Origin of the sequence: Actinoplanes sp. NPDC026623 (genome assembly GCF_040638275.1) — a bacterium.
Taxonomy (GTDB): Bacteria; Actinomycetota; Actinomycetes; order Mycobacteriales; family Micromonosporaceae; genus Actinoplanes.
Window position 1 is genome coordinate 56,455 of sequence record NZ_JBEZXZ010000008.1, and the last position, 43,281, is coordinate 99,735.

The 43,281-nt window shown below is 71.1% G+C and carries 39 protein-coding genes, 2 tRNA genes and 1 pseudogene (1 of these 42 only partly in view); 22 read left to right on the plus strand and 20 right to left on the minus strand.

Annotated elements, in window-relative coordinates; translation table 11 throughout:
- A protein-coding gene (locus tag AB0F10_RS04200) for a hypothetical protein (RefSeq protein ID WP_360620339.1) crosses the window boundary here: on the minus strand, window positions 1-231 show its 5' portion. It extends 21 nt beyond the left edge of the window; 231 of the gene's 252 nt are visible here — the first part of the coding sequence; its start codon is at window positions 229-231; its stop codon lies off the left edge, out of view.
- Between the two features lie 96 nt (window positions 232-327).
- On the opposite strand from AB0F10_RS04200, the gene malQ reads away from it, so the two are divergent.
- Window positions 328-2,274, plus strand: coding sequence for a 4-alpha-glucanotransferase (gene malQ / locus AB0F10_RS04205; RefSeq protein WP_360620340.1), 1,947 nt, complete (start codon window positions 328-330; stop codon window positions 2,272-2,274).
- Between the two features lie 12 nt (window positions 2,275-2,286).
- Here malQ and AB0F10_RS04210 read toward each other — a convergent pair whose 3' ends face one another.
- A complete protein-coding gene (locus AB0F10_RS04210) occupies window positions 2,287-2,676 on the minus strand; it encodes a hypothetical protein (RefSeq protein WP_360620341.1) in 390 nt (129 codons plus the stop codon).
- A 326-nt stretch (window positions 2,677-3,002) separates the two neighbouring features.
- Between AB0F10_RS04210 and AB0F10_RS04215 the strand changes: the two genes are divergently transcribed.
- The 3 genes from AB0F10_RS04215 (at window position 3,003) to AB0F10_RS04225 (ending at window position 7,452) form a co-directional block, all read left to right on the plus strand.
- Window positions 3,003-5,417, plus strand: coding sequence for a polyketide synthase dehydratase domain-containing protein (locus tag AB0F10_RS04215; protein ID WP_360620342.1), 2,415 nt, complete (start codon window positions 3,003-3,005; stop codon window positions 5,415-5,417).
- 78 nt (window positions 5,418-5,495) lie between these two features.
- Window positions 5,496-6,347, plus strand: a complete 852-nt coding sequence (locus tag AB0F10_RS04220; protein WP_360620343.1) for a fused MFS/spermidine synthase — start codon at window positions 5,496-5,498, stop codon at window positions 6,345-6,347.
- A gap of 145 nt (window positions 6,348-6,492) precedes the next feature.
- Entirely contained in the window at window positions 6,493-7,452 is a 960-nt protein-coding gene (locus AB0F10_RS04225) for a translation initiation factor 2 (protein WP_360620344.1), read from the plus strand.
- 237 nt (window positions 7,453-7,689) lie between these two features.
- Here the strand turns inward: AB0F10_RS04225 and AB0F10_RS04230 are convergent.
- Window positions 7,690-8,670 (minus strand): annotated as a pseudogene (locus AB0F10_RS04230) (TerC family protein); the annotation flags it as partial.
- Window positions 8,671-8,753: 83 nt separating this feature from the next.
- The gene (locus AB0F10_RS04235; protein ID WP_360620345.1) at window positions 8,754-9,524 is read right to left on the minus strand and encodes a pentapeptide repeat-containing protein; all 771 of its coding nucleotides are present in this window, start codon (window positions 9,522-9,524) and stop codon (window positions 8,754-8,756) included.
- Between the two features lie 157 nt (window positions 9,525-9,681).
- Between AB0F10_RS04235 and AB0F10_RS04240 the strand changes: the two genes are divergently transcribed.
- The 3 genes from AB0F10_RS04240 to AB0F10_RS04250 all read left to right on the plus strand — a co-directional run bounded on the left by AB0F10_RS04240 (window position 9,682) and on the right by AB0F10_RS04250 (window position 11,907).
- Window positions 9,682-10,845 (plus strand): lamin tail domain-containing protein, encoded by a 1,164-nt coding sequence (locus tag AB0F10_RS04240; protein WP_360620346.1) that lies wholly within the window; start codon window positions 9,682-9,684, stop codon window positions 10,843-10,845.
- Between the two features lie 65 nt (window positions 10,846-10,910).
- On the plus strand, window positions 10,911-11,801 hold the full coding sequence (locus tag AB0F10_RS04245; RefSeq protein WP_360620347.1) for a DUF2199 domain-containing protein: 891 nt from the start codon (window positions 10,911-10,913) through the stop codon (window positions 11,799-11,801).
- A 32-nt stretch (window positions 11,802-11,833) separates the two neighbouring features.
- A tRNA-Met gene (locus AB0F10_RS04250) sits at window positions 11,834-11,907 on the plus strand.
- A gap of 133 nt (window positions 11,908-12,040) precedes the next feature.
- Here AB0F10_RS04250 and AB0F10_RS04255 read toward each other — a convergent pair.
- From AB0F10_RS04255 to AB0F10_RS04275, 5 genes are all read right to left on the minus strand, one after another.
- Entirely contained in the window at window positions 12,041-12,508 is a 468-nt protein-coding gene (locus AB0F10_RS04255; RefSeq protein ID WP_360620348.1) for a hypothetical protein, read from the minus strand.
- A 34-nt stretch (window positions 12,509-12,542) separates the two neighbouring features.
- On the minus strand, window positions 12,543-13,154 hold the full coding sequence (locus AB0F10_RS04260; RefSeq protein WP_360620349.1) for a hypothetical protein: 612 nt from the start codon (window positions 13,152-13,154) through the stop codon (window positions 12,543-12,545).
- A 608-nt stretch (window positions 13,155-13,762) separates the two neighbouring features.
- Window positions 13,763-13,836, minus strand: a tRNA-Met gene (locus tag AB0F10_RS04265).
- Between the two features lie 118 nt (window positions 13,837-13,954).
- Window positions 13,955-16,927 (minus strand): UPF0182 family protein, encoded by a 2,973-nt coding sequence (locus AB0F10_RS04270; RefSeq protein WP_360620350.1) that lies wholly within the window; start codon window positions 16,925-16,927, stop codon window positions 13,955-13,957.
- A 108-nt stretch (window positions 16,928-17,035) separates the two neighbouring features.
- Window positions 17,036-18,064 (minus strand): PDZ domain-containing protein, encoded by a 1,029-nt coding sequence (locus AB0F10_RS04275; protein WP_360620351.1) that lies wholly within the window; start codon window positions 18,062-18,064, stop codon window positions 17,036-17,038.
- An 89-nt stretch (window positions 18,065-18,153) separates the two neighbouring features.
- Here AB0F10_RS04275 and AB0F10_RS04280 point away from each other — a divergent pair, with 89 nt between their 5' ends.
- On the plus strand, window positions 18,154-19,392 hold the full coding sequence (locus AB0F10_RS04280; RefSeq protein WP_360620352.1) for a zinc-dependent metalloprotease: 1,239 nt from the start codon (window positions 18,154-18,156) through the stop codon (window positions 19,390-19,392).
- 2 nt (window positions 19,393-19,394) lie between these two features.
- Here the strand turns inward: AB0F10_RS04280 and AB0F10_RS04285 are convergent, their stop codons facing one another.
- Both AB0F10_RS04285 and AB0F10_RS04290 read right to left on the minus strand, forming a co-directional pair.
- Window positions 19,395-19,988 (minus strand): hypothetical protein, encoded by a 594-nt coding sequence (locus tag AB0F10_RS04285; protein ID WP_360620353.1) that lies wholly within the window; start codon window positions 19,986-19,988, stop codon window positions 19,395-19,397.
- The gene (locus AB0F10_RS04290) at window positions 19,985-20,536 is read right to left on the minus strand and encodes a M48 family metallopeptidase (protein ID WP_360620354.1); all 552 of its coding nucleotides are present in this window, start codon (window positions 20,534-20,536) and stop codon (window positions 19,985-19,987) included. Before AB0F10_RS04290 ends, AB0F10_RS04285 begins: the two co-directional genes overlap by 4 nt.
- A gap of 464 nt (window positions 20,537-21,000) precedes the next feature.
- Between AB0F10_RS04290 and AB0F10_RS04295 the strand changes: the two genes are divergently transcribed.
- The 3 genes from AB0F10_RS04295 to AB0F10_RS04305 all read left to right on the plus strand — a co-directional run bounded on the left by AB0F10_RS04295 (window position 21,001) and on the right by AB0F10_RS04305 (window position 23,872).
- Window positions 21,001-21,165 carry a DUF5679 domain-containing protein gene (locus tag AB0F10_RS04295; RefSeq protein WP_360620355.1) on the plus strand — a complete coding sequence of 55 codons (165 nt, stop codon included), beginning with the start codon at window positions 21,001-21,003 and terminating at the stop codon, window positions 21,163-21,165.
- Window positions 21,166-21,396: 231 nt separating this feature from the next.
- Window positions 21,397-22,521: a hypothetical protein gene (locus AB0F10_RS04300; RefSeq protein ID WP_360620356.1), complete on the plus strand. Its 1,125-nt coding sequence runs from the start codon at window positions 21,397-21,399 to the stop codon at window positions 22,519-22,521.
- Window positions 22,522-22,525: 4 nt separating this feature from the next.
- Window positions 22,526-23,872: an AarF/ABC1/UbiB kinase family protein gene (locus tag AB0F10_RS04305; protein ID WP_360620357.1), complete on the plus strand. Its 1,347-nt coding sequence runs from the start codon at window positions 22,526-22,528 to the stop codon at window positions 23,870-23,872.
- Window positions 23,873-24,449: 577 nt separating this feature from the next.
- On the opposite strand, the gene AB0F10_RS04310 is transcribed toward AB0F10_RS04305, so the two are convergent.
- The 3 genes from AB0F10_RS04310 to AB0F10_RS04320 all read right to left on the minus strand — a co-directional run bounded on the left by AB0F10_RS04310 (window position 24,450) and on the right by AB0F10_RS04320 (window position 27,513).
- Window positions 24,450-24,812: a WhiB family transcriptional regulator gene (locus AB0F10_RS04310; RefSeq protein WP_125807464.1), complete on the minus strand. Its 363-nt coding sequence runs from the start codon at window positions 24,810-24,812 to the stop codon at window positions 24,450-24,452.
- Window positions 24,813-24,953: 141 nt separating this feature from the next.
- The gene (locus AB0F10_RS04315; protein WP_360620358.1) at window positions 24,954-25,292 is read right to left on the minus strand and encodes a hypothetical protein; all 339 of its coding nucleotides are present in this window, start codon (window positions 25,290-25,292) and stop codon (window positions 24,954-24,956) included.
- A gap of 76 nt (window positions 25,293-25,368) precedes the next feature.
- Window positions 25,369-27,513 (minus strand): ATP-dependent DNA helicase UvrD2, encoded by a 2,145-nt coding sequence (locus AB0F10_RS04320; protein WP_360620359.1) that lies wholly within the window; start codon window positions 27,511-27,513, stop codon window positions 25,369-25,371.
- 81 nt (window positions 27,514-27,594) lie between these two features.
- On the opposite strand from AB0F10_RS04320, the gene AB0F10_RS04325 reads away from it, so the two are divergent.
- Complete coding sequence (locus AB0F10_RS04325) at window positions 27,595-27,837, plus strand: mycoredoxin (protein WP_360620360.1); 243 nt, start codon at window positions 27,595-27,597, stop codon at window positions 27,835-27,837.
- A gap of 46 nt (window positions 27,838-27,883) precedes the next feature.
- On the opposite strand, the gene AB0F10_RS04330 is transcribed toward AB0F10_RS04325, so the two are convergent.
- The 4 genes from AB0F10_RS04330 to AB0F10_RS04345 all read right to left on the minus strand — a co-directional run bounded on the left by AB0F10_RS04330 (window position 27,884) and on the right by AB0F10_RS04345 (window position 32,454).
- Window positions 27,884-28,765, minus strand: coding sequence for a phytanoyl-CoA dioxygenase family protein (locus AB0F10_RS04330; RefSeq protein WP_360620361.1), 882 nt, complete (start codon window positions 28,763-28,765; stop codon window positions 27,884-27,886).
- Window positions 28,766-28,868: 103 nt separating this feature from the next.
- Complete coding sequence (gene nudC / locus AB0F10_RS04335) at window positions 28,869-29,849, minus strand: NAD(+) diphosphatase (protein ID WP_360620362.1); 981 nt, start codon at window positions 29,847-29,849, stop codon at window positions 28,869-28,871.
- Window positions 29,846-31,162, minus strand: a complete 1,317-nt coding sequence (locus AB0F10_RS04340) for a pitrilysin family protein (RefSeq protein ID WP_360620363.1) — start codon at window positions 31,160-31,162, stop codon at window positions 29,846-29,848. The genes nudC and AB0F10_RS04340 overlap by 4 nt, the downstream gene beginning before the upstream one ends.
- Window positions 31,159-32,454 (minus strand): pitrilysin family protein, encoded by a 1,296-nt coding sequence (locus tag AB0F10_RS04345; RefSeq protein WP_360620385.1) that lies wholly within the window; start codon window positions 32,452-32,454, stop codon window positions 31,159-31,161. Before AB0F10_RS04345 ends, AB0F10_RS04340 begins: the two co-directional genes overlap by 4 nt.
- A 173-nt stretch (window positions 32,455-32,627) precedes the next feature.
- Between AB0F10_RS04345 and AB0F10_RS04350 the strand changes: the two genes are divergently transcribed.
- From AB0F10_RS04350 to AB0F10_RS04390, 9 genes are all read left to right on the plus strand, one after another.
- On the plus strand, window positions 32,628-32,981 hold the full coding sequence (locus tag AB0F10_RS04350) for a hypothetical protein (RefSeq protein WP_360620364.1): 354 nt from the start codon (window positions 32,628-32,630) through the stop codon (window positions 32,979-32,981).
- Between the two features lie 6 nt (window positions 32,982-32,987).
- Window positions 32,988-34,259, plus strand: a complete 1,272-nt coding sequence (locus AB0F10_RS04355; protein ID WP_360620365.1) for a YqgE/AlgH family protein — start codon at window positions 32,988-32,990, stop codon at window positions 34,257-34,259.
- The gene (locus tag AB0F10_RS04360; RefSeq protein ID WP_360620366.1) at window positions 34,256-36,361 is read left to right on the plus strand and encodes a hypothetical protein; all 2,106 of its coding nucleotides are present in this window, start codon (window positions 34,256-34,258) and stop codon (window positions 36,359-36,361) included. Before AB0F10_RS04355 ends, AB0F10_RS04360 begins: the two co-directional genes overlap by 4 nt.
- Window positions 36,362-36,415: 54 nt before the next feature.
- Window positions 36,416-36,787, plus strand: a complete 372-nt coding sequence (locus AB0F10_RS04365; RefSeq protein ID WP_360620367.1) for a hypothetical protein — start codon at window positions 36,416-36,418, stop codon at window positions 36,785-36,787.
- Window positions 36,788-36,932: 145 nt separating this feature from the next.
- The gene (locus tag AB0F10_RS04370) at window positions 36,933-37,697 is read left to right on the plus strand and encodes a polysaccharide deacetylase family protein (protein WP_360620368.1); all 765 of its coding nucleotides are present in this window, start codon (window positions 36,933-36,935) and stop codon (window positions 37,695-37,697) included.
- Window positions 37,698-37,941: 244 nt separating this feature from the next.
- Window positions 37,942-38,373 carry an Rrf2 family transcriptional regulator gene (locus AB0F10_RS04375; protein WP_360620369.1) on the plus strand — a complete coding sequence of 144 codons (432 nt, stop codon included), beginning with the start codon at window positions 37,942-37,944 and terminating at the stop codon, window positions 38,371-38,373.
- An 8-nt stretch (window positions 38,374-38,381) separates the two neighbouring features.
- A complete protein-coding gene (locus AB0F10_RS04380; protein ID WP_360620370.1) occupies window positions 38,382-39,446 on the plus strand; it encodes an ABC transporter substrate-binding protein in 1,065 nt (354 codons plus the stop codon).
- Window positions 39,447-39,502: 56 nt separating this feature from the next.
- Window positions 39,503-40,285, plus strand: a complete 783-nt coding sequence (locus tag AB0F10_RS04385) for an ABC transporter ATP-binding protein (protein WP_360620371.1) — start codon at window positions 39,503-39,505, stop codon at window positions 40,283-40,285.
- The gene (locus AB0F10_RS04390; RefSeq protein ID WP_360620372.1) at window positions 40,275-41,204 is read left to right on the plus strand and encodes an ABC transporter permease; all 930 of its coding nucleotides are present in this window, start codon (window positions 40,275-40,277) and stop codon (window positions 41,202-41,204) included. The genes AB0F10_RS04385 and AB0F10_RS04390 overlap by 11 nt, the downstream gene beginning before the upstream one ends.
- Here the strand turns inward: AB0F10_RS04390 and AB0F10_RS04395 are convergent.
- Both AB0F10_RS04395 and AB0F10_RS04400 read right to left on the minus strand, forming a co-directional pair.
- Entirely contained in the window at window positions 41,201-42,088 is an 888-nt protein-coding gene (locus AB0F10_RS04395; RefSeq protein WP_360620373.1) for a hypothetical protein, read from the minus strand. The genes AB0F10_RS04390 and AB0F10_RS04395 overlap by 4 nt on opposite strands.
- A 34-nt stretch (window positions 42,089-42,122) precedes the next feature.
- Window positions 42,123-42,302: a hypothetical protein gene (locus tag AB0F10_RS04400; protein WP_360620374.1), complete on the minus strand. Its 180-nt coding sequence runs from the start codon at window positions 42,300-42,302 to the stop codon at window positions 42,123-42,125.
- A gap of 116 nt (window positions 42,303-42,418) precedes the next feature.
- On the opposite strand from AB0F10_RS04400, the gene AB0F10_RS04405 reads away from it, so the two are divergent.
- Window positions 42,419-43,150 carry a lysophospholipid acyltransferase family protein gene (locus AB0F10_RS04405; RefSeq protein WP_360620386.1) on the plus strand — a complete coding sequence of 244 codons (732 nt, stop codon included), beginning with the start codon at window positions 42,419-42,421 and terminating at the stop codon, window positions 43,148-43,150.
- Window positions 43,151-43,281 lie beyond the last annotated feature (131 nt).

Consider the following 43,281-nt stretch of genomic DNA (forward strand, 5'->3'; position numbering starts at 1 on the left):
GGAAATCAGGACCACCGTCAGGACTATGCCGCCGACCACCGCGAGGCAGCACAGGCAGCCGAAGAGACCGACGAATCCGAAGCCGCCGCGCCGCCGGTACCTCGCCGCCTCGACGGCCACGTCCGACGCGCCGTTGCTCGCGGCCCAGGCGTGCACCGGCACGACCAGGGTCAGTACGGCTCCCGTCGCCGCAGCGCCGAGCCGGGTCCACCACTTCACCGCAGATGCCATGCCGTCCATCTTGGCGGATCGCCGCAAGACCTTGTTGCCCGGAGCACCCCCCGACAGGGCAGGGTAGTAGCAGCGGAGTCGAGCGAAGGGACCAGAATGGACGCAGATCTCACTGCTCTTGCCGAGGCGCACGGGGTGGCCACCTGGTATGAGGACTGGCACCGCGAGCGGCGCGAGGTGGCGACGGAGTCGGTGATCGGCGTGCTGGGCCTGCTCGGCGTCGACGCGACCTCACCGGCGGCGATCGCCGAGGAACTGGCCGCGATCCGCACCGCCCGCGAACGGCGCCGGCTGCCCGGCACGGTGATCGTTCGGCGGGGCACGACCAGGCCGCTCACCGGCACGATCCACCTGGAGGACGGGTCGCTGGCGCGGGCCGACGGCCGGCTGCCGGACGACCTGCCGCTGGGCTGGCACCGGCTCGTCACCGCGGACCAGGACGTGGCGCTGGTCGTGGTGCCCACCGAGCTGCCGGAGCCGCCGGAGGCCTGGGGGTGGATGCTGCAGCTCTACGCCCTGCACTCCGCCGCGTCCTGGGGCGTCGGCGACCTCGGCGACCTGCGTACCTTCGTCGAGGGCAGCCGGGGCGCCGGGCTGATTCTGCTGAACCCGCTGCACGCCATCACCCCGACGCTGCCGGTGCCGCCGTCGCCGTACTCGCCGTCTAGCCGGCGCTTCGCGAACCCGGTCTATCTGCGGGTGGCCGACACCGCCGCGTACCGGCTGGCGGACCCGCCGCTGCGGGAGCAGATCGACGCGCTGCGCCCGGCACCCGCCGCGGACGGGCTCATCGACTACACCGCCGTCTGGCAGGCCAAGCGCGCCGCCCTGCGGCTGCTCTGGCCGCTGGCCGGCGAGGTCGACCTGGACGCCGATCCCGGGCTCACCGACTTCGCGACGTTCTGCGCCCTCGCCGAGGTGCACGGGCCGAACTGGCGAGAGTGGCCGGCGGAGTACAGGCGGCCGGACTCGCCGGCGGTGCGCGCGGCCCGCGCCGGCGACCAGGTCGGCTTCCACGTCTGGCTGCAGCGGCTGCTCGACGACCAGCTGGACGCCGCCAACCGGGCCGCGAGCGACGCCGGGATGCCGGTCGGGATCGTGCACGACCTCGCCGTCGGCATCGACCCGGACGGCGCGGACGGCTGGCTGCTGCAGGACGTGCTCGCCGCCGGGGTGCACACGGGCGCGCCGCCGGACGCGTTCAACCAGCTCGGCCAGGACTGGGGGCTCGCCGCCTGGCGGCCCGACCGGCTGATCGAGACCGGCTACGCCGCGTACCGGGACATGCTGCAGCGGATCTTCCGGCGGGCCGGCGGCCTGCGGGTCGACCACGTCGCCGGGCTCTGGCGGCTCTGGTGGGTGCCGCCGGGCCTGGGCCCCGCCGAGGGCACCTACGTCGACTACGACCCGGAGGCGATGCTGGGCATCCTGGCGCTCGAGGCGCACCGGGCCGGCGCCGTCGTGGTCGGCGAGGACCTGGGCACGGTCCAGCCGCTGGTCACCGAGACCCTGGAACGGATGAACATGCTCGGCTCGGCCGTGCTGTGGTTCACCCGCGACTACCGCAACGACCCGACCGAGCAGTACCTGCCGCCGGCGGCGTACCCCCGCAACGCCCTCGCGACGATCTCCACCCACGACCTGCCGACCGCCGCCGGCTTCCTGGTCGGCGAGCAGGTCCGGGTCCGCGCCGCGCTGGGCCAGCTGACCGGCACGCTCGAGGAGGAGCACGAGTACGCCGACAAGGACCGGGCCAAGCTGCTGTTCCGGCTCACCGAGGAGGGCCTGATCACGCCCGACACCCCGCCCGAGGAGATCATCGTGGCGATGCACGAGCTGCTCGCCCGGACCCCGTGCCGGTTCGTCACGGCGTCGCTCTACGACGTGCTGGGTGAGCTGCGCCAGCCGAACCTACCCGGCACCTCGGACGAGTATCCGAACTGGCGGATCCCGCTGACGGCCGGCCTGGAGGAGATCCTGGCCGACCCCCGGGTGGCCCGGATCGCCGAGGTGCTCAGCACGCGGAAGGGCGCGGCCCGCTGAGCCTCGCCCGCCTCAGTACGCGAACGGCCCGGGCGGCGGGTCGTCGTCGACGGCGAAGAGCATCGGGTGTACGGCCAGCCGCTGGTCCCGTTCGCGGCAGCGCAGCGGCGGCAGCAGGGACGAGCGGTGCTCCGGGTGTTCCCGGCAGTGCCGCACGGCCCGGTTGATCGCGTCGCCGTGGTGCCGCCCGCCGCCGTACTCGCCGCAGCTCTCGCAGTCCCACCGCCAGTACGCGGGCCCGACGTCCGGCGAACCGTACCGGCGGATCTTCAACAGCGGCCCGGCCCGGTGCTGTGCCGCGGCGAGCACGGCCGCCATGTCGTCGGCGGGTGGCGGGCCGCCGGTCCATGGCGGACCGCAGCCGATGATCCCGGGCAGTGCGCTGGTCCCCGTACCCGACATCACTCACCTCCGCGTTGGTTGCTGGGCTCAGTGTGGACCGCACCCGCGGGCCCGGACCGCAGGTTTCACGTATGAGGGTGGCCTCGTTCACCCGCACTGGTACACCGCACACGCTCGGCACTCGCCGGGTTGACACGGTGTTACCGTGGTCGATCGGCTCCTTCGGCCCGCGGCGGCGCGTCCGTCCGGTGCGGACCCGCGCGCCGCGTCGCCTGAGCGAGGTGAACCCGGCACGTTTCCGCGGCGTCGCGACGTCCGCTGTGTCCAGATTGGGTGGCCGGGCGGGTGTTTCCGCCCGAGGCTCGCGCCGATCGAGGAGAGAACCCGTGCCGCCCAGCCCACACCTACCCCAGTACGACAGCTCGCCGCCGCCGGCGGCTCCGGACGCGCCGGGTTGGGAGGTGCTGGAGCTGGCGCGGCGCAGCGCCGAGGCGCATGCGACCTTCCAAAGGCTGATGACCGAGGCACACCTGGAGTACCTGCGCGTCACCGAGACCATCCTGACCGGACGTCTCACCACGCAGCCCCCGCCCACGGAGCCGGCCACGGAGCCGGCCACGAGGCCGGCCGACGGCAGCCCGGCGCAGGCCGCCGTTCCGGCGCAGCCCGACCGGCAGAGGTCGCTCACCGTCGCACCGCCGGCCGGACCGGCCCGTGGCCCGGGGCCGGAGGACCGGACGGCCGTCGTGCCGGATCCCCCGGTGGCCGCGATCGCCGCGGTCGCCGCGGTCCCATCGCCCGATCGCCCGGCTCCCACGGCCGAGGCCGGCGTGCTGGTGCGACCGGCACCGTCCTGGGTGGAGACCGGCCTGGGCGGGCACCCGCTGCCCGGCCTGGACGCCGGGCCGGTGCACATCGTCGACGGCGGCAGCGGCCTCGCCGCCGCGGTCGCGGCCGAACTCGCCGGGCGCGGCGTGGCCGCCGTGGTGAGCGACGGCCGGGGACCCGGCGGCGTCGTGCTCCTGAACGGCATGGCGGGCCCGGCGACCCCCGAGGATGCCATCGGCACCCAGCTCGCCGGCCTCCGGCTGGCCCGCGAGGGCGGCCGGCGGGGCGTCTTCGTGATCGTCGCGGACACCGTCGGCCGGCCCGCCGGCGCCTGGCTCGGCGGGCTGCGCGGCCTGGCCACGAGCGCCGAACCGGGACGAACGCCGGTGTACGTGGAGTGCGAGCGCGGCGCCCGCGGCCCCGCCGCCCTGGCCGTGCTGATCGCCGACGAACTCACCCGGGGCGCCGGTGCGCAGCGCGTCCGCCTGGCCGCGGACGGCACCCGCAGCATCGGCCACCCGGCCGAGGCCGAGCCGTCGGACTGGCCCGGGATTCTCCTCGGGCCGGAGCACCGGATCGGCGCGGACTCCGTGCTGCTGGCACACGACTGCGGCGTGGCCGTGGTCGACCTGGCCCGGGAGACCCGCTGCCGGTTGATCCTGCTCGGGAACACACCGCTCAACGAGGAGCCGCCCGGCCTGACCGACGCGCTCGACGAGCGGGCCATCCTCCGCAGGTTCGCCGCCGGGACGGGCGGGCCGGACGGCCTCGCCGGCATGCGGGCCCGGGCCCGCGCGCTGCTGACCGTGCGCGAGATCCGCGCCACGATCGAGGCCTGCGAGCAGGCCGGCGCCCGGGTCCGCTACCTGTGCGTCGACACCACCGAGGCGCTCTCCTTCGCCCTCGATCGCGTCCGGGCCGACTGGGGCCCGATCACCGGCCTCCTGCACGGCCCGGTGCTGACCCCGGCGGCGAAGTCCGACGTCGCGGCCGGCACGCAGCTCACCCACCTGGCGGCGGTGCTCGCGGCCACCGCCCGGGATCCGCTCGACACGATCGTGCTCTTCTCCGGTACGGCGGACCACCCCATGGTCGGCGCCGCGCTCGACCGGGTCGCCGAGGCCGAGCAGGAGCACCGCCCCGGCTGCCTCGTACGCTCGCTGACCTGGAACTCGCTGCGCACCGCGGTGGAGCCCGCGCGCGCCCGGCCGGGGACCGTGGCGGTGAACGCGGCGCGGTATCCCTGGATCGGCGATCACCGGCCGCAGGACGTCGCGATCCTGCCCCCCGCCGCCGGCCTGGGCTGGATGGCCGCGGCCGTGCGCGCGCTCGAACCCGAGGCCGTGCTCACCGGCTTCCGGGTGCTGCGCCCGGTCGCGACCGGGGAGCCGCAGACGATCTCGATCACCACCTCCGGCCGCGAGGTCTCGCTGGTCAACGGCGCCGGCGAGCCGTGCTACCGGGCCCGGTTCGGCGCGCCCGGCCGGGACCGCGAGTGGCGGCCCATCGGCGACCCGGCGCGGTTCGCCGGCAGCTCGGTCTACGCCGGCCGGCCGCTGTTCCACGGGCCGCTGCTGCGGTCGATCCACTCGCTGGGCGAGATCGGCCCGGCGGGGGTCGTCGGCACGGTGTTCGGCGCCGGGTCGCTGGGCTGGGCGGACGACGATCTGCCGGTGGACCTCGCGGCACTGGACGGGGCCGTGCAGCTCAGCGGGGTCTGGGCGATGGACGAACACCGCCCGGTGCTGCCGATGGGCGTGGCCGAGTGCCGGATCCACAGGTGGGGGCGGCTGCCCGGGCCGGCCCTGTGCGTGGTGGCCGACGGCCGGCGCGACGACCTCGGTGCCCGCTGCGACGCCGCCCTCGTCGGTCCGGACGGCGAGCTCTGGGCGGAGCTGCTCGGCATCGAGTTCGTGGCCCTCACGGCGGAGGCACCGGCACTCGGCGCGCCGGACCCGGCGAGCCGGGCATAACGCCGGACGGATCGGGCCCGTCGCCCGGTCCGGGTTCCCGCCACCCCGCCGCCGCACGGCAACCGACATACTGCTGCCGTGGCACAGCGCAGGCGGGGTGAGCGGCGGGTCGAGACCGTCGGCTCGGGAGTGGCCGAGCTGGTCGGTGACCCGGACCGGGCGTCGGGATGGACGCTGCTGCTGGACGGCGCGCCGCAGTCGCACGTCGACCTGGCCGATCCGACCCACCTCGAGTTCGAGTACATCCGCCGGATGGCCGCCGCGATCGACCTGATCGCGCCGCCCGGAACGCCGCTGCGGGTGCTGCACCTGGGCGGGGGCGCGCTGACCCTGCCGCGCTACGTCGCCGCGACCCGGCCCGGCTCCCCGCAGCGGGTGGTGGAGATCGACGGGCCGCTGGTCGAGCTGGTGCGCGAGGCGCTGCCGTGGGACGCGAAGGCCAAGCTGCGGGTCCGGGTCGGCGACGCCCGCGAGGCGATCACCGGCATGCGCGACGCCGGGTACGACCTGGTCGTCGTCGATGTCTTCGCGGGCACCCGCACCCCGGCGCACCTGGCGTCGGTGGAGTTCATCCGGGAGGTGGCGCGGGTGCTGGCGCCGGACGGCCGGCTGATCGCCAACGTCGCCGACGGGCCGCCGCTGCGCTACGCGCGTACCCAGGTCGCGACGATCCGGGCGGTGCTGCCGCAGGCCTGCCTGATCGCGGACGCCGCCGTGCTGCGCGGCCGGCGGTTCGGCAACCTGGTCGTGCTGGCCGGGCGGACGCCGCCGCCGGTGCCGGAGCTGAGCCGGCGGGTCGCCGGGGACTGGTTCCCCGGCCGGGTCGAGACAGATCTCGATCGATTCGCCGCAGGGCACGCGGCGGCGACAGACATCGACGCCGTTCCCTCTCCGGCCCCTCCCGAGGGACTGTTCAGCTCGCGCTCCTAGACCGGAGGGCGGCCCCGATTCAGCCGAAGGTGCCATCCGTCCCGCCGTGCGACATTTCAGCGCCCCACGACTTGTCTGTGCGCAGACGAGCCCGTCTAATCGAGGGATGCTGGACCGGCATTTTCTGTCTGTTTCCGGATCACCGATGCCCAGGACCGACCTGTTCGGCCCCCTGCAGGGCGGCGAGCGCGAGCTGTGGCGGGGCCGCTGCGCCGTCGCCGAGTACGCGTTCGACAAGGCCGCGTCCCTGCCCCGCTGGGCGCTGCCCGAGACGACCGAGGTCCTGGTCACCGATCACCGCGTGGCCTACGCGTACGCGTCCTCCGACGACGTCGAGGTGACCTCCGGTGAGCTGCGCTGGCTCTGGCCGCAGCACCTGCGGGTGCAGCCGGGCGAGCGGGCCGCGGGCCGGGCCGCCTCCGCGGCGCAGATCCAACTGGTGTGCGCCGCCTCCGACGGCACCTTTCCCGCGCTGGTCTTCGCGGGCGGCGAGCTGGCCACGCCCGGCGACGCCGACCGGCTGGCCAACCTGATCCGGCACGCGATCGCCCGCTTCCGGGTGGACAACGCCGGGCGCCTCGGCCTGTCGACGCCGCAGGCCCGGATGCTGTCGCGCCTGCTCATCGGCCCGGAGTTCAGCAACTACCAGGGCGGCGAGGGCCAGACTGTGACGTTGCTGGGCTCGCTCGTGCTGACCCGTCCCGACCAGCCCGCGGAGCCCGACCACGGCTCCGATGGGGACGACGACCGGATTGTGGCCGCCCCGGCCGAACGCACCAGGCGGCTGCGCGTCCGCCGTCCGGGCTTGGCCGCCGACGACGCCCGGGCGATCCGGGCCGCCGCGGCGGAGGCCGCCGCCCAGCTCGCCGAGCCCGGCCTGGCGACCCGCGCGGCCGACCTCGCGGCCCGGGTGGCCGGCCTGGTCTCGGGCTCGCCCGCTCCGGCCACCCCGGCGCCGGCCGCCGATGACACGCCGACCACCGACCTCACGGCCCGGGCCGCCAACGTGCGCCGCGCGCAGGCCCGCTTCACGGCGAACTCGGCGAAGGGCAAGGCCGGCGCGCGCCCCGAGCGCGGGATCGGCTCGCGGGGCAACCGCACCTGAGCCACCCGCCGGTCAGGCTCGGACGCTGAAGCACGAGCCGGCCCTGACCCGCTGGTCGTGCACCGCGTGCGCGCGGTGCAGCAACGCCATCAGCTCGGACTCCTGGCGGATCCGGGCCCGGTACCGCTCCGGCAGGCGCCGCAGGTGCGCCTCCTCGTCGACGAGCCGGTGGTAGATCTCGTCGCAGTACTTCGGGTCGGTCTCGATGTCGAGGAACTCCGTCGCGTGCCGGCGCGCCGCCGCGACGTACGTCTGTGCCCGGCCCTTCGGGCTGAGCAGCGAGGCGACCACGGTGATGACCAGTACGCCGACGATGAAGGCCAGCGACGTGCCGGTGCTGATCTCCACCACGTCGACGGGCTCGCCGGCGTTGATGAACGGCACGTTGTTCTCGTGCATGGCGTGCAGAATCAGCTTCACGCCGATGAAGGCGAGGATCGCGGCCAGCCCGTAGGACAGGTAGATGAGCCGGTCCAGCAGGCCGTCCAGCAGGAAGTAGAGCTGCCGCAGGCCCAGCAGCGAGAACGCGGTCGCGGTGAAGACCAGGTAGACGCTCTGGGTGAGGCCGAAGATGGCCGGGATCGAGTCCAGCGCGAACAGGATGTCGGTGCCACCGATGGCGACCATGACCAGCAGCATCGGGGTCAGCACCCGCTTGCCGTCCTGGACGGTGAAGAGCTTGTCGCCGTCGTACCGCTCCGAGGTGCGCAGGAACCGCCGGGCGATCCGGATGATCACGTTGTCCGCGGAACGGTCGTCGCTGTCGTCGCCCCTGAGCAGGCTGCCGGCCGTGACCAGCAGGACCAGGCCGAAGAGGTAGAAGACCCAGGCGAACGAGTTGATCAGTGCGGCGCCCAGGAAGATGAACGCGGTCCGGGCGATCAGCGAGAACACGATGCCGAAGAGCAGCACCTTCTGCTGATCGGCCCGCGGCACCTTGAAGCTGTTGAGCAGCACCAGGAAGACGAAGAGGTTGTCGACCGAGAGCGCCTTCTCGGTCAGCCAGCCGGCGAAGTACTGCGCGCCCATGTCGGGACCGCCGAAGGCGAACACGCCGAGGCCGAACAGCACGGCGATGCCGACGTAGACGGCGGACCAGGCGGCCGCCTCCCGCATCGACGGGATGTGCGCGCGCCGGACGTGGAAGTAGAAGTCGAAGACGATCAGTCCGGCGACGCCGACGATGGTCAGCGACCAGACCAGGCCGGACACCTGCATGACAACACGCTCCCAGGGAGGCCTCGGTCTTCGGCGAGATCCATCCTAGGGCCGATCGCGATTCACAGTGGACGACGTGCGGCCTACCGCCAGGTCGTCTCGTCGGTGACCGCGGCCTTCACCTGCGACTCGGTGAGGAACAGCGCGCCGGTCAGGTCGGCGCCACGCAGGTCGGCGCCGCGGAGATCCGCCCCGGTGAAGTCGGCCGTCCGCAGGTCGGCGCCGCGCAGGTCGGCACCGATCAGCACGGCACCGCGCAGGCTCGCGCCGCGCAGGTCGGCGCCGCGCATCCGGCGCCCGATCAGGTTCGCGCCGCCGTGATCGACGCGCCGGCTCCCGGCCCCGGCCCGGGCCAGGTCGCTGGCCTTCCGCAGCAGCGGGTTGACGCTGTTCCGGTACCCGGCCAGGTCGAGGGCCAGCAGCTCATCGGGGGTCCCGCCGGCGAGAGCCGTGGTCTCGTCCAGCGCCGCCTGCAATCGGGGCCGCAGCCGCCGCGCCGCGGGCAGTTCCAGCGCCTGGCTCACGTACCAGGCGAGTTCGTGAAGCTGCCGCATGACCGGCAGCACCGCGAACATCTGCCCGGCGATGCCGGGCGTGCCGCGCCAGTCCCGGCCGCCGAACGTCACCTGGGTGACCTGCTGGCCGGCGCCGAAGCAGTCGAAGACGACGCAGCCGCGGAAGCCCTTCTCGGGCAGCCGCTCGTGGATGCCGCACCGGAAGTCGCCGGCGAGGTTGGGGCAGGGACGCCCGGCGGGCTTGTCGAGGGCGAAGTCGGCGGACTTGGCGAAGGCGGGCGCGACGCAGCACAGCCCGGCGCACCGGCCGCAGTCCGCGCGCAGCTCGAGGGTGTCCACGTGACGACGGTATACGGGCTCCGTTTCGGGTTCGAAGTCCGAGATGCCGATTACCTCCCGTAACAATCCTTCCTGACTGAATGTAACAATGCGGCGTCCTAATGCCCACTAACCAGTCATAATTCACACCCATCCGGACGGGTGACTACATTCCGTAATGTTCACTACGCTCCGCTGGACCCCGATCCATGAGGAGACCCTGCTGATGCGTGCACGTAAGACGGCGATATTCACGACGATCGGCTGTGCTGCCGCTCTCGGCCTGACCGGCCCCGTGGCCGCGGCCGAGGCGGTGCCGACCATCTCGGCGCCGGCGAGCCGCACCGGGTTCGGACCGATCACCATCACCGGTACGGCGCCCGCGGGCGCGACGGTCGAGCTGTACGAGTCGGCGTACATCTTCAACGACTTCTACCCCTCGCCCGACTTCGTCAACGGCGACTTCGTCACCGCCACGGCGAACAGCTCGGGCAGCTACACCCTGACCCGGCTGCTCGACTCCGGCTTCCGCTTCTACGTGAAGGCGAACGGCATCGAGTCGGCGCGCATCTCGGTCGCGCTGGGAATCATCCCGACGATGACGATGAACGCCACGAACGGCACCGTCGACATCAGCGTCGGGGCCGACCCCGCCCAGCCCGGCCTCGACGTGCACATCCAGCGCGGCGACACCGGCGGCTGGACGGACGTCGCGGGCGGCGTCACCTCCGACCCGTCGGCCGTCTTCACGACGACCCTGACCGGGCAGGGCACCGGCACCAGGACGTACCGCGCCGTGATCGACGCCGACCGGGACAACAACCTGCTGGCCGGGCAGACCACGGCGGTCTCGCTCAACGTCGGCGGCGGAAGCGGCGGTGGGACCGGCGGTGGGATCTCCCCGACGCCCACGCCGACCCCGACACCGACACCGACACCGACACCGACCGCGCCGGCTCCGAAGACCGGCGACGTGCTGTTCTCGAAGATCGTCTACAACTCGCCGGGCACGGACACGGGCAGCAACACCAGCCTGAACGCCGAGTACGTCCAGCTGACCAACAAGACCAAGGCGACGATCAACCTCAAGGGCTGGACGGTCCGCGACGCCGCCGGTCACGTGTACACGATCACCGCCGACCAGCGGGTGGGCGCCGGCAAGACCCTCTACGTGCACACCGGCAAGGGCACGAACGGCAGGCCCAACTCGGGGCACCGCTACTGGAACCGCACCGGCTACGTGTGGAACAACGGCGGCGACACCGCGTACCTGCGTACCGGGAGCGGCAAGTCGATCGACTCCTGTAAGTGGGCCGCCGGCACGGGCACAACCTCCTGCTGAGCGGCCGCTCAGGTGCGGCCCTCCGGCTGGAGCCGGAGGGCCTGCCTTGTGGGTAGGGTGCCCGGGTGCCTGATCACCTGCCTGACTGCCCGTGCTGCGGCAACACCCTGTCCCCGGTCGACCTCGCGGTCCGCTCCGCCTGGCCGGACCCGATGCTCGCCCTCTCCGAGCCGGAGCGGGAGGCCACCTGGGGCAACCACCACCTGCGCCAGGCGGACGGCATCGGTGCGTTCGTCCGCTGCCTGATGCCGGTACGCCTGACCGGCGGCGGCAGCATCGAGTTCTCGGTCTGGCTCCGCGTCGACCCGGACGCGCTGCGGCACGCGCACGAGATCTGGGAGACCCCCGCGTACGCGGACCTGCGGCTGGAGGGCACCGTCTCGAACGGCATCAAGCCCTGGGACGACCTGCTCGGCGCTCCCGGCCGGGCCGAGGTCCGCGACCCCGAGTCGATCCCGTACCTGGTCGCGGACGAGGGCACCCCGCTGCACCGCATCCTGAACGACGAGTGGGACCGCGACGAGGTGCTGAGCCGCCTCACCTACGCCCTGCCCACCCCGGTGCGGCAGCGCATCACCGAGCGCTGGTCGCTGGAGCGCACGGCGGGCCTGGAGCTCCGCTGGCACGAGAACCGGCTCTACTTCGCCGGCCCCGGCCGCACGGTGCACCTCGACTCGCTGGGCCCGCCGCCCGGGCTCTCCCCCACCGAGGTGATCGCCGCGCTGACCGAGGACGCCCCGCGCGACCGCGACGGCGAGATCACGGAGGAGGACGGCGACATCCACCGTCAGGCCTTCTGGCGCCCGGCCCTCGAGGAGGGCCGCATCGTGCACAACCTGCACGGCTTCGTCGCCGTGCCGGGCGCGGTCCTGCACCTGGTCTGCGTCTACGAAGACCCGGACTCCCTGGCCTGGGCGCAGCGGGTGTGGCGCTCGGTCCGCCCCGAAAAGGTCTGAGCCCCGACCCCGTGCTAGCGTTACACAGGCGACGCGGGGTGGAGCAGCTCGGTAGCTCGCTGGGCTCATAACCCAGAGGTCGCAGGTTCAAATCCTGTCCCCGCTACAAATGAAGTGCAGGTAAGAGGCCCTCTACCCGGTCGGGTAGAGGGCCTCTTCGCATGCCGCGCCCTCCGCAGACGCGGAGGGCTCGAAAACACGGACGATGATCGATCTTGTTCAGGTCGCGCCAAGTTCAACTATTGGATGGGAGGCGTGCCTTGCACCACGCCGGCCTCCCATTTGGCGCCATCCTCCGCAGCCAGACGAACTTCCTGCGCACCGGACGGATGGAAGACCCGGTAAGCCCAGGGAACTCCGTCGCAGAGCGAATCGTCACCGCTCCCATTATTTGGGCTCAGATGGATCTGTCCTTTTCCGGAACAAGTTACGACGACCGTGTAGGACTGCCCTGAAGGATCGAACTTCGGAAGAGTCTCCGAACCCTTTCCGGAGCGGATCGGCAGCAGAACCTTCGCGCCGGACGGCAGCTTCAGGGGGCTACCTGGATCAGGGTTCGTGTCGGGCGGCGCCGATGCCGACGGCCCATCAGGCGCGGCGGCGGTCGGGGGTGAGGCCGTGTCCGCCTTGTCGCCATGGGTGCACCCCGACATGGCCGGGAGGCACAGCAGACCCACCACGAACGCTTTGTTGACCCGAAGCATCATTGCTGTCCACCCGTCAGGAGGTTCGACCTGAATATCACTTCACCTTGATCCAGCGCCACCGGATTGTGTACGGAGCGTGGCCCGAGCCGCTTTTGACGGTGCCCTTAGAACAGTTCGCATACAGCCAGTAAGTTTTCCACTTGAAGTTTTGACGCCAGATGCCGTACTCGGCCCGTGTGATGCGCCCGGCGCCGACCGTCGTGCGATGCGTTGTTCCGACAGTAGTCGACTTGCTCTTTGAGATACTTCCGTTGAGCGACGCCTTCACCTTCGAGAAGATGCCGGCGGACAGCTCCGCCTCCACGCCGACCGACAGCGCGTACGTGGTCGTACCGGCGGTGGTGACAACCACGGTCCAGTCATCTGACTGGTCATTCTGCGAGTTGTCATCGGTCTCGCGATACTTGATGTCGAAGGTGTTCTTCACCTTGCTCACGTTGTAGACGCGGTGCGTGGTGCAGTTGTCGCCACTCCAGGTCTTGTCCCAGGTGTCGAAGGGAAACGGATCGCCTCCCTCAGGATCCGCGTCCGGTGCGGGAATCAGATCCTCGTCACTCTCCTGCCAAATCGGATTTCCATCATCACCCTGGCCGACCGGCGTCGGATCGTCGGCATAGGCGGCGACCGCACCGGAACCTGCGAACATTCCTGCGGACAGAATCAGCGCTATAGCGCCCCGTTGAAGCAATTTTCGCGACACACTTCCCCCGTTTTCTTACGCCATATTCTGTTGATCAAACGTGATTAACATATTCACGCATCGATCCCCGCAGGTCAACAGCGCTTGAACATCCGAAGTGTCGGTAAAGCGATACAGGTCGGCAGTATTTCCATCGACGTCACCCCAACGCGGTCCTGCGAAATTGATCAACGTCTAATCCCTGTTCGCACTCTCGTCAGCAGCACCACGTCGCCCCAGAGATCATTTAGGCCCACGTGGTGCTGCCTGCCGTCACTGTCCGGCGCCTGTCGCGTTCATGCAGCGCTCGCGCTGAGCGCGCCGCATCGGTTGGATGCTCCAGTCCTGCAACCTGATTCCCGCCGAGGGCGGCAGCAGCGCTACAGACCTCTCACGGGCTTGGCACCCAGGCGGAAGCCGGCATCTGACCACCGGGCCCGAGTCAACGCGGGGAACTGCCCGCCGAACCCGAGCCACGGCTCCGTGTGTTCATCTCCGCGATCCCGATACGACCAGGGAGACCAAAAAGGCCCGCCCCCCGCTGGGGGACGAGCCTTTGGACTGCCACTTCTTCGTAGCGGGGACAGGATTTGAACCTGCGACCTCTGGGTTATGAGCCCAGCGAGCTACCGAGCTGCTCCACCCCGCGTCGGTAACAACAGCCTATCCTGCGGCCCGACCCACATGCAAAACGGGCCGCCGTAACCTGCCCCACACATGCTCGCGGCCCGCCGGTAACCCGGCGGGCCGCGCTGCTTGCGATCGGGTCAGCCGCCGCTGGCGGCCGGGACCGGTGTCGACGCGCTCGCCGACGGGTTCACCGACGTCTGGGCCACGGGGCCCTTGGGCGGCGTGGTCGCCACGCCCGCCGCCTTCTGCGCGTTCTGGAAGTTGGTCATCGCCACGTCCAGCGCCTGCAGTGAGGCGCCGTACTTCGCGAAGTCGCCCGACACCTGGGCGGCCTTCACGTCAGCGATGGCCTTGTCCAGGTCCGCCGCCGCCTGGGCCAGCTGGCCCGTGAGCACCGGCGGCCCGTTGCCCGCCGGCGGCGTCTCGGTGCCGGTCGGTGGGGTGGTCGTCGTGGGCTGGTTGCTCTTGCCCTGGGCGACGAGCTTGTCCAGGCCTTCCTTCAGGTTGTTGGCCAGCACGACGTAGGTGCCGCCGTCGCCGTACGACATCAGGACCTTCTGGAGCAACGGTACGGCGTCCTGTTGCCCGCTCTTGACGTACACGGGCTCGACGTAGAGCATGCCGTCGCCGACCGGCAGCGAGATCAGGTTGCCGAACTGCACCTGCGACTGGTTGCTGTTGGACAGCAGGGTCAGCTCCGAGCGTACGAGTGCGTTGTTGGTCATCCGCTGATGGACCTGCACCGGGCCCTGGATCGCGGTCTGGTCCGGCAGCTCGAGGATCTCCAGGCGGGGCTTGTTGTCGACGTACGACCCGGAGATCAGCGCCGCCAGGTTGTCCCGGTTGTTCGGGGTCACCGCCGACGTGAGCTGGAACCGCGTGTCGTCCTGCCCCGGCAGCTTCACGTTCAGGTAGAACGGCGGCTGCTTGACCTCGCTGTCGGGGTCGTCGGGCACGTTCGGCACCTGCCAGAAGTCCTGGCCGCTGAAGTACTCGTTCGGCTCGGTGACGTGGAACCGGGCCAGCAGGTTGCGCTGCACCTTGAACATGTCGGCCGGGTACCGGAAGTGCTCGGCCAGGGTCGGCGGGGTCTGCGCCTTCGGCGTGATCAGCTTGCCGCCGAACGCCTGGTTCCAGGCCTTGAGGACCGGGTCCTGGTCGTCGAACTCGTAGAGCGTGACCGTGCCGTCGTACGCGTCGACGGTCGCCTTCACCGAGTTGCGCATGTAGTTGATGTTGTCCCGGGCGAGCGCGACCGTGCCCCGGTTGGTGAGCTCGTCGGTCGTCTCCTCCTGCAGGTTGATCCGCTGCGCGTACGGGTACGTCGCCGCGGTCGTATAGCCGTCGAGGATCCACTTGACCCGCCCGTCGACCACGGCCGGGTACGGGTCGCCGTCGATGGTGAGGAACGGCGCGACCTTCTCCACCCGGGAGCGGGGGTCACGCACGTACATCAGGCGGGACTTCTCGTTGACCGCGTCGGAGAGCAGGAAGTTGCTCTCGGTGTTCTTGATCGCGAACACCAGCCGGCGGAAGAAGGAGCCGATCGGCACGCCGCCGGCACCGGCGTACGTGTAGCGCTCCTCGGCGTTGTTGTTGTTCGGCTGCGGCCGGTCGAACTCGGTCTTCTTCGACTCGTCCTTCTGGCCGACGATCGCGTACTCGGTCGACTGCTCGCCGAAGTAGATCCGGGGCTGCTCGACCTTGATCTCCTCGGTCGCCGAGGCGCAGCCGGGCTGCTGGTCGTCGCCGAGGAAGCCGGAGACGAAGTACGGCAGGCCGCCGCAGACGACCTGGTTGGCGGGGGCCGCCACCATGCCGTAGCCGTGGGTGAAGACCGTGTGCCGGTTCAGCCAGTTCTGCTGCTGGGTGGTCAGCGCGTTGTCGTTGATCTCACGAACGCCGACCACGTAGTCCTGCGGCTTGTCCTTCGTCAGCGTGTAGCGGTCCACGTCCAGCTTCGGGCCGAAGTCGTAGAAGCCGCGGACCTGCTGCTGCTGGGTGTAGGCCTCGGAGACCAGTTGGGGGTCTATCAACCGGACGTTCTGGGCGCTGGTGTCGGAGGCGAGCGTCGCCGGCGGTCTCGTCGATGACGCCGCGTACGGCCGGACCTCGGTTTCCGTGAGCCCGAACGCGGCCCTCGTGGCCTCGATCGACCGGGCGATGTAGGGCGCCTCCTTGTCCGCGAGGCTCGGCTGCACCTGGAAGTTCTGCACCGCCAGCGGGTAGATGCCGCCGATCGCCACCGCGGAGATGGCGAGCAGGGCCAGCGCGACGCCGGGCCAGACCAGGTTCCGCATCACCGCGTTGGAGAACACGATGATCGCGATCGCCACCACGATCGAGATGTAGGCCAGGATCTCCTTGGCCGGCATCAGCGCGTTGACGTCCGTGTAGCCGGCGCCGTACAGGCCAGGTGAGACGTGCTGCTCGAGCAGCAGCGCCCGCCGGTCCAGGATGTAGGCGATGGCCTTGAGCAGCACGAAGAACGCCACCAGCGTGGTCAGGTGCGCCCGCGCCGCCGCGGTCATCCGATCGCCGACGCCCTGCAGGCGTACGCCGCCGAAGACGTAGTGCACGGCGAGCGCGCCGATCACCGACAGGACGATCGCGGTGAAGCCGACGCCGAGCAGGTAACGCCAGAGCGGGTACTCGAAGATGTAGAAGCCGATATCGACCTTGAACTCGGGGTCCGGGGTGCCGAACGGCTGGGAGTTCTGGAAGAGCACCCAGTCCTTCCAGCGGCTCTGCGCGGACAGCCCGGCGAAGAAGCCGATGACCGCCGAGACGACCGTGATCCAGGTGCCGAGCCGCGGCTGGATGGCCATCCGGTAGCGCTCGAGCGTCGCCTGCTCAGCCGAGTGCGGCCGCAGCAGCGGGCGGAGCCGGTAGGCCAGGTAGAGGTTCGCTGCGATGAACAGCGCCATCGCTAGCCCGATGACGAGGAAGAGCAGCAGGCGGGTCACCAGTACGCCGGTGTAGACACCTGTGAAGTGGACCTCGTCGAACCACAGGTAATCGGTGTACGCGTCGATGGCCCAGCCGAGCAGCGTGAAAAGGAGGAAGACCCCCACCAGGACGCCGACGGTCACGCGACCGCGCCGGCTCATCCTCGGCAGAGGACTGTTACGCATGACCAACGTGAACCCCACAAAGTCGGACCGGTTTTTCACATTACGGGTGTAGCTCTGTTCCGTCTGGGGCGCCTGTGCCGATTGTTACGCAGCCGGGCACGGTTTGGGGGTGCCGCCACTGGTGAAGGTCTGCAGCGCGGCGAGAGCGTCGTCCACGGTGGCCACCTCCGCCATGGGCAGGCCGGGCACGGCATTACGCACGGCCTCGGCGCAATTGTCGGCCGGGACCAGGAAGATCTGGGCACCCGCTTCCTTGGCGCCGACCAGCTTCTGCGGGATGCCGCCGATCGGGCCGACGTCGCCCTCGTCGTCGATGGTGCCCGTACCGGCGATGATCTTGCCGCCGGTGAGGTCCTCCGGCTTCAGCTTGTCGATGATGCCGAGGGTGAACATCAGGCCGGCGCTGGGGCCGCCGATCTCGTCCAGGTCGATCTCGACGTCGAACGGGTGCGGCTGCTTCTTGTCGATGGCGACGCCGATCCGCGGCGGCTCGTCTTTCCCGGCGGCCTTCGTGGTGACGGTCGCGGTGCCGGTCTTGCCGTCCCGGAGGTAGCCGATCTTCAGCGGCGTGCCCGCCGGCTTGGCCTGCACCAGCTGGGTGAGCTTGTCGGGGGTCGTCACCTCGGTGCCGTCGACGGAGGTGATGACGTCGTCCTTCTGCAGGATGCCGGTCGACGGGCCGTCCTTGGTCACCTCGGTCACGAAGGTCTGGACCGGGTAGCCCAGCTTCCGCAGCGCCACGGTCACCGCGCTGTACTGCGAGGACTTGAACTCCTCGGCGTTCTGCTCCTCGACCTGCTGCTCGCTCTGGTCGGGCGGGTAGATCAGCTCACGCGGGACCACGGCCTGCTCGTCGCTGAACCAGCCCCTGATCGCCCAGACCAGCTCGACGCTCGGCTGCACGCCGACGGTGGTCAGCCGGAGCTGACCCTTTGAGGTCGAGGTGTCCGCCTTCGTCACCTGGATGACCTCTTTGCCGTTGTCCGAGCCGAGCGTGTTGACGGTCGGCCCCGGCTTCAGCACGACATAAGGCAGGGGGATGGCCATGACACCAACTGCCAGCAGTGCGGTGATCAGGGCGCCGAGAATTACCGTGACACCGCGACGTCTCATGCGCGTGACCGTACCAACCGATCCTGAGTTCTCTCTGAGCTGACACCGGCATCGGTCACGGAGGCCGCCAACGCGCGTACGGTTGGTACGTGCCTGATATCCCGTTCGGCTTCAGCCTGCCGGGCGCCCAGCCGCCCGATCCCTCCGACCCGCAGCAGATGCAGCAGTTCATGAATCAGCTGCAGCAGATGTTCGCCGCGCCGGGCAGTGGTCCGGTCAACTGGGATCTGGCCCGCCAGGTGGCGGCCAGCCAGCTGAGCGCGACCGGCGACCCCGCGGTGAACATGTATGAGCACAACGCGGTCTCCGAGGCCCTGCGCCTCGCCGACCTGTGGCTCGACCCGGTCTCCGCGCTGCCGTCCGGCGTCCGCGACGCGACAGCCTGGAACAGAAACGAGTGGGTCTACAACACGCTCGAGGTGTGGAAGAAGCTGTGTGACCCGATCGCGGGCCAGATGGTCGGCGCCATGGGCGACCTGGTGCCCGAGGAGGCCCGGGCCCAGCTCGGCCCGATGCAGTCGATGGTCGCGACGCTCGGCGGCGCGCTCTTCGGCGGCCAGCTCGGCCAGGCGCTCGGCCAGCTCGCGGCGGAGGTTCTCTCGGCCGGCGACATCGGCCTGCCGCTGGGCCCCGCCGGCACGGCCGCCCTGGTGCCGGCCAACATCAAGGCCTACGGCGACGGCCTGGAGCTCCCGGAGGACCAGGTCCGGCTCTACGTGGCGCTGCGCGAGGCGGCACACCAGCGCCTCTTCCAGCATGTTCCGTGGCTGCGCGCCCACGTGCTGAGCGCGGTGGAGACCTACGCGACCGGCATCACGGTCAACCGCGAGGCGATCGAGGAGGCGATGAGCCGCGTCGACCCGTCCGACCCGGAGTCGATGCAGCAGATGGCGCTCGAGGGCATCTTCACGCCCGAGGACACCCCGCAGCAGAAGGCCTCGCTGGCCCGGCTCGAGACGGCGCTCGCGCTGATCGAGGGCTGGGTGGGCCACGTGGTGGACAGCGCCGCGGGCGAGCGGCTCCCGTCGGTGGCCGCGCTGGGCGAGGCGTTCCGGCGCCGGCGCGCGGCGGGCGGCCCGGCCGAGCAGACATTCGCGGCCCTGGTGGGCCTCGAGCTGCGGCCGCGCCGGCTGCGCGAGGCGGGGGCCCTGTGGGCGGCGGTGACCGAGCACCGGGGTGTTGCGGGCCGCGACGCGCTGTGGGACCACCCGGACCTGCTGCCGACGGACGAGGACTTCGCGGACCCGCAGAAGTTCGCCCAGTCGCGGCTGGACTGGGACATCTCGGAGCTCGACAACCTGGGCAAGCAGGACGACGCCGACGAGTGACCTCAGCCGCCGAGGACGGCCCGGGTGTTCTCCCAGCCCTCGAGGGCCAGGTCGAGGGTGGCCAGGTCGGCCGGGCCGCGCAGCCTGCGCCAGTCCGCGGTCGACTGCACGTCGCCGGGGTTCGGGGCCGGCTTGCGCAACTGCGCGGCGGTTGCGGTGTCCAGGTCGTGGTCGGGCAGCCAGCCCGGCACCGGCAGCCGCGCCGCGACCCCCAGCAGGCCCGAGCCGCCGCCCGGCGCGACCGCCACGGGTCTGGTCGTCAGCGGGCGCATGAGCTTGCCGATGATCATGCCGGGCACGTCGGCCGCGTCGGCCGCGATGACCGCCGCCTGATCGAAGCCGTCGCCGGCGGCCGCGTTCAGGACGGGCAGCACGGTCGCCGTCGGCACGTCGAAGATGCGCATGCCGGGCCAGGCGATCTCCTCGGCCAGCGCCCGGTCCTCGGGGCACGCGGCGATGGCGGGCTCGGCCTGGGCGAGCATGGCCAGCAGGTCGACGACGTCCTCCGCCAGCGCGGTTCGCCATTTGAGCAGGTCGACACCGGGCGGACTCCAGCTCACCGGGGTAAGCAGCACCACTACGACACGTCTTGTCACCCTTGAAGGGTAGGTGTGTCGTCGGCCAGGACCAGACCGGTCGCCGCCGAGATGCCTTCCAGGTAGCCGCGGGCGCGCTCCGCCCTCGGGTAGCGGTTGACCAGCTCCCAGAACGACGCGTTGTGGCTCGGCACGACCAGGTGCGCCAACTCGTGCAGCAGCACGTAGTCGATCACCCACTCCGGCATCTCCTGGATGCGGTGCGAGATCCGGATCGTGCCGTCCTCCGGAGTGCACGAGCCCCAGCGGCCGTTCTGATTGGTCACCCACCGAACGCTCGCCGGCGCGATATCGTCGGCGTGGTCGGGTAAGTATCGGGAGATCAGGCGCCGGGCCCGGATCAGCAACTCGCTATCCGTATGCCTGATGCGCTCCTCCCGGGCCGCGAGGCGGGCGAGCATCCGCGCCACCCATTCGGTCTCCTCGGCACGCGAGAACCGATCGGGAATGAGGACGACGACCCGTTCGCCCTCGCGATAAGCGGACACCGTACGACGACGGCGCTGGCTGCGCCGCACTTCGACGTCGGGCTTGCGCGTCCTGGCCATTACCGGCTCGCGCGGCCCACAGTAGGGTTCACATTGCGACGTTAATCCGTCGGGGCCAGGTCACCGCAAGGGTAGAAGAAACGACACGCGCCCAAAATGTGAGCTAGATCCCGAAAGATCCGAAAATATTTTCCGCGGTCGCAACATGCCTCGTGGCATAACCTGCGGAAGGCCGGGAACGAGGCGGCCAAAACGTCCCTTTTCTTGCGTTCTGCAGCACTTCGTCGGCGTGTCCACCCCTATCTGCCCCAAAAGGGGCATCTGGACCGGCACACTCAGGCCGTCGACGACACCGCCGACGCCGCGCTGACATGGAATTGGCCGGACCTGGGTAGTGACCGCCCTAGCGGGGGTGGCCACATTCACTTGGTCGCGGAGCGGTCCAGCGCCGAACACAGATCGCGGCCTGTCGCCGCGAGCAAGGCACCGGGCCGACCCGGCCGACAACATGACGAGGAGGAATCGTGGCCGACAACACGTACAACGGCTACTGCGTTAAGTGCAAGGAGAAGCGCGACTTCCAGGGCACCGTCGAGGTCTCGAAGACCGGCATGAACATGGCCAAGGGCAAGTGCCCGGTCTGCGGCACGACGGTCAACCGGATCCTGGGCAAGGCCGCCAAAGCCTGATCGCAACCGGCACGACCGCGACGGGGGCGGCCACTGGTCGCCCCCGTCGGCGCGGGCCCCGCGTTCACCCGGCCGAGCCATAACCCGTACGCACTCAGACACGTTGAGTGAATGGCCCCCCGGCTTGCCTGTGGATAACTCCGGAATCTCTGTGGATAACCCTGCTTCCGGGCGAGCGGGCCTGTGGACAACAATCCCCAGCGCGTCCGCGTCATGACACCGTGTCACCTTATGAGCCGCACGCCGCTGCCCCGCCCCACCCTGCTGCCGGGCCTGCCGCGCATCTGGCGCGCATCGCACACCCTGCAACTCGGCCTCGACCCGCCGCGCGCCGTCCTGATCGACCTGCCCGAGCCGAGGGCCGCCGGGCTGCTCGACCTGCTGGACGGCTCCCGCTCGGAACGGCTCGCGCTGGCCCGGGCCGGCGCGTTCGGGATGCGCCCCGACGAGGCCCGCACCCTGCTCGACACGCTGCACGCCGCCGGCCTGGTGGTCCCGGCGCAGAGCCTCTTCCCGCCGGCCATGCCGGAGCGCCTGACCGGCGAGGCCGCCGCCCTCGCATACTCGCCCGGCGCCGCCTCCCCGGCCCGGACGCTGCGCCGCCGGTCCGCGGCCCGGGTCGTCGTCACCGGCCGGGCCCGCCTCGCGCCCGGGGTCGCCGTCGCCCTCGCCACCGCGGGCGTCGGCCACGTCCACCCCGACCTGACCGGCTCGGTCGACCGCCACGAGATCCCGGGCGGCCCGCTGAGCGCCGCCGACATCGGCCGGCCGCGGGCCGAGGCCGCGGCGGAGGCCATCCAGCGTGCGGCTCCGGGCACCGAAACCCGCACGGTACGGCGGGGAGCGGCGTCCCTGGTGATCCGCCTCGGCGGGGAGCAGCCCCCGGCCCCGCCCACGATCAGCCGCGCCCAGCGGCGTCAGCCCTGCCTCACCGCGACGATCCGCGAGGGCAAGGTGCTGGTGGGCCCGCTGGTGCCGGCCGCGGCGTCACCCTGCCTGGGCTGCATCGCCCTGCACCGCCGCGACAGGGAGGCCGCCTGGCCGGACGCGGCCGCCCCGCCGATGCCCACACCCGGCCCGGCCGAGCCCTGCGCCGCGGCCACGCTGCTCGCCGCGACGGCCTACCTGACGGCGGAGGCGCTCGCCTTCCTCGACGGCGACACCCCGGAGACCCTCGGCGCCGAGGTGGAGATCAGCAGGCCGGGACGCTTCCGCCGCCGCACCTGGGCACCGCACCCCGCCTGTCCCTGCGTCCGCCGCCCGGCATCAACCACAGACCGTAATCGGACTTTCGGCGCACAGATGACGGAAGGTCGCATCCAGGGCGGTCGAACTCCGTCACGTCGGTCACAATGATCTGGTGACCGACATCCCCCGGCGTGCGGCCTCCCGCACCGCGAAGCTCGCCGCCCTGCCCCTCGGCTTCGCCGGACGAACGGTGCTCGGGCTGGGCAAGCGGGTGACCGGCATCGCGACGGATGTCATCTCCGCGGAGATCCAGCAGCGCACCGCCGAGCAGCTCTTCAGCGTCCTCGGCCAGCTCAAGGGCGGCGCGATGAAGTTCGGGCAGGCCCTGTCGGTCTTCGAGGCCGCGATGCCCGAGGCGATGGCGGCGCCCTACCGGCAGGCGCTGACCAAGCTGCAGGAGGCCGCGCCGCCGATGCCGGTGGCAAGCGTGCACAAGGCGCTGGCCGAGCAGCTCGGCCCGGACTGGCGGGACATGTTCGCCGAGTTCGACGACACCCCCGCCGCCGCCGCGAGCATCGGCCAGGTGCACCGCGCGGTGTGGAAATGCCCGCCGGGCCTCGACGGCGACCTGCCGCAGACGCTGAACGTCGCGGTGAAGGTGCAGTACCCGGGCGCCGGCGAGGCCCTGCTCGCCGACCTCAAACAGCTTGGCCGCCTGGCCGGCATGTTCAAGGTCATTCAGCCGGGCATGGACATGAAGCCGCTGCTCAGCGAGCTGCGCGCGCGGATCACCGAGGAGCTCGACTACGCGATGGAGGCGGCCGCGCAGACGACGTTCGCCACCGCGTACGCGGACGACCCCGAGATCTACGTGCCCCGGGTCCTGGCCTTCGCGCCCCGGGTACTGGTCACCGAGTGGGTCGAGGGCACACCCCTGTCCAAGGTCATCAACGACGGCACCCAGGCCGAACGCGACGAGGCCGGCCGCCTGATGGCCACGCTGCACTTCTCGGCGCCGGCCCGCGCCGGCCTGCTGCACGCCGACCCGCACCCCGGCAACTTCCGCATCCTGCCCGACGGCCGCCTCGGCGTGATCGACTTCGGCGCGGTGGCCCGCCTCCCCGGCGGCCACCCGGAGCCGATCGGCCGCCTGGTCCGCCTGGCGCTGAGCGGCGACGCCGAGGGGGTGGCGGACGGCCTGCGCACGGAGGGCTTCATCAAGCCCACCGACGACCTCGACGCCGAGGCGGTGCTGAGCTTCCTGCGCCCGATGATCGAGCCGGTGGCGGTGGACGAGTTCCGCTTCACCCGCTCCTGGATCCGCGGCGAGGCGACCCGGCTGTCGAGCCCGAAGTCCCCGGCCTTCCAGCTCAGCCGCAAACTGAACCTGCCCCCGTCGTACCTGCTGATCCACCGGGTGACCCTGGGCTCGATCGGCGTGCTGTGCCAACTGGAGGCCCAGGCGCCATACCGGTCCATCCTGCAGAAGTGGCTCCCCGGCTTCGCCCCCGTCGCCTGACCACCCACACCAAGCAAGCGCCGGCAACCCCACGAAAGCCGGTGCGGCATTCGCCCGGCGGCGCTCGCCTATCGCAGCGGAAACGCGCCGGCCAGCGAATTACCCGGGTCGATGCGCGTAGGTCGCGGGCGCGTGGGCGACGATCGGGGCTCACCCGGCGGGGTGAAATCGGCGCTTGATCCTGGGAGCCCCTCCGGGGCGCGAGGACCACGGGCTGTGACGATTGCCGGGAAGGCGATTGCCGGGGTGGCGATTGCCGGGGTGGCGATTGCCGGGGTGGCGATTGCCGGGGTGGCGATTGCCGGGGAAGGAAAGGGGCCCGCCCGCGAATGACGCGGACGGGCCCTGCGGATTCATTGATCAGAGGCGTACGCCCAGTTCACGAGCGGCCCGGTGACGGGCCTCGATCGCGATCTGACGGGCGGGTCGGTGTGCCTCAGGGTGAAGGTCGGCCTGAGGCCGACGCATTCGTGCTCGCGAGAGCGCTTCTTGGATGAGTTTCACCTTCGAGGTTCCGTTCGTGTTCACGGCTATGTCTTCCGTCTCTTTGCTAAGGGGTGGTTGCTTGGTCGTGTTCTCAGGCCGCGAGGCGGACCGAGTTGCGGGACTCGAGACCGTTCGCGGCGAGCCGCTCTTCGACCTCGACCTGGAGCTCGGCGTCGCGAGCGACGTCGACCTTGCGGGGACGGCCACGGGGCCGCTTGCGCGGCACGACGGCGCCACGCTCAAAGATCTCGCCTCCCCAGACACCCCAGGGCTCGTTCCGCTCGACCGCACCGGCGAGGCACTCGACGCGCAGCGGGCAGTCCCCGCAGAGCGACTTGGCCAGTTCCAGCTGGGCCGGGGAGTCCGAGAACCAAAGGTCCGGGTCGAACTTCCGACAGGGCAGGTTTGCCTCAAGCTCGACGCTCACGTCGAGTGGGGCCAGCGCCAGACTCATAAAGCCCGGTCACCTCTCTCTTCTTCTCGATCTTCTGGATCGCGATACAGGTCGTGCACCGGCCGGTGAGCCGGCAAAAAAAATTAAGGCCGCGGATCCCGGTTACGGGTTCCGCGGCCTCGAGGTGAGCCGGTTGGTCTGTTAGACCGGCCTTCCTCGAGGCGGGACACCGCTGGCACCATCCGTCTTGCGCTTGGAGGTGCTGTTGCTGCCCACGAACCCAGTGGTCCCGTAGCTTCCATCGACGTCCACCAGAACCCGGACCAGCTCGGACTGAATCTGGGCCTGGTGCGCCTGCGAAGCCGGGGCCCGCTCAACGGCGAAGAGCGCCACGGGGGCGGACTCTTGCATCCACGAAGCGGACGGAGCGCAGGCAGCAGCGAGTAGCGTCGACGGTCGCTCGATCATGTGGTTGAGCTTCATCGGTGCCACCTCCTCCATCGCCTTGCGCTCGGATGTTTCCTCGGACCTGATGAACATGGTTTTAACCAGCGCTCATCTTGGTGTGCACTGAGGCTAAGCCCGCCCGCCCGGGGAGGGCAAACGAATTAACGGGTTAGTTTTCAAAGTTTTCTGAGCCGCCGCCCGCGGGGCTGTCGCCACTCACCAGAGCGAACACCGCGGCCCCGTACTGGCCGAGTTTGCGGGGGCCGATCCCGGCGATCGCCAGCAGCTCGGCGGGGCCGCCCGGGCGGCGTTCCGCGATCGCCACGATCGTGGCGTCGGTGAACACCACGTATGCAGGGACTTTCTGCTCCGCCGCGGTGGCGGCGCGCCACGCCAGCAGGCGTTCGTAGAGCTCCTCGTCGAGATCGGACGGGCAGGTGGGGCAGCGGCCGAGCTTGCGGTCCGCGCCCGCCAGCAGGGTCCCGCCGCAGATCCGGCAGGAGACCACCAGGTTGCGCCGATTGACGGGTTTCCGACTCACGCCGCCGGCGCCCGCCTTCTCCAGCCCGTTTCGGCTCTGCCCGAGCTGCGGCAGGAACCGGCACGGCCGCCGGGCCCGGCCGCCCGGCGAGCGGGACTGGCCGTAGGACAGCCAGAGCCACTGCCGGGCCCGGGTCACCCCGACATAGAGCAGCCGGCGCTCCTCCTCGATCTGCTCGGGAGTCTTCGCGTACGTCGTCGGCAGGGTGCCCTCGGCGAGCCCGACGAGGAAGACCGCGTCCCACTCCAGGCCCTTCGCGGAGTGCAGGGAGGCGAGCGTCACGCCCTCGACCGTCGGGGCGTGCTGCTGCTCGGCGCGGTGGGCCAGCTCCTCGCAGAACGCCGACAGCGACAGGTCGTGCTGGACCGCGCCGGCCTCGCCGAGCGGCAGCAGGTCGGGCGAGCGGGCGTAGTCCTCGGCGAGCACGACCAGCGCGGCCAGGGCCTCCCACTGCTCGCGCTGGGCACCGCCCGGCGGCGGCCGGTCCCGCGCCCAGCCGGTGGCGGACAGCGCCTCGACGACGGCCTGGACCAGCGGGGTCTCCCCCGGCGTCGAGCGCACGGCCGAGCGCAGCGCGATCATCGCCTGCCGCACCTCGGTGCGTTCGAAGAAGCGCTCGGCGCCGCGGACCACGTAGGGCACCTCGAGCTCGGCGAGCGCCTTCTCGTAGGCCTCCGACTGCGCGTTCGTCCGGAACAGCACCGCTATTTCGCTCGCCGGGGTGCCCGCGGCGATCAGGTCGCGGCAGCGACGGGCGACCGCGACGGCCTCGGCGGGCTCGTCCGGGAAGATCTTGAGGTCGGGTTCGGCGCCGGGCGGGCGCTGCCCGACCAGCTCGAGCCGGAGCTTGGCCTCGGTGCCGCGGGCCTGCTTGATCACCGCGTTGGCCAGGCCGACGACCTGCGGGGTCGAGCGGTAGTCGCGGACCAGCCGGACCACCACCGCGTCGCGGCGCTGCCGCGGGAAGTCGACCAGGTAGGAGGAGGTGGCGCCGGTGAACGAGTAGATGGTCTGGCTGGCGTCGCCGACGACGGTGAGGTCGTCGCGGCCGCCGAGCCAGGCCTCGAGCAGGCGCTGCTGCAGCGGGTTGACGTCCTGATACTCGTCGACCACGAAGTGCCGGTACTGCGAGCGGACCTGCTCGGCCACGTCCTGGTGCTCCTCGATGCCCCAGACGGCGGCGCGGAGCATGTCCTCGAAGTCGATGACGCCCTGGCGGCGTTTCAGCGACTCGTAGGCCCCGAAGATCTCGGCGACCTTGGCGGCCTCGTAGGGCGGCTCGCGCAGCGCCTTGGCCGCGGCGACGACATACTCCCCCGGCTCGATCAAGGACGATTTCGCCCACTCGATCTCGCCGGCCAGGTCGCGGGCGGCCGTGCGGTCGGCGCGGACGCCCGCCCTGTTCGCCGCGAGGGTGACCAGGCGGGCCTTGCTCTCCACCAGCTCCGGCATCGCCCGGCCCTCGAGCAGCCGGGGCGCGAAGTAGCGGACCTGGCGCAGCGCCGCCGCGTGGAACGTGCGGGCCTGCACCCGGCCGGCGCCGAGCCCGGTGAGCCGGGCCCGCATCTCGGCGGCGGCCCGCGCGGTGAAGGTGACGGCGAGCACGTGCCGGGGGCTGATCTCCCCCCGCAGGGTGCGATAGGCGATGCGGTGGGTGATCGCGCGCGTCTTGCCCGTGCCGGCCCCGGCGAGGATGCAGACCGGCCCCGCGGGGGCGGTCACCGCCCTACGCTGATCGGGGTCGAGACCGGCGAGCACACGTTCGGCTGTCACAACCGGGAATCATGGCACCCCCGTCCGACGTTTCCCCGGAAGGCGTACCGCCCTGTGATGTCTGCGAAGGGAAACCGACCGATGTTGACCATGTACTCGACGCCCTGGTGTGGCTACTGCCACCGGCTCAAGTCCCAGCTCGACCGGGAAGAAATCGCGTACGAGGTCGTCGACATCGAGCAGGACCCGGCCGCGGCCGAGTTCGTGATGGGCGTCAACGGCGGCAACCAGACCGTGCCGACGCTGCGGTTCGAGGACGGCTCGGCGCTGACCAACCCGTCGATCGTGCAGGTCAAGCAGCACCTGGCCGCGCTCGCCGCGTAGGGGTGCCGAGTGGGGCCGGTCGTGGCTGCGGCCGGCCCACCTCGCGTCAGGGGATGAGCGCGGGCACGCTCGAGTCGAGGAGCCCTTGGCGCTTGAGCTCGCCGTAGAGCGGGGTGGTCTCCGGGTAGTGGCCCCACGCGTGGTCGCCGCTGCCGTCGCCGGCACCGCCGAGCAACTGGCGCTGCACCGGGTTGTAGGTCGCCCACTGCGGGGTTTCGGGAAGGCCGGCCACCTCGTCGCGGCCGGCCACCCAGCGGTAGGTGTAGCCGAAGAAGGCACCCACGCGGGTGATCGGCGAGTAGTTGTCCGACCGGGCGTGCCAGAGGCGGCGGTCGAAGACGACGACGTCGCCCGGGTTCGCGGTGATCTGGATGGCGCCCTCGGGCGGCGGCCACGGCACGCCGCGCGAAGGCGGGCCCGGCAGCCAGTTGGTCAGGTGGCTGCCCGGGAGCACGGTGAAGTTGCCCCGGCCGATCTCGCTGACGTCCGACAGCCAGTAGGCGAGCTTCACCGACGTCCGCGGGCGGGGGTCGGTCTCCAGCTCACGGTTCTGCCGGCCGCCGTCCTGGTGCCAGTGCCACCAGTCCTTCTGCCGCTCGTGGATCTGCGGGTGCACGTCGATGTGCGAGTGGTAGACGTGCACATTCCAGCCGAGAATCGACCAGATGTACTTGAACGCCCTTGGATGATCAAGGAGAAATGCCAGCTCGGGATTGTTGGTCACGGCGGAAAGCTGGTGCAGCGCGCCGGTCGGCCCGAGTACGCCCTCGCGCGACGCTTTCTCCCGCGACCGCAGAATCGCGGTCCGCGCTATTGCCACCTCGTCGTCGGTCAGCACCGCCGGAATTATGAGGAAGCCGTCGCGATCGAACCGCGCTCGTTCCTCGGCTGTCATCGGGGTCCAGGTCTGCTCGGCAAGCAGGGACATCTAGGTACCTCTCCTCCGTGTCTGCCCTTCCAGACGCTGGAGTGTCCTCCCATCGTTGCGAGGTGAGTGTGAAAAGTTCTTTGATTAGAAAAATGTGAATCTCTTACCGGCGGAAATCACCCAACCATCGCTCAACAAGATAAAAGGCGATGGAGGATCGCATAGGGAGATTCATGCGTACACCGCTTGCCGGGTCGGCGTAGTCGCCATTGATCATCATTGCGATATCGTCCCGGCTGAACCACCGGGCCTCGTCGATCTCCTCCGGGTCCACTGTGACCGGCTGGTCCCGGTCGGCCACCGCGGTATAGCCGAGCATCAGCGAGCCCGGGTACGGCCAGGACTGGCTGCCCTCGTACTGAATTGAACGCAGCACGACGCCGACCTCCTCGCGCACCTCGCGCACGACGGCGGCCTCGGCCGACTCACCCGGCTCGACGTAGCCGGCCAGGCAGGAGAACCGGCGCACGCCGCCGACCGCGGGCCAGGCGGCGTTGTGGCCGAGCAGGCAGCGTCCCTGCGCGCCCGGCACCCCGTCGTGGACGAGCACGATCATCGCCGGGTCGGTCCGGGGCCACATCTGCCGCCCGCCGGCGTCCACCCGCGACCAGCCCGCCTCGATGACGGTGGTCGGCTCACCGGTGCGCGGCGAGAACCGGTGGCTGACGTGCCAGTTGCCCAGCGCCGCCGCGGTGGTGAGGATCCCGGCATCGCGCGGGTCGAGCAGATGGCCGATCTCCCGCAGGGTCAGCGCCTCGGCGTCGGCGGCCTCCGGCAGCGGGGCGTCGATCGCGAAGATCGGCACCCCCGCCGGGTCGAGACCGAGGAACAGCCGTTCGCCGGCGGGGGCCGCGTCGGCGCCGACCAGCACCAGCCTCGGCGAGTCCTGCGCGCGCCCGGAGATCAGCGCCCGGCCGCCCGCCGCGATGTCGATGATCACCACCAGGCCGGTCTTCCACGCGGTCGCGAGCCAGTCCTCGTCCCGCCGATGGTGCGCGGCCCGGTCCAGGCTCGTCCGGGCCAGGGGCGGCCCGTCCAGGCCGGGCTGCTCGCCGACGTCAGGCTGTTCCCCGGGCTGACTCACTCGGCCCGTTCCACCGCGGTCAGGGCGGCCAGGGGCGCCTCGATCCTGTCGGCGTCACCGAGCACGACCGCGACCGCGGCCGACGGCGCCAGATAGCGGGCCGCCGCCTCGGCGACCTGCTCCCGGGTCGCCGCCGCCAGCGCCGCCGAGTGCTCCCGCAGGTGGTCCAGCCGCAGGCCGAAGCTCGCGAAGACACTGGCCAGGCCGGCCAGACCGGCCTGAGTGGACATGCCGAGGCGCAGGGTGCCCAGGGAGTAGCGGCGGGCCTGCTCCAGCTCCTCCTCGCCGGGCGGGAGGCTGGCGATGCGGCCCAGCTCGTACAGGGTCTCGAGCATCGCGGGGCCGGTGACCTCGGTGGCCACCTCGGCCGCCACCACCAGTGCGGAGCCGGCGACGAAGTGCTCGATCGCCGAGTGCGGGCCGTACGTGTAGCCCTTGTCCTCGCGGATGTTCTCCACCCAGCGCGAGGAGAAGTAGCCGCCGAACACCATGTTGGCAAGCTGCAGCGCGGCGTAGTCCGGGTCGGTGCGGGTCAGCGCCGGCAGCGCCATGCGCAGCGACGACTGCACGGCGCCGGGCCGGTCGACGAGCTGCAGCGGACCGGGCTCCAGCTCGGGGGTGCGCGGCACGTTGCCGTCGCGGCTCGGGCCGATCCAGCCGCCGAGCGCCTTCTCGGCCGAGTCGATCGCCTTCTCCGGGTTGAGGTCGCCGACGAGCACCAGCACCGCGCCGTCGGGGCGGACCCGGTCGGCGTGCAGGGCGCGCAACTGCCCCGGGCGTACGCCCTTGACCTGCTCCGCCTCGGGGGTCTGCACCGCGTACGGATGCCGGCCGTACATCCGGGTCAGCAGGGCCGTCCGGGCCAGGTGCGCCGGCTGGGTCTGCGCGACCTGGATGTGGTCGACGAGCCGGTCGCGCTCGGTCGCGACCTCCTCGGCCGGGTAGGTCGGGTCGGACAGCACGTCCGCGAGGATCTCCAGCATCCGGTCGAGGCCGGCGGCCAGCGAGTTGCCCGTCACCAGCAGCCGGTCCGGGTCCAGCCCGGCCGACAGGCCGCCGCCGACGGTCTGCAACTCGGCCGCGATGTCGATGCTGGACATCCGCGCGGTGCCGGTGAACAGCGCCTGCGACAGCAGGGTGGCGCGGGCCAGCGGCGCGCGGCCGAACGGCACCCGCAGCCGCAGCTCGATCAGGGGCACCGCGGGGCGGCGGATGGCGATGACGGTGAGCCCGCTGCTGAGCGTGCGCTCGGCCTGCTTGGGCAGCTTGAGCTTGCTGTCCGGAATCAGCTCCGGTAGGGGCCTCACGCTCACTGGTTCGCTCCTGGGACGACCTCGATGGTGGAACGGCGCTCCGGCCGCAGGGTGGCGGCGGCGGCCAGGATCTGTGCCTCGGTGACCTCGCCGACGAGCCGGGGCAGGTCGTTGAGCATCTCCGGGCGCCCGCGCTGCGCCTCGAGCACGGCCATCGGCAGCGCCCGGCCCAGCACGGCGTCGGTGTCGCGCAACAGGTGTGTGGCCATGCGGGCCTGGGTGCGGGCGAGCTCACCCGGCGCGAGACCCCCGGTGGCGAGCCGGTCGAGCTCCTCGTCGACAGCGCGCAGCACCTTGTCCGCGTCGCCGCCGGGCGGCATGTGCGCCTGCAGCAGCATCGCGGTCGGGTTGCGCACCTGGTACTCGTCGCCCATGAATCCGATGTATCCGCCGACGCTTGTCACCGTGCGGTCGCGCTGCACCAGCCGCTCGACCAGCCGGGAGGCGTCGCCGTCGGTGAGCACCTCGGCCAGCACCACGTACGGGAGGTACTGCTCGAAGCTGCCGATCGGGTCCGGGACGCGCCATCCGCTGGCCACCGCCGGCAGCGGAGCGAGCCGGTCGACGTAGCTCTCCCGGCGCTCGCCGGAGATGTCGGGCTCGGCGAAGTCGGGCAGCTTCGGCTTGGACCGGGCCTGCACGTCGCCGAAGTGCCGCTGGATGAGGACCGTCGCCTCGGCCACGTCGAAGTCGCCGGCGACGGTGAGCACCGCGTTGCCGCTGGCGTAGTACTTGTCGAAGAACTCCTCGGCGTCCGCGACGGTCGCGTGGTCGAGGTCGCCGAACGAGCCGTAGCCGTCGTGCGCGTTGGCGAACGTCTCGAACATCACCGGGGGAAGCCGGAGCCAGGGGAAGCCGCCGTACGGCCGGTTGAGTACGTTGACCCGGATCTCCTCCTTGACCACGTCGACCTGGTTGCGCAGGTTCTCCTCGGTGAGGCGCGGACCGCGCATGCGGTCGGCCTCGAGGAAGAGCGCCCGCTCGAGGGCGCCGGCGGGCAGCACCTCGAAGTAGTCGGTGTAGTCGAGGTGGGTCGAGCCGTTGAAACTCCCGCCGGCACCCTGCACGTGCCGGAAGTGCGCGAGCTTCTCCAGGTTCTCCGAGCCCTGGAACATCAGGTGCTCGAAGAGATGGGCGAAGCCCGTGCGTCCCTCCGGTTCGGAGCGGATGCCGACGTCGTACACGACCGCCACGCCGACGACCGGTGCGGTGCGGTCGGGCGTGAGGACCACCCGCAGACCGTTGTCGAGGGTGAATCGTTCGACCGGATATTTCGTCGCGGGAATCTTCATTTTGCGCGCCACACCAGAGAATCTAACCCCCCGGGGCGGGCGTTGACGGGGACGGGCCGTGCGACGCTCCCGATCGCGGGTACCGGCTTGGGGTAATGAGTCCGTGACGTCAGGTAAATGCTTCGATATCCTGTCGCGTCCGGTACAACATCACCGACGGGGGAGCGGGGCCTGTGCCCGTACAGTTGCGCGTCGAGTGCGGCTCGACCACCGAGGCCGAGTCGCTCTATCGCTGGTTGCGCCGCGAGCAGGCGGTACGCCTCGACGGCGAGCTGACCCGGGCGTCCTCGGACGACCCCGAGACGATGGGCACCCTGCTCGACGTGCTGACCCTGATCATCGGCAGCGGCCTCTCCGCCGGTCAGCTCGCGCTCGCGGTGGCCAGCTGGCGGGACTCCCGCCGTCCACCGCCCGACGTGACGATCACGCACACCGCCGCGGACGGCGCCGTCACCCGGATCGAGGCGACCGACCGTGCCGCGCTTGCCGCCGCGCTGACCGACCTCCAGCAGCGCGAACAGAAGTAACCACGGATGAGTGACGTCGCGGACCCGGCCGCCTCCCAGATCGTCCTGATCGGGGTGTCGCGGTACCGCCGGCTGTTCCCGCTGCCGGCCGCCCGGCGCAATGTGACCGATCTGCGTGATCTCCTGCAACACGAAGATTTATGGGGTGTTCGCCCGGAGAACTGCCACGTGCTGCTCGACCCGGAGTCGCCGGCCGAGGTGAGCCGGGCGATCCGCCGGGCCGCCGCCGCGACCGGGAGCGACGGGCTGCTGCTCGTCTACTTCGCCGGGCACGGCCTGGTCGACGCCGACGACGGCAACCTGATCCTCGGGCTGCCCGACTGCGACCCGGAGGTGCCGTACGAGCGCGGCGTTCCGTACGACTGGATTCGCCGCGCGGTCGTCGATACCCGGGCCCGCCGCCGGGTGGTGATCCTCGACTGCTGCTACTCGGGCCGGGCCGGCGCCGAATTCGGCGGCGACGGCACCGGCACCGACTTCGTCGCCGACAAGGCCGAGGCCGAGGGCACCTGCCTGCTGGTCTCCGCGCCCGCGAACCGCCCGGCGATGGCGCCCAGCGGTGAGGCTTACACCGCGTTCACCGGCGAGCTGATCCGGCTGCTGCGCGACGGGCTGCGCCCCGCTCCCCCGGAGGCGACGCCGGCCACGCTCACCGTCCACACGATCTGGCGTACGGCGCGCCGGGCGATGCTGCGCCGCGGCTTCGAGCGTCCGGAGCTGCGCGCCCGCGACTCCGGCGGCGAGATACCGCTGGTGCACAATCCGGCGGCGCCGCGGCACAACCTGGCGGGCAGCGTGCTCTACGCGGCGCCCTGGTTCGTCGACGAGGACCTGAGCCAGCACGCGATCCTGATACTGCGGCACAACCAGACCGGTGCGGTCGGCGTCTGCATCAACCAGCCGGACGGCGAGATCCCTGACGAGTTCCCCGAGTCCTGGCGGCCGCTGCTGCGCGACCCGGCGTCGCTGTTCCACGGCGGGCCGGTGGCCCGCGACGGCTACATCGTGGTGACGCTGCTGCGGCCGGGCGCGAGCCAGCCGATGCGCTTCACCGCGGTACGCGACCGGCTCGGCACGATGGCCCTGTCCGCGGCGCCCGAGGACGTGGCCGGCTCGGTCGACGCCATGCGGGTGTTCGTCGGATACCTGGGCTGGCGGGCCGGCGAGCTGGAGGAGTTCCTGGACCACGGCGCCCTGATCGCCAGCCGCCACACCGCCCGGCAGGTCTTCACCGAGCGACCCGGCGAGCTGTGGCATTCCCTGCAGGCGGTCCGATGAGCGACGTGGCGAACGAGGCGTCGCAGATGAGTGATCCGGGCGAGGGGCTGAGCGCCGGCGAGGCGCTGTTGCTGGACCGGCTCGCGGCGAGCCTGCGCGGCGTCGACCAGATCACCCTGGTGCTCGGCTCCGGCGTGACCGCGGGCGTCATCCCGCGGGTGCACGGCGTCCTGGAGATCGCGGACAGCTTCGCGGCGGGGCGCAACGACGACGGCGCCCTCGAGCGGGCGCTGGAGCAGGCGCGCGCCGAGTTGGTCGGCGCGCAGCCGATCGACGTCTACCGCGCGTACCGGCGGGTGTTCACCGACTGGGTGTCGGCCGGCGCGTTCGACGTGATCGCGCAGCAGGCCGTGCTGAAGGCGTACGCGGCGCCGGATCCGATGGAGTCGCCCCTCGCGACGCACGGCCTCGGCCAGCGCGTGGAGCGCGGGGTCGGCGAGGGCGTCGAGAACGACCGGTTCTCGTGGCAGTTGCCGCGCGGCGTGCAGGCGCTGGGTCACCTGCTGGCCCAGGTGCCGGAGGCGTTCGATCACCGGGTGCTGACCACGAACGTCGACCCGCTGCTGGAGATCGCGATCCGGTCGGCCCGCGGCCGGGCGGTCAGCCTGCCGCTGGACTCGCGCGGCGGCTTCGGCCCCGCCGGCGCGACCGACGGCGCGGTCCGGGTCTATCACCTGCACGGCTTCTGGCGACCGACGCTGCACGTACGCGGCCCGCAGCTGCTGCACGACCCGGCGTTCATCTCGGAGAACAAGCAACTCATAGCCGCCACGGCCGGGCTGATCCGCGGCGACATCATCTGCGTCCTGGCCAGCAGCGACTGGTCGGGCATGGTCTCGGCCGCCATCTCCGCGGTCGCCCGGACCCGGCCGGTACGCGTGCTCTGGGCCCTGAACGAGCCCGACGCGGCCACCGCGCTGAGCACCGCCGAGCGCCTGCGCGCGACGATCGGCGTACCCGTCGAATGCTTTCCGGGTGTCGACTCGGAGCGGCTCTTCCCCGCGCTGGCCGAACGGGCCGAGGTGCCGGTGCCGCCGCGCGCGACCGGCCTGCGGCACCGGGTCCGGCACCACAGCTGGGAGCGCCAGCTCGTCTCGCAGGCCGGCGCCCAGCCGCCGCGCGACGTGCCCGGCCTGTTGCTGCAGCTCGAGCGCCGGTTCGGCTGGATCAACCAGCAGCGCGGCCCGGCCGGCCCGATCCGGCTGCTCTGGCCGGTCCGGCTGCGCTCGCGGGCCTCGGTGATCCACATGGTGCAGGCGTTCGTGGCCGGGACGCTGGCGCGGCTCGGCGTCGAGGTGCGGATCTGCATCGACGACGTCGGCTCCCGCGACATTTCCGCGGCGGCGGAGTTCCGCGCCGACCTGGAGCGCTGGATCGACCGCACCGGTCGCGGCGCGATCCGCGAGTTCGTCAGCCTCTCCGAGTTCCTCGAGCAGGTGCAGCGGCAGCCGGCGGACACCTCCCCGGAGTCGCTGCTGCGCCCGACCGATCCGTGGTCGGTGGCGCGCACCTTCTACGGCGAGCACAACCCGTCGCTGTACAGCCTGCTGGCGGCGGTGAAGGCGGTGCCGAACCTGACATCGTGGGACGAGCTGGAGAAGAACGCCTGGCAGATCGTCCAGTCGGTGCTGCGCACGGACGCGAACCGGCTGCTCACCCCGCTGACGTTGTGGCCGTACCTGAACAGCATGCTGCTCGAGAGCGCGACCGACGACGTCATGACGCTGGGCGGCCGCGACGAGGCGATCCTGTGGGCGCAGTGGCGGCAGACGTTCGGGTTCGGGCCGGGGCATCTCTACAACCCGTACATCAAGAGCCTGAAGCACGACGCGCACATGCTGCGCTGGTCGTCGGAGGAGGAGCTGCGCCGGCACCTGCACCGGACCCACGACCTGCCGGGCTGGGACGTTGAGGGCAGCTATGTGCCGTGGCTGTTCCAGAACGCGCTGCTGCTGCCCGCGTACCTCAACGACGAGCCGGCGCCGGAGACCGCGGACTTCGTGCTCGACTCGTGGGCGGCGTTCGTGGCGGCGATCGAGGACGGCCGCCCGGTGCTCGACCTGCTGGCCGCCCGCGTTTCGGCCCTCTTTTTGCGCTCCTAGCGCTTCCGGCCCGCGCGCATCGCCGCGCCGGCCCGCGGGCGGTAGCGTTCCGGTATGACCGCCGCGATTCTGGATCGTCCCGTATTCACGAATCCCGTCAACGACGATGCGGATCTCTGCGTCACCACGCTGGGACCGGAGCTCACCGCGTACGTCGCCGGTGCCGGCTCGGTCCGCGAGTTCGAGTCCTGGTTCGCGGCCCCGCACCCGCCCGGCCGGCTGATCCGCCGCCGGCTCGCGGTCGCGGCGGCCGTGGTCAGCGTCTTCGAGACGGCCAATCGAAGCGCCATGGCGGCCGCCTGGCTCCGCGAGCTCGACCCCGAGGGTGGCATACCGGCGCGGGCGCTGCGGATGTTCGAGGGCGACGAGGCCGACGCGAAGGCGCTGATCGAGGCCGCGATGACCTGGACCCTGTCCGCCGCCTGACGCGGGACGACACGGCACGCCCCGAGGCGCTACTCTCCGCTGGCCCATTTTCACCTGGCCACGGGCCGGGGGTGTCCGGCCGTGGACCTGCGCCGGGCGCTGCCGCCCGGGCCACGTGGAAAAGGCTCATCGATCAAGGAGAGTCATGCGCCGGCCTCGTTCCGTGCTCGCGGTGTTCCTCGGCTTCTCGCTGCTGACCGCGGCCGGCGTCGGCGTCTCCTACGCTCAGACCACGCCCGTGATCCCCGCGGCCGCCGCCCGGGGTGCGACGGCACCGCCCCGGCCCTCGGCGGCCGTGCGGCAGAACTGGATCCAGCGGACCACCGGGACGCAGTCCGTGGCGCTGACCTTCGACGACGGCCCCGACCCCGTGAACACGCCCAAGCTGCTCGACCTGCTGAAGAAATACGGCGTGAAGGCGACGTTCTGCCTGGTCGGGCACCGGGTGCGCGACAACAAGGCGCTGGTCGCGCGGATCGCCGCTGAGGGGCACACCCTCTGCAACCACTCCTGGCAGCACCTGCAGGACCTGCGCGAGCGCGACGACGCGTACGCGTTCCGGGACCTCGAGGCCACCAACGAGCAACTGCACAAGGCCGCCCCGAACGCGAAGATCAAGTATTTCCGGGCGCCGTACGGCAACTTCTCGCCGCGGCTGGGTGACTTCGCCGCGAGGCTGGGCATGACGCCGCTGTCCTGGAACGTCGACGACCAGTGTTACCTCACCGCCGATTACGGCACCGGCGCGACGATGCGCAACCGGATGTTCGACATCGTGAAGCGGAACACCAAGCCGGGTTCGATCATCCTGTCGCACGACAATCTGAAGCCGCACACGATCGCCGCGTACGAGACGATCCTGCCCTGGCTGGCACAGAACCACAACCTCGTAGCCCTACCGACCAACTAGGTCAACAGGGCACGTCGCCCGTCACGGCAGCCGCGGGACACCCCGCGCCCCGCGCGCACATCCCCGCAGTTCACGGCCCCTTTCCGGTCGGACGTGGCCAAATCCGGGTCCCCCACATCGGGTGACGCCGCCTTCTCACCATGCGGTCCAGGGTTGACGGCGCCAACCCACCTCGTCCACTATTCCCATCTATCAGATAGAGAAGACAGAGATCGAGCCGCACCGGACCGAGAGGGCATTCCCGATGTACGTCTCGGCACGCACCGACTACGCAGTCCGGGCCATGCTGGCGGTCACCGCCGACCACCCCCGCCTGGTCAAGGCCGCGACCCTGGCCGGGGCGCAGGACATCCCGCTCAGCTTTCTCCAGGGCATCCTGCTCGACCTGCGCCGCGCCGGCCTGCTGCACAGCCACCGGGGCGTCGACGGCGGGTACGCCCTGGCCCGGCCGGCCGAGGACATCACCGTCGGCGATGTGGTCCGCGCCGTCGGCGGCGCACTCACCACGGTCCGGGGGCTGCCCACCTCGACCATGACCTATCACGGTGTCGCCACCGGCCTCAAGGACGTCTGGCTCGCGGTGGAAGAGGCCATAAAGGGCGTCGTCAACCACCGCACGCTTGCCGAACTCACCGTTTCCGCGATTACCCCCACCACCACGTTGACCACGAAATAGGAGTGAGCATGAGCTCCCGCACCCTCCGTGTGCTTGCCCTAGCCGCCACAGCCCTGCTCTCCGCCACCTCCCTCGCCGCCTGCGGCAAGAGCGACGACACCGCCTCCGCGTCGGGCGAGGCCGCAGCGATCCGGCTCGGCTACTTCCCGAACATCACCCACGCGCCGGCCCTGATCGGGGTCAAGAACGGCCTGTTCCAGCAGGCGCTGGGCAGCACCAAGCTGGAGCCGAAGACCTTCAACGCCGGCCCGGCCGCGATCGAGGCGCTCTTCTCCGGCGCGGTCGACGCGACCTACATCGGCCCGAACCCGGCCATCAACGGCTGGGCCACCTCCAAGGGCACCGCGCTGAAGATCATCGCGGGCAGCACCTCCGGCGGCGCCGGCCTGGTCGTCCGGCAGGGCATCAACACCCCGGCCGACCTCAAGGGCAAGAAGCTCGCCACCCCGCAGCTCGGCAACACCCAGGACGTCGCGCTGCGCGCCTGGCTGAAGTCGAACGGCCTCAACGCCGACCAGCAGGGCGGCGGCGACGTCTCGGTGCTGCCGCAGGACAACGCGACCGCGCTGCAGGCGTTCGCACAGGGCGCGATCGACGGCGCCTGGGTGCCCGAGCCCAACCTGAGCCGGATGATCATCGAGTCCAAGGGCAAGCTGCTGGTCGACGAGAAGACGCTGTGGCCGAACGGCCAGTTCGTCACCACCCACCTGATCGTCAAGCAGGAGTTCCTGAAGAAGTACCCGGTGACGGTGAAGAAGCTGCTGCAGGGTCACCTCGCCGCACTCAAGGTCATCAAGACCGACAACGCGGGCGCGCAGAAGGCCGCGAACGAGCAGCTCGCCGCCCTGTCCGGCAAGCCGCTCAAGGACGAGATCCTGACCGCCGCGTTCAAGAACCTGACCTTCACCGCCGACCCGATCGCCTCGTCGCTGTACACCAGCGCGCAGCACGCACAGGACGTCGGCCTGCTCAAGCCGGTCGACCTCAAGGGCATCTACGACCTCGGCCCGCTCAACGAGCTGCTCAAGGCCGACGGGCAGCCCGGGCTCAGCGACGCCGCCGCATCCTCCTGATCCGTACCCGGCCGGGCCCGTCACGCGGGCCCGGCCGGCCGCACCTGGGAGTTCCCATGAGCATTCTGGAAGCCACGGACACCCGGACCGACCGGGACGCGGTCGTCCGCCTCGACGGCGTCTCCAAGCAGTACGGCACCGGCGGCAACGCCCTGCTCGCCCTGGACCGGGTCTCCCTGACCGTGGCCAAGGGCGAATTCGTGTGTCTGCTCGGCGCCTCCGGCTGCGGCAAGAGCACGCTGCTCTCGCTGGTCGCCGGCCTCGACCAGATCAGCGGCGGCACCCTCGACACCGGCGGCCGGCACGTCTCGCTGATGTTCCAGGAGGCGGCCCTGTTCCCCTGGCTGTCGGTCGCCGGCAACGTGGAGCTGCCGATGCGCCTGCGCGGCGTCGGCAAGGCCGAGCGGCGCAAGCGCGCCGAGGAGCTGCTCGATGTCGTGCGCCTCAAGGACTTCGGCCACAAGCGGCCGCACGAGCTCTCCGGTGGCATGCGCCAGCGGGTGGCGCTCGCCCGCGCGCTGGCCCAGAACGCCGACATCCTGCTGATGGACGAGCCGTTCGGCGCCCTGGACGCGATGACCCGCGACATCCTGCACGACGAGCTCGAGCGGATCTGGCGCGAGCAGGAACTCACGGTCCTGTTCGTCACCCACAACGTGCGCGAGGCGGTCCGGCTCGGCGACCGGGTCATCCTGCTCAGCAGCCGGCCCGGCCGGGTCATCGAGGACTTCGCCATCAAGCACGAGCGCCCCCGGCGCATCGACTCCCCCGAGGTCTCCGGCCAGGCGGCCGAGATCACCGACCGGCTCCGCGCGGAGGTCGCCCGCCATGCCTATTAAGTACCCGTCGGCCCGCGCCGGCCTCGAAGGCCTCACCGAGGACCCCGCTCCGCCGATCGTCGAGCGGGACACCGCCGCGGCGGACCGGATCACCGGACTCGACGCCCTCGAGCTCGGCGGGCGCACGGAGAAGGGCGCGCTCGGCCGCCGGATCTGGCGCAGCGCCTGGCCCAAGATGCTGGCGATCGCGATCGTCGTGCTGGCCTGGCAGTCCGTGGTCTGGGCACAGTGGAAGCCCGGCTACGTGCTGGCCGGCCCGGCCACGGTATTCGGCGAGATCGGCACGCTGATCACGACCGGCGACTTCTGGGAGGGCGTGCGCCTGACCATGATCCGGGCCGTGACCGGCTTCGGGCTCGCGGTGCTGATCGGCACCGTCATCGGCGCCGCGGTCTCCCGCTTCGCGCCGCTGCGTGCGGCGATCGGCTCGCTGATCACCGGCCTGCAGACCATGCCCTCGATCATGTGGTTCCCGCTCGCGATCCTGCTCTTCCAGATCAGCGAGAGCGCGATCATGTTCGTGGTCGTCATCGGCGCCGCGCCGTCGGTGGCCAACGGCCTGATCAGCGGCATCGACTACGTGCCGCGGACCTGGCTGCGGGTCGGGCAGGTGCTGGGCATGAAGGGCTTCGCCAAGTACCGCTACCTGATCCTGCCGGCGTCGCTGCCGTCGTTCATCTCCGGCCTCAAGCAGGGCTGGGCCTTCTCCTGGCGCAGCCTGATGGCGGGCGAGCTGCTGGTCATCGTGCCGGGCGCGCTCTCCATCGGCGTACGCATGCAGCAGGCGCGCGACCTCAGCGAGTCCAGCCTGGTGATCTCGTTCATCATCGTGGTGCTGGTGATCGGCATCCTGATCGACGTGCTCTTCAACGCCGCCGACAACGCCCTGCGCAAGCGCTGGGGCCTGACCGGAAGCTAGAGCGGCCGGACCGACTTCAGGACGTCGTCGATCACGTAGTCGAACTGCTTGTGCGTGCCGGGGATCGACACGTAGAGCACCGCCGCGGTCGGCTTGCCGACGTCGATGACCGCCACCGCCGAAAGCTCGTCGGTGGCGGTCAGGCCGGCGGCCGCGAAGTGCAGCCGGAACTCGCTCACCCAGGCGGGCCGCCCGCCGAGCCGGGTCAGCTCGTCGCGCAGCGGATCCATCGTGTTGGGCTGCGGGTAATACTCCGCGCGCACGTCCGCGGCCACCTGCCGGCCGACGCACTCGAGGTCGAGCGTCACCGCGTCGTTGTCCGTCGCCGGGACCGCCGCCGACAGGATCGAGGCGTGGTAGGAACCGCCGCTGTACTGCTCGGTGACGAAGTGCTGGCCGACCCGGTAGGGCACCTCGAGCGTGCCGGCCCGCCACGTCGCGTTCCAGGTGAGCCAGGGGCTGCCGTACTTCTTGTAGGAGATGCCCGATTCCTTGTCGATCGTCCGCTCGCCGGTGGCCGGCGGCGCCGCGCTCGGCGGCGCGACCGGGGCGGCGCTGGGCGGCACGGTGGGCGGCGGGCACATCTTGGCCAGCGGCGGCCGCAGGTCGGCAACGGACGAGGCCTTGCCGCCGAACGGGCTACCGTCCGAGGTCAGCACGACGATCATGATGATGGTCAGGCCGATCGCGAGGATCGCGCCGGCGATGCCACCGAAGATCAGCATCTGGCGGCGGCGACGGCGCGGGCCGTCCGCGCCCGGCGACTCCGGCGCGGCGGGCGGCGGCGGGACCAGCGGGGGCACGCCCGGAGCGGTCACGGTGCCCGAACCCCACGGGCCACCCGGCCGCGACCAGGCGACAGGTGTCGGGGTGCGCTCGGACATCACACCAGTGAACACCACCGATGCGCGTCACGGGTCACCGCCCGAGCACGGCCCCGGCCCGCGGCTCATAGGTCTGCACGACTGTCGCACCGGCGTCGCTGGCGCCGTCGGGCGCGTACCAGGGTGCAAAAGCGACGATCAGCACCAGGCCCAGCCCGAGAACCGCCAGCGCGACCACGAATCCCAGCTCACGCCGGGCGGACACGGTCTGCATGCGGAGCCTCCCAGGGAGTGCCGATTTTCGGCGCAGTCATCTCTAAGACGCCGCGAGAGCCAAATCGGTTGCATGCTCACTGCCACGCCTGCCCGAACCCCCGGTACCGTGACCCGATGGAAATCGTTTATCCCCCCGTCATCGGCGCTGCCAAGGTGATGTTCCGCGCGCTCGACCTGCGGATTCAGGTCCAAGGAGCGGAGCACATCCCCGCCAGCGGCGGGGCGGTGCTGGCGAGCAACCATGTCAGCTATCTCGATTTCATCTTCTGCGGTCTCGGCGCCCAGCCGGCCAAGCGGCTGGTCCGTTTCATGGCCAAGGAGTCGGTTTTCACCCACAAGATCAGCGGTCCGCTGATGCGCGGAATGCACCATATTCCGGTGAATCGCAAGGCCGGCACCGCCGCATTCCAGGAGGCCGAGACCGCGCTGCGTGACGGCGAGGTGGTCGGCGTCTTCCCGGAGGCGACGATCAGCGAGTCGTTCACGGTCAAGGGGCTGAAATCGGGCGCCGCGCGGCTCGCCGCGGCCGCCTCGGTGCCCCTGATCCCGATGGCGGTGTGGGGGCCGCACCGGCTCTGGACCAAGGGCCGCAAGAAGGAGCTGACGAAGCGCCACGTCCCGGTCATCATCGCGATCGGCGCGCCGATCGAGGCGGCACCGGGCGGCACGGCCGAGGCGACGACGGTCGCGCTGCGCAAGCGGCTCAGCGAGCTTCTGGACTCGGCGCAGCGGGCCTATCCCGAGCAGCCCTCGGGGCCGGACGACACCTGGTGGCTGCCGGCGCACCTCGGCGGCACAGCACCGCGGCCGGAGGAGGTCGGCGACGCCGCCTCGGCAGGGGCCTGACCCCGGGCGGCGCGGCGGCCGGGATCGGCAGGCAACGAGGCCGGGCGACCGGCCGGGCGTCCCGCCGAACGGGTCGGGGACGCCCGGGCCGGACAGCCGGGCCGGAAACGTCAACGGCGCCGGTTCCCCGA

Excerpts from the sequence above, each read along its gene's own strand:
- malQ (WP_360620340.1), top strand. The coding sequence starts at position 328 with ATGGACGCAGATCTCACTGCTCTTGCCGAGGCGCACGGGGTGGCCACC.
- AB0F10_RS04210 (WP_360620341.1), bottom strand. The coding sequence starts at position 2,676 with ATGTCGGGTACGGGGACCAGCGCACTGCCCGGGATCATCGGCTGCGGT.
- AB0F10_RS04225 (WP_360620344.1), top strand. The coding sequence starts at position 6,493 with ATGCCCAGGACCGACCTGTTCGGCCCCCTGCAGGGCGGCGAGCGCGAG.
- AB0F10_RS04240 (WP_360620346.1), top strand. The coding sequence starts at position 9,682 with ATGTTCACTACGCTCCGCTGGACCCCGATCCATGAGGAGACCCTGCTG.
- AB0F10_RS04255 (WP_360620348.1), bottom strand. The coding sequence starts at position 12,508 with ATGATGCTTCGGGTCAACAAAGCGTTCGTGGTGGGTCTGCTGTGCCTC.
- AB0F10_RS04260 (WP_360620349.1), bottom strand. The coding sequence starts at position 13,154 with ATGTTCGCAGGTTCCGGTGCGGTCGCCGCCTATGCCGACGATCCGACG.
- AB0F10_RS04270 (WP_360620350.1), bottom strand. The coding sequence starts at position 16,927 with ATGAGCCGGCGCGGTCGCGTGACCGTCGGCGTCCTGGTGGGGGTCTTC.
- AB0F10_RS04275 (WP_360620351.1), bottom strand. The coding sequence starts at position 18,064 with ATGAGACGTCGCGGTGTCACGGTAATTCTCGGCGCCCTGATCACCGCA.
- AB0F10_RS04290 (WP_360620354.1), bottom strand. The coding sequence starts at position 20,536 with ATGGCCAGGACGCGCAAGCCCGACGTCGAAGTGCGGCGCAGCCAGCGC.
- AB0F10_RS04300 (WP_360620356.1), top strand. The coding sequence starts at position 21,397 with ATGAGCCGCACGCCGCTGCCCCGCCCCACCCTGCTGCCGGGCCTGCCG.
- AB0F10_RS04310 (WP_125807464.1), bottom strand. The coding sequence starts at position 24,812 with ATGAGTCTGGCGCTGGCCCCACTCGACGTGAGCGTCGAGCTTGAGGCA.
- AB0F10_RS04315 (WP_360620358.1), bottom strand. The coding sequence starts at position 25,292 with ATGTTCATCAGGTCCGAGGAAACATCCGAGCGCAAGGCGATGGAGGAG.
- AB0F10_RS04325 (WP_360620360.1), top strand. The coding sequence starts at position 27,595 with ATGTTGACCATGTACTCGACGCCCTGGTGTGGCTACTGCCACCGGCTC.
- AB0F10_RS04330 (WP_360620361.1), bottom strand. The coding sequence starts at position 28,765 with ATGTCCCTGCTTGCCGAGCAGACCTGGACCCCGATGACAGCCGAGGAA.
- AB0F10_RS04345 (WP_360620385.1), bottom strand. The coding sequence starts at position 32,454 with ATGAAGATTCCCGCGACGAAATATCCGGTCGAACGATTCACCCTCGAC.
- AB0F10_RS04355 (WP_360620365.1), top strand. The coding sequence starts at position 32,988 with ATGAGTGACGTCGCGGACCCGGCCGCCTCCCAGATCGTCCTGATCGGG.
- AB0F10_RS04360 (WP_360620366.1), top strand. The coding sequence starts at position 34,256 with ATGAGCGACGTGGCGAACGAGGCGTCGCAGATGAGTGATCCGGGCGAG.
- AB0F10_RS04365 (WP_360620367.1), top strand. The coding sequence starts at position 36,416 with ATGACCGCCGCGATTCTGGATCGTCCCGTATTCACGAATCCCGTCAAC.
- AB0F10_RS04370 (WP_360620368.1), top strand. The coding sequence starts at position 36,933 with ATGCGCCGGCCTCGTTCCGTGCTCGCGGTGTTCCTCGGCTTCTCGCTG.
- AB0F10_RS04375 (WP_360620369.1), top strand. The coding sequence starts at position 37,942 with ATGTACGTCTCGGCACGCACCGACTACGCAGTCCGGGCCATGCTGGCG.
- AB0F10_RS04380 (WP_360620370.1), top strand. The coding sequence starts at position 38,382 with ATGAGCTCCCGCACCCTCCGTGTGCTTGCCCTAGCCGCCACAGCCCTG.
- AB0F10_RS04385 (WP_360620371.1), top strand. The coding sequence starts at position 39,503 with ATGAGCATTCTGGAAGCCACGGACACCCGGACCGACCGGGACGCGGTC.
- AB0F10_RS04390 (WP_360620372.1), top strand. The coding sequence starts at position 40,275 with ATGCCTATTAAGTACCCGTCGGCCCGCGCCGGCCTCGAAGGCCTCACC.
- AB0F10_RS04395 (WP_360620373.1), bottom strand. The coding sequence starts at position 42,088 with ATGTCCGAGCGCACCCCGACACCTGTCGCCTGGTCGCGGCCGGGTGGC.
- AB0F10_RS04400 (WP_360620374.1), bottom strand. The coding sequence starts at position 42,302 with ATGCAGACCGTGTCCGCCCGGCGTGAGCTGGGATTCGTGGTCGCGCTG.
- AB0F10_RS04405 (WP_360620386.1), top strand. The coding sequence starts at position 42,419 with ATGGAAATCGTTTATCCCCCCGTCATCGGCGCTGCCAAGGTGATGTTC.